The organism is Salinisphaera sp. Q1T1-3 (assembly GCF_003602005.1).
Classification (GTDB): domain Bacteria; phylum Pseudomonadota; class Gammaproteobacteria; order Nevskiales; family Salinisphaeraceae; genus Salinisphaera.
The window spans coordinates 57,672-115,342 of the sequence record NZ_QZWD01000008.1 but is presented as its reverse complement, the minus strand read 5'-3'; the positions used below and the strand labels follow the sequence as shown (position 1 = coordinate 115,342).

Annotated in this window: 47 protein-coding genes (1 of these 47 only partly in view); 22 read left to right on the top strand and 25 right to left on the bottom strand. The window is 64.8% G+C overall.

The window, feature by feature from the left end; genetic code table 11:
- Positions 1 to 24 precede the first annotated feature (24 nt).
- The 4 genes from D3260_RS09380 to glk all read right to left on the bottom strand — a co-directional run bounded on the left by D3260_RS09380 (position 25) and on the right by glk (position 4,521).
- Positions 25 to 909 carry a carbohydrate ABC transporter permease gene (locus tag D3260_RS09380; RefSeq protein WP_120098340.1) on the bottom strand — a complete coding sequence of 295 codons (885 nt, stop codon included), beginning with the start codon at positions 907 to 909 and terminating at the stop codon, positions 25 to 27.
- On the bottom strand, positions 893 to 1,825 hold the full coding sequence (locus D3260_RS09375; RefSeq protein WP_233544020.1) for a carbohydrate ABC transporter permease: 933 nt from the start codon (positions 1,823 to 1,825) through the stop codon (positions 893 to 895). The genes D3260_RS09380 and D3260_RS09375 overlap by 17 nt, the downstream gene beginning before the upstream one ends.
- Positions 1,826 to 1,933: 108 nt before the next feature.
- Entirely contained in the window at positions 1,934 to 3,226 is a 1,293-nt protein-coding gene (locus D3260_RS09370; RefSeq protein WP_158583475.1) for an ABC transporter substrate-binding protein, read from the bottom strand.
- A 299-nt stretch (positions 3,227 to 3,525) separates the two neighbouring features.
- Positions 3,526 to 4,521 (bottom strand): glucokinase, encoded by a 996-nt coding sequence (gene glk / locus D3260_RS09365; protein WP_120098337.1) that lies wholly within the window; start codon positions 4,519 to 4,521, stop codon positions 3,526 to 3,528.
- 484 nt (positions 4,522 to 5,005) lie between these two features.
- Here glk and D3260_RS09360 point away from each other — a divergent pair, with 484 nt between their 5' ends.
- Positions 5,006 to 6,229 carry a Bcr/CflA family multidrug efflux MFS transporter gene (locus D3260_RS09360; RefSeq protein WP_120098336.1) on the top strand — a complete coding sequence of 408 codons (1,224 nt, stop codon included), beginning with the start codon at positions 5,006 to 5,008 and terminating at the stop codon, positions 6,227 to 6,229.
- A gap of 178 nt (positions 6,230 to 6,407) precedes the next feature.
- Here the strand turns inward: D3260_RS09360 and D3260_RS09355 are convergent, their stop codons facing one another.
- Positions 6,408 to 7,550 (bottom strand): VanZ family protein, encoded by a 1,143-nt coding sequence (locus D3260_RS09355; RefSeq protein WP_120098335.1) that lies wholly within the window; start codon positions 7,548 to 7,550, stop codon positions 6,408 to 6,410.
- Between the two features lie 80 nt (positions 7,551 to 7,630).
- Here D3260_RS09355 and D3260_RS09350 point away from each other — a divergent pair, with 80 nt between their 5' ends.
- The 8 genes from D3260_RS09350 (at position 7,631) to ggt (ending at position 16,827) form a co-directional block, all read left to right on the top strand.
- Positions 7,631 to 8,545 carry an NAD(P)-dependent oxidoreductase gene (locus D3260_RS09350; protein ID WP_120098334.1) on the top strand — a complete coding sequence of 305 codons (915 nt, stop codon included), beginning with the start codon at positions 7,631 to 7,633 and terminating at the stop codon, positions 8,543 to 8,545.
- A gap of 270 nt (positions 8,546 to 8,815) precedes the next feature.
- The gene (rfbB, locus tag D3260_RS09345; protein WP_120098333.1) at positions 8,816 to 9,811 is read left to right on the top strand and encodes a dTDP-glucose 4,6-dehydratase; all 996 of its coding nucleotides are present in this window, start codon (positions 8,816 to 8,818) and stop codon (positions 9,809 to 9,811) included.
- A gap of 219 nt (positions 9,812 to 10,030) precedes the next feature.
- Positions 10,031 to 10,924, top strand: a complete 894-nt coding sequence (locus D3260_RS09340; protein WP_120098332.1) for a DMT family transporter — start codon at positions 10,031 to 10,033, stop codon at positions 10,922 to 10,924.
- Positions 10,925 to 11,344: 420 nt separating this feature from the next.
- Positions 11,345 to 12,376, top strand: a complete 1,032-nt coding sequence (locus D3260_RS09335; protein ID WP_120098331.1) for a M4 family metallopeptidase — start codon at positions 11,345 to 11,347, stop codon at positions 12,374 to 12,376.
- A complete protein-coding gene (locus tag D3260_RS09330) occupies positions 12,373 to 12,693 on the top strand; it encodes a protealysin inhibitor emfourin (RefSeq protein WP_120098330.1) in 321 nt (106 codons plus the stop codon). Before D3260_RS09335 ends, D3260_RS09330 begins: the two co-directional genes overlap by 4 nt.
- Before the next feature lie 45 nt (positions 12,694 to 12,738).
- Positions 12,739 to 13,701: an aldo/keto reductase gene (locus D3260_RS09325; protein ID WP_120098329.1), complete on the top strand. Its 963-nt coding sequence runs from the start codon at positions 12,739 to 12,741 to the stop codon at positions 13,699 to 13,701.
- Between the two features lie 67 nt (positions 13,702 to 13,768).
- Positions 13,769 to 14,752, top strand: a complete 984-nt coding sequence (locus D3260_RS09320) for an aldo/keto reductase (protein WP_120098328.1) — start codon at positions 13,769 to 13,771, stop codon at positions 14,750 to 14,752.
- A gap of 281 nt (positions 14,753 to 15,033) precedes the next feature.
- Entirely contained in the window at positions 15,034 to 16,827 is a 1,794-nt protein-coding gene (ggt, locus tag D3260_RS09315; protein ID WP_120098327.1) for a gamma-glutamyltransferase, read from the top strand.
- A 494-nt stretch (positions 16,828 to 17,321) separates the two neighbouring features.
- On the opposite strand, the gene D3260_RS09310 is transcribed toward ggt, so the two are convergent.
- Together D3260_RS09310 and D3260_RS09305 are read right to left on the bottom strand one after the other, a co-directional pair.
- A complete protein-coding gene (locus D3260_RS09310) occupies positions 17,322 to 17,891 on the bottom strand; it encodes a DUF2058 domain-containing protein (RefSeq protein WP_120098326.1) in 570 nt (189 codons plus the stop codon).
- A 193-nt stretch (positions 17,892 to 18,084) separates the two neighbouring features.
- A complete protein-coding gene (locus D3260_RS09305) occupies positions 18,085 to 19,272 on the bottom strand; it encodes an EAL domain-containing protein (protein ID WP_120098325.1) in 1,188 nt (395 codons plus the stop codon).
- Between the two features lie 307 nt (positions 19,273 to 19,579).
- Between D3260_RS09305 and htpX the strand changes: the two genes are divergently transcribed.
- Entirely contained in the window at positions 19,580 to 20,449 is an 870-nt protein-coding gene (gene htpX, locus D3260_RS09300) for a zinc metalloprotease HtpX (protein WP_120098324.1), read from the top strand.
- A gap of 92 nt (positions 20,450 to 20,541) precedes the next feature.
- On the opposite strand, the gene D3260_RS09295 is transcribed toward htpX, so the two are convergent.
- From D3260_RS09295 to D3260_RS09280, 4 genes are all read right to left on the bottom strand, one after another.
- Positions 20,542 to 20,973, bottom strand: coding sequence for a CBS domain-containing protein (locus D3260_RS09295; protein WP_120098323.1), 432 nt, complete (start codon positions 20,971 to 20,973; stop codon positions 20,542 to 20,544).
- Positions 20,974 to 21,092: 119 nt separating this feature from the next.
- Positions 21,093 to 21,761, bottom strand: coding sequence for a DUF6655 family protein (locus D3260_RS09290; protein WP_120098322.1), 669 nt, complete (start codon positions 21,759 to 21,761; stop codon positions 21,093 to 21,095).
- A gap of 411 nt (positions 21,762 to 22,172) precedes the next feature.
- The gene (locus D3260_RS09285; RefSeq protein WP_120098321.1) at positions 22,173 to 24,416 is read right to left on the bottom strand and encodes an NADP-dependent isocitrate dehydrogenase; all 2,244 of its coding nucleotides are present in this window, start codon (positions 24,414 to 24,416) and stop codon (positions 22,173 to 22,175) included.
- 325 nt (positions 24,417 to 24,741) lie between these two features.
- Positions 24,742 to 26,085: a DUF2252 family protein gene (locus tag D3260_RS09280; RefSeq protein WP_120098320.1), complete on the bottom strand. Its 1,344-nt coding sequence runs from the start codon at positions 26,083 to 26,085 to the stop codon at positions 24,742 to 24,744.
- Positions 26,086 to 26,263: 178 nt separating this feature from the next.
- On the opposite strand from D3260_RS09280, the gene D3260_RS09275 reads away from it, so the two are divergent.
- Positions 26,264 to 27,469 carry an MFS transporter gene (locus D3260_RS09275; protein WP_120098319.1) on the top strand — a complete coding sequence of 402 codons (1,206 nt, stop codon included), beginning with the start codon at positions 26,264 to 26,266 and terminating at the stop codon, positions 27,467 to 27,469.
- Between the two features lie 496 nt (positions 27,470 to 27,965).
- The gene (pdxY, locus tag D3260_RS09270) at positions 27,966 to 28,853 is read left to right on the top strand and encodes a pyridoxal kinase PdxY (RefSeq protein WP_120098318.1); all 888 of its coding nucleotides are present in this window, start codon (positions 27,966 to 27,968) and stop codon (positions 28,851 to 28,853) included.
- Between the two features lie 17 nt (positions 28,854 to 28,870).
- Here pdxY and D3260_RS09265 read toward each other — a convergent pair whose 3' ends face one another.
- The 3 genes from D3260_RS09265 to D3260_RS09255 all read right to left on the bottom strand — a co-directional run bounded on the left by D3260_RS09265 (position 28,871) and on the right by D3260_RS09255 (position 31,090).
- Positions 28,871 to 29,620: an IS5 family transposase gene (locus D3260_RS09265; RefSeq protein WP_120098317.1), complete on the bottom strand. Its 750-nt coding sequence runs from the start codon at positions 29,618 to 29,620 to the stop codon at positions 28,871 to 28,873.
- A 91-nt stretch (positions 29,621 to 29,711) separates the two neighbouring features.
- Positions 29,712 to 30,536 carry a glutamate racemase gene (murI, locus tag D3260_RS09260; RefSeq protein WP_120098316.1) on the bottom strand — a complete coding sequence of 275 codons (825 nt, stop codon included), beginning with the start codon at positions 30,534 to 30,536 and terminating at the stop codon, positions 29,712 to 29,714.
- Entirely contained in the window at positions 30,533 to 31,090 is a 558-nt protein-coding gene (locus D3260_RS09255; RefSeq protein WP_120098315.1) for a PadR family transcriptional regulator, read from the bottom strand. Before D3260_RS09255 ends, murI begins: the two co-directional genes overlap by 4 nt.
- Before the next feature lie 75 nt (positions 31,091 to 31,165).
- On the opposite strand from D3260_RS09255, the gene D3260_RS09250 reads away from it, so the two are divergent.
- Positions 31,166 to 31,834 carry a hypothetical protein gene (locus D3260_RS09250; RefSeq protein ID WP_120098314.1) on the top strand — a complete coding sequence of 223 codons (669 nt, stop codon included), beginning with the start codon at positions 31,166 to 31,168 and terminating at the stop codon, positions 31,832 to 31,834.
- A 541-nt stretch (positions 31,835 to 32,375) separates the two neighbouring features.
- On the opposite strand, the gene D3260_RS09245 is transcribed toward D3260_RS09250, so the two are convergent.
- The gene (locus D3260_RS09245) at positions 32,376 to 32,654 is read right to left on the bottom strand and encodes a hypothetical protein (RefSeq protein WP_120098313.1); all 279 of its coding nucleotides are present in this window, start codon (positions 32,652 to 32,654) and stop codon (positions 32,376 to 32,378) included.
- A gap of 241 nt (positions 32,655 to 32,895) precedes the next feature.
- Here D3260_RS09245 and D3260_RS09240 point away from each other — a divergent pair, with 241 nt between their 5' ends.
- Positions 32,896 to 33,984, top strand: a complete 1,089-nt coding sequence (locus D3260_RS09240; protein ID WP_120098312.1) for a C45 family peptidase — start codon at positions 32,896 to 32,898, stop codon at positions 33,982 to 33,984.
- Between the two features lie 28 nt (positions 33,985 to 34,012).
- On the opposite strand, the gene D3260_RS09235 is transcribed toward D3260_RS09240, so the two are convergent.
- A complete protein-coding gene (locus D3260_RS09235; protein ID WP_120098311.1) occupies positions 34,013 to 35,041 on the bottom strand; it encodes a DNA topoisomerase IB in 1,029 nt (342 codons plus the stop codon).
- A gap of 212 nt (positions 35,042 to 35,253) precedes the next feature.
- Here D3260_RS09235 and D3260_RS09230 point away from each other — a divergent pair, with 212 nt between their 5' ends.
- Positions 35,254 to 38,817: a S41 family peptidase gene (locus D3260_RS09230; protein ID WP_120098310.1), complete on the top strand. Its 3,564-nt coding sequence runs from the start codon at positions 35,254 to 35,256 to the stop codon at positions 38,815 to 38,817.
- 398 nt (positions 38,818 to 39,215) lie between these two features.
- Positions 39,216 to 39,632 (top strand): hypothetical protein, encoded by a 417-nt coding sequence (locus tag D3260_RS09225; protein WP_120098309.1) that lies wholly within the window; start codon positions 39,216 to 39,218, stop codon positions 39,630 to 39,632.
- A gap of 51 nt (positions 39,633 to 39,683) precedes the next feature.
- On the opposite strand, the gene D3260_RS09220 is transcribed toward D3260_RS09225, so the two are convergent.
- The gene (locus D3260_RS09220; RefSeq protein WP_120098308.1) at positions 39,684 to 40,511 is read right to left on the bottom strand and encodes a mechanosensitive ion channel family protein; all 828 of its coding nucleotides are present in this window, start codon (positions 40,509 to 40,511) and stop codon (positions 39,684 to 39,686) included.
- 18 nt (positions 40,512 to 40,529) lie between these two features.
- Positions 40,530 to 41,720 (bottom strand): hypothetical protein, encoded by a 1,191-nt coding sequence (locus D3260_RS09215; RefSeq protein ID WP_147418153.1) that lies wholly within the window; start codon positions 41,718 to 41,720, stop codon positions 40,530 to 40,532.
- Between the two features lie 112 nt (positions 41,721 to 41,832).
- Between D3260_RS09215 and D3260_RS09210 the strand changes: the two genes are divergently transcribed.
- Complete coding sequence (locus D3260_RS09210; protein ID WP_120098306.1) at positions 41,833 to 42,102, top strand: DksA/TraR family C4-type zinc finger protein; 270 nt, start codon at positions 41,833 to 41,835, stop codon at positions 42,100 to 42,102.
- A 27-nt stretch (positions 42,103 to 42,129) separates the two neighbouring features.
- On the opposite strand, the gene D3260_RS09205 is transcribed toward D3260_RS09210, so the two are convergent.
- Complete coding sequence (locus D3260_RS09205; protein WP_120098305.1) at positions 42,130 to 43,020, bottom strand: LysR family transcriptional regulator; 891 nt, start codon at positions 43,018 to 43,020, stop codon at positions 42,130 to 42,132.
- A 490-nt stretch (positions 43,021 to 43,510) separates the two neighbouring features.
- On the opposite strand from D3260_RS09205, the gene D3260_RS09195 reads away from it, so the two are divergent.
- The 3 genes from D3260_RS09195 (at position 43,511) to D3260_RS09185 (ending at position 46,775) form a co-directional block, all read left to right on the top strand.
- Positions 43,511 to 44,998, top strand: a complete 1,488-nt coding sequence (locus D3260_RS09195) for a SulP family inorganic anion transporter (RefSeq protein ID WP_120098402.1) — start codon at positions 43,511 to 43,513, stop codon at positions 44,996 to 44,998.
- 16 nt (positions 44,999 to 45,014) lie between these two features.
- Complete coding sequence (locus D3260_RS09190; protein ID WP_120098303.1) at positions 45,015 to 45,869, top strand: universal stress protein; 855 nt, start codon at positions 45,015 to 45,017, stop codon at positions 45,867 to 45,869.
- 174 nt (positions 45,870 to 46,043) lie between these two features.
- On the top strand, positions 46,044 to 46,775 hold the full coding sequence (locus D3260_RS09185; RefSeq protein ID WP_120098302.1) for an SDR family NAD(P)-dependent oxidoreductase: 732 nt from the start codon (positions 46,044 to 46,046) through the stop codon (positions 46,773 to 46,775).
- A gap of 1,140 nt (positions 46,776 to 47,915) precedes the next feature.
- Here the strand turns inward: D3260_RS09185 and D3260_RS09180 are convergent.
- The 3 genes from D3260_RS09180 to D3260_RS09170 form a co-directional block, all read right to left on the bottom strand.
- Positions 47,916 to 48,233 (bottom strand): ACT domain-containing protein, encoded by a 318-nt coding sequence (locus D3260_RS09180; protein ID WP_120098301.1) that lies wholly within the window; start codon positions 48,231 to 48,233, stop codon positions 47,916 to 47,918.
- Positions 48,234 to 48,236: 3 nt separating this feature from the next.
- Entirely contained in the window at positions 48,237 to 49,955 is a 1,719-nt protein-coding gene (gene ilvG, locus D3260_RS09175) for an acetolactate synthase 2 catalytic subunit (protein ID WP_120098300.1), read from the bottom strand.
- Between the two features lie 261 nt (positions 49,956 to 50,216).
- Positions 50,217 to 50,915, bottom strand: coding sequence for a LexA family transcriptional regulator (locus tag D3260_RS09170; RefSeq protein ID WP_158583474.1), 699 nt, complete (start codon positions 50,913 to 50,915; stop codon positions 50,217 to 50,219).
- Positions 50,916 to 51,044: 129 nt separating this feature from the next.
- Between D3260_RS09170 and D3260_RS09165 the strand changes: the two genes are divergently transcribed.
- Positions 51,045 to 51,344, top strand: a complete 300-nt coding sequence (locus D3260_RS09165; protein WP_120098298.1) for a helix-turn-helix domain-containing protein — start codon at positions 51,045 to 51,047, stop codon at positions 51,342 to 51,344.
- 121 nt (positions 51,345 to 51,465) lie between these two features.
- Positions 51,466 to 51,888, top strand: a complete 423-nt coding sequence (gene panD, locus D3260_RS09160) for an aspartate 1-decarboxylase (RefSeq protein WP_120098297.1) — start codon at positions 51,466 to 51,468, stop codon at positions 51,886 to 51,888.
- A 96-nt stretch (positions 51,889 to 51,984) separates the two neighbouring features.
- Here panD and D3260_RS09155 read toward each other — a convergent pair whose 3' ends face one another.
- The 3 genes in view from D3260_RS09155 to D3260_RS09145 are tightly spaced (each overlapping or abutting the next) and all read right to left on the bottom strand, a layout consistent with a single transcriptional unit that may run on beyond the window.
- Entirely contained in the window at positions 51,985 to 52,935 is a 951-nt protein-coding gene (locus D3260_RS09155) for an LD-carboxypeptidase (protein ID WP_120098296.1), read from the bottom strand.
- Entirely contained in the window at positions 52,925 to 56,449 is a 3,525-nt protein-coding gene (locus tag D3260_RS09150; protein ID WP_120098295.1) for a YhaN family protein, read from the bottom strand. The genes D3260_RS09155 and D3260_RS09150 overlap by 11 nt, the downstream gene beginning before the upstream one ends.
- Positions 56,446 to 57,671: the 3' portion of a DNA repair exonuclease gene (locus tag D3260_RS09145; RefSeq protein WP_120098294.1), read on the bottom strand. The gene runs 55 nt beyond the window's last position; only the last 1,226 of its 1,281 coding nucleotides appear in the window; the start codon falls outside the window, past its right edge; it ends in the stop codon at positions 56,446 to 56,448. The genes D3260_RS09150 and D3260_RS09145 overlap by 4 nt, the downstream gene beginning before the upstream one ends.

Sequence of the window (57,671 nt, the reverse complement as noted above, 5' to 3'; positions counted from 1 at the left end):
CGGGCCGCGCCTCGAGGAGGCGGATCATCCTTTCACCGCCCCGGCGGTCAGGCCGCGCATGAAATAGCGTCCGGCCACGATGTAGACCAGAAGCGTGGGCAGGGCCGTGATGATGGCGCCGGCCATATCGACGTTGTAGCGTTTGACCCCGGTCGAGGAGGTGTTGACCAGATTGTTCAAGGCGACTGTGATCGGGTGGGCATCGCCGGAGGTGAACACCACGCCGAACAGGAAGTCGTTCCAGATCTGGGTGAACTGCCAGATCACGCAGACCATGAGAATCGGCGTGGAGATCGGCAGAATCACGTGGCGAAAGGTCGAAATGAACGATGCCCCATCGATCCGTGCAGCCTTGACCAGTTCGTCCGGGATCGCGACGTAGTAATTGCGACAGAACAGCGTCGTGAACGCGATGCCGTAGACCGTGTGCACGAGCGTCAGGCCGGCCACGGAATTGTCCAGGCCGATGATGCCGAGCACGCGCGCCATCGGTAGCAGGAACATCTGGAACGGCACGAATGTGCCGACGAGCAGCAGCCCGAAGATCAGTTCCGAGCCCTTGAAGCGCCACTTGGTCAGCACGTACCCGTTGAGCGCCCCGAACGCCGTGGACAGGGCAACGGCGGGCGCGGTGAAGGCCACCGAGTTCCAGAAATAGTGATGCAGGCCGTTACAGTCGCCGCCGGTGCATGCGCTCGACCATGCATCGCCCCAGGCCGAGACGCTGAACGGCGAGGGTAGCGAGAGCAGGCTGCCGTTGGCGATCTGCGGCAATGTCTTGAACGACGTGGTGAGCATCACGTACAGCGGCAGCAGAAAATAGGCCGCCGCCAGCATCAGTATCCCGTAGACGATGCACCGGGCGATCGGGCCGCCGCGTGCGACGCCGTCTTCAGTTCTTGCGGCCATCACGGCGCTCCTTCAGTTCGGCAATGAGCATCGGCAGCATGGCCAGCGCCACGGCCGCCATCATCAACGTGGCCGCGGCGGCGCCGAGACCGATCTGACCGCGGTTGAAGCCGAAGTCGTACATGAAGATGGCCGGTACCCATGTGGAATAGCCGGGGCCGCCACCGGTCAGGGCGATCACGAGATCGAAGCTCTTGATGGCCAGGCTGACGAGCAGGATGATCGCGGAGAAAAAGACCGGCCGCAGGCTCGGGATGATGATCGACAGATAGACACGGGGCAGGCTCGCGCCATCGATCTGGGCAGCCTTGATGATCGAGGTGTCGATGCCGCGTAGGCCCGCCAGGAACAGCGCGGTGACAAAGCCCGCCGCCTGCCAGACGGCCGCGATCACGACGGCATAGATGGCCATGTCCGGATTGACGAGCCAGTCGAAGGAAAAGCCCGTCCAGCCGAGCGATTGCACGAAATGCTCCAGCCCGAGGCCCGGATTCAACAGCCATTTCCAGACCACGCCGGTCACCACGAGTGACAGCGCGAGCGGATAGAGATAGATCGTGCGTAGCCAGCCCTCGGCGCGGATCTTCTGATCGAGCAGAATGGCCAGGAACAGGCCGATCGCCAGACAGAGCGCCACGTAGAGCACGCCGAATATCGCCAGATTGATGACCGAGACCCACCAGACATCGAGCTGGAACAGGACCTCGTACTGGCGTAGTCCGGCGAAGGTATTGTTCGGCAGCAGGCTCGATGTGGTCATCGATAGCCAGATCGTCCAGCCGATGAAGCCGTAGACGAAGACCAGGAGTGCCACACCGCTGGGTACGAGCGCGATTTTCGGAAGCCAGCGGTCAAGCCAGCGACGCACGGGCATGCCCCGGGTCGGCGGCCCCGCCGGGGGAGTCGTATCGGACATGGTCGAACTCTTATGCAGGGGCACCGCGTGCGGCGCCCCGAATCGGTTGCGGGTTCGCAGGGCCCGGGCGCGCCGACAGGGCGGCCCGGGCCGGTAGACCGGGGTGGCCTACATCGACGACATCAGCTTGGCCTGCTTGGCCTGGCTGGCCATCTGCTTGGCTGCGGCCTCGGCGCTCATGTTCTTGTTGTTGTAGAACTTCGCGATCACGTCGAACAGAGCTCCCTTGACGGCGCCAGTCTCGGCCATGTCCTGTGAGAAGCTCGGCACGAGGGCGTTGTTCTTCTCGGCGGCCTCGAAGTCGGATTGCGCCTTCTGCGCGCAGGCGTCGAAGCCGTCCAGCGACACGCCTTCACGAACCGGGATCGAGCCCTTGGCCATGTTGAACTTGCGCTGGAATTCCGGCGACAGCGCGGTCCGGGCGAATGCGTACTGCGCGGCCTTGTCCGAATTCGATTTCTTGAACATCTCGAACGAGTCGGCGTTGTAGACAAAGCCGCTGTGCTCGCCGGGCATGGCCATGCAGGCAACCTGGTCGCCCGGGGTCGCGCCGGCGTTGGTGATCTCGCCCTTGGCCCAGTCGCCCATGATCTGCATGCCGGCTTCACCCTTGACCACCGCGCCGGTGTTGTGGTTCCAGGACAGGCCCTGATCATTGGCATCTTCGTATTTCTGCAGCGTGCGCAGACGCGACAGGGCCTTGACCATCGTGTCGCTGGACAGGGCGTCGGGCTTGAGATCGACGAAGGCGTTGCGATAGAAGTCGGCGCCGCCGGTCGCCAGGGCGATGGCATCGAATTCGGTGGCCACCTGCCAGGTATCGCCGCCACCGGCGATCGGCGTGATGCCGGCGGCCTTGAGCTTGTCGAGAGCGGCAACGAACGAATTCCAGTCGCTCGGCATGGTAGCGCCGGCCTTCTTCAGAGCCGACTTGTTGATCCAGACCCAGTTGATGCGGTGCAGGTTGAAGGGCACGGCAACGAAATGGCCGTCACACTGCATTCCCTTGGCGACCGGACCGGGCAGGATCTTCGACCAGTCCTGCTGCTTGGCGACCTCGTCGATGTTCATCGCCATGCCAGCCTGGCACCACTGCTGGATCTCGGGGCCCTTGATCTGAGCCGCGCCCGGCATGTTGTTCGACTGGATGCGTGATTTGAGCACGGTCCGCGCGTTCGAGCCGCCCCCGCCCGAGACTGCGTCGTTGACCATCTTGTAGCCTTGATCGGCCAGCATGTCGGACAACACATTCATCGACTTCGCTTCCGAGCCGGACGTCCACCAGTTCAACACGCTTACGGTGCCCTTGTCGGGTGCCGCCGATGCGACACTACCGATCGAAAGCGCCGCGACCGCGACGCCCAGGCATGCCGTGTGATGCCAAAGCCCTCGATTTCCCATGACTCCTCCCTGCTGTCGCATCCGGCCGGGCTTCGAGGCCGGCTTCGGGATCGCGACACCGTATTTGCTTAGTGTGATGAGCGCACCGCACTTTGTGATGCACGAGGCAAGCTTCAGGAAAACGGTGCGCGTGCACAACGGCACAAAGGTCTAATAGCGCGGACCGGTCCCATATCGGCATTTCCGCCGTCGTCGGCGGTTTGGCCCGGCATGACAGGCGATGATGACGACAACGCACGAAAAAAAGCCCGGCGCACCAATGTACGCCGGGCTCTTCAAAGTGTTCTGTCGTACGGGGCTTACGCCGACGACAGCGACGCGAGTGCGCCCTGCAGCGCCGGATATTCGGCGGTGACGATGTAGCAGGGCACGTCCTTGAGATAATCCGTGAGACGGCCGTGCTCTTCGAAACGCTCACGGAAACGGCTGTGCCCGATACGATCGGCGAGTCGCGGCACGATACCGCCGCCGATATAGGCGCCGCCGCGGGCGCCGAGCGTGAGCACGAGATTGGCGGTTGCGGTACCGAGCATGGCGAAGAAATCGTCGACCACCGTGGTGCAGATATCGCACTCGCCGGATAACGCCCGTTCAGTGATATCGGCCGGTTTGAGATCTTCGGGCGGCAGGCCGGACAGCTCGCAGTTCGCCTGATAGAGGTTGGACAGGCCCGGGCCGGATAACACGCGTTCGCTCGAAACGTGGCCGAATCGACGCGTGAGAATCGCCAGCAGCTCGACTTCGCGCTCGGTGGCCGGTGCCAATGTGGTATGGCCGCCTTCACCGGCCAGCGCCTGCCAGCCGTGTCGGGTGGGGATGACCCCGGACACGCCGAGGCCGGTGCCCGGACCGATCACGGCCAGCGGTGCATCGAAATCCCGGGTGCCATGGCCTGAAACCGGTACCAGCCATTCGCGATCAAGACGGGGTATCGACAGGGCGAGCGCGGTGAAATCGTTGATCACCCGGAATTGCTGGACGCCGAGCTGATTGCCCAGCTCACGTATCGAGAACGACCAGGACGCGCGATTGGTGAAGGCGATATGGTCGGTGTAGACCGCGGTGGCCACCGCGAATGCGGCCGCGCGGATACTGTTGACGTTCTGACGAGAGAGATAGGCGCGAGCTGCTTCGGCAGGCCCATCGAACGCCTCGCACTCCAGTGTTTCATGCGACTGCAGCGCACCGTAATCGTCGGCCAGAGCGAATCGGGCGTGGGTGCCACCGATATCGGCGATCAGTCGCCAGGAACTGTCGGGGTCGCCGGCAAGGCCGACGCGGGCTTTGTTGATCATGAACACGCTCGTTTGAACCAGTGGGGCCGCTCACCTCGGCCGCAACCGCGCAAGGATACCAGCGACCAGGCCGGTTGGCTGGCTGTGGCGGCGCGTGAGTATGCGACTATTGTCTAATGCGGCATGGCGGCGCGCCATCAACGTGGATTGGTACTTCCCGGTTTCATTGTGCCTTCGAAAGCCCCGTCTGACCGGGCGAGACCGCAGCGCTTGGGCAGGCCGAGCAGAGCGTGCGTCCCGACACATCTTCGTCGGCGCCTTGGCGGGGCGGCTGGTTTGCCTGCCTTGGTATGGCCATCGGGCCTGCCCAGCCGGTGTGGGCATCGACGGCAGGCGTTGTGCGCGAATATGGCGATAATCGCCGTATTAACGGCCCGACTGGCATAATGACGGCCTACGCTTGGCGCCCGCGCGATCGAACGCGCGATCTCGTGCGCCGCGACGACTCGCCGGCCGGCGGGACGCGCTGTTTTTTGGAGTCTTTATGTCGGATGTCGCCCGCGATCGCGAGGCGCAGCAGACCCGGGGCGAGCATGTCCTGCTGGTCTGCGTGCTCGGTCTGCTCACGGCGGTCGCCCCGTTGTCGATCGATACTTATCTACCGGCCATGCCGGCCCTGGCGAAACAGTTCGATGTCGCGGATGCGACCGTGCAGTACAGCCTGAGTCTGTTCTTCATCGGTTTGGGTTTCGGGCAGCTGCTCTACGGGCCGATCTCGGATCGCCACGGCCGCCGACCGATCCTGTATTTCGGTCTCGGGCTGTACCTGCTGTCGAGCCTGGCCTGTGCGTTGTCGACGTCGATCCACATGCTGATCGTCGCGCGTCTCTTGCAGGGCTTCGGGGCAGCGGCCGGGCCGGTGATGGCACGCGCGATCGTCCGCGACCGTTTTTCCGGCGCCAAGGCTGCGAGCGTGATGTCGTTCGTGGTGATGGTGATGGGGGCAGCACCGTTGCTCGCCCCGATGATCGGCAGCCTCATCCTGTTCATGGGGGCGTGGCCGCTGATCTTCTGGATGCTGGTGATCTATTCGATCGTGGCACTTGCGGCGCTGGCCGTGCTGCTGGCCGAGTCGCACCCGCATCATCGACGTGTGCGCGATCGCTCGCTGGCAGCCCAGTACATGGGCTATATCGGCCTCGTCGCGCGTCTGCCTGTGGCGCTGTATCTGGTCTGCGGCGCGCTGATGTTCGGGGCGCTCTTTTCCTACGTGGCCGCGAGTTCGTTCATCTATATCGAACAGTTCGGTGTGGACGAATCGGTGTTCGGTTTCTATTTCTCGGCCAACGTGGTCTCCATGTTGATCGGGACCTTCACCAACGGGCGCATCGTGGAACGGTTCGGCTATCGGCGCCTGCTCGGTGTCGCGGTCGCCAACACCCTGATCTGCGCGCTGGTCCTGCTGACCACGACGACCTCCGGCTTCGGCGGTTTCTGGGGTGTGGCCATTCCGTTGTTCTTCCTGTTGTCGACCGTCGGCGTGGCCGGGGCGAACACGGTGGCTGGCCTGCTGGATCTGGCGCCCGACGCAGCCGGTGCCGCCTCGGCGCTGTTCGGTGTGTTCCAGTTCGCCTGCGGCGCGCTCGCGACCTGGGGCGTCGGTGTGGTCGGTGGCGACGCGCAGGCCATGGCCATCGTCATGACCACGGCGGCCGGTGGAGCGCTCCTGGCTTATCTCGGGTTGTTGCGTTTCGCCCCGACGTCCTAGCGGATTGCGGAAAATGACCGCCGTCCCGTCGGGTTGCGCCCAAAAATCGGCCAGACATGGCGCAGGGCGCCGATCTTGGTCACGCCAAAGTCAAGCCGTGCAACGCCGCATGGGCGGTTTGGGGCGGCAACGCGGTCACGCGCGAAGTGTTGAAAGGCCCTGGCCGGCCCGCCCGTGCTCAGGTCGGTGCCGCGTTCGCCTGTTGCGTGCGGCGTCGGGCGGCGAGACCGAATCCGAGGGCGCAGAGGATCGCCAGGAGCGGGGCACTCGGATCCGGTGGCACCGATCCGAATGCGAGAGTGATCAGCGCGATACCGACCAGCATCACGGCGAGCACCGCGCTGGCGCGATGCATGACCAGGCCGGTCCGGCTCAGAAGCCAGAACGTCCCGCCGACCGTATAGAAGGCTGCCACCAGACGCCGCAGACCGGCAACGAGATCGCGATCTTCCAGCGCGGCGATCATCGAGCCGTGGCTCAGCACGGTCGGATCAAGCCAGGCCAGATAGGTCTGGCCGGCGACCAGGACACAGACCAGGATCATGGCGCGGTGGCGGGACGCGGTGCCTGCAAGGCCGGCGTAAAGCCCAAGTGCCAGGGCAGCCGCGCTCCATTCACTGATCGACAGCCAGGTATCCTGCATGACGATCTGGCCGACGAACACGCCGGCGGCCAGAAGCGCCAGACTGATCAGGCCGTCGCGCCTTCGGAATAGATGCCCCAGCAGGGCCGCGGCGAGCAGCCAGTGCAGCAGGGCGCGGACGAAGATCGCGTCGTGGATGTGCGGGTGCCGCCACAGGGAGGTCAGCGCGTCGTCGTACCACGAGACGTTGAGCGAGGGGATGAAGGGATAGAGCTCGATCACCAGAAACGAGGCGAGCAGGGCCAGCACCAGCGGCTGACGCAGATTGCCGCGTGGTTGCTGTACGCGAACCGGCAAGAGGGGGACGAGCAGGGCGCCCAGCACGCCACCGGCGACGTTGAGGTAGACATCGGTCAGCGTGGACTGGCGACCCCAGTCATAGACCTGTACCAGTTCGACGCTGATGCAGAGCAGGCTACTGGCAACGCCGGCGATGACAACACGTCGTGTCACCGTGATCGAACGGCCGAGTGCCAGTGCGATGCACAGGCCCAATGGCAGGTAGAGCGCGACGTTCGCAACGAAGCCGGCCGTCGTCTGTGCCGGTGTGGCCCAGCGGGACAACAGATAGGTCACTGGATTGGCCGCTGCACCGGCATACCAGTGGAACGGCACGAGGGAGCCATAGAGGATGAAGCCGGTCGTGAAAACGGCCAGCCAGGCATAGCGAGTGGTCATTAGCGCATCGTCGAAGGGGCGCGGGCCGGGAGCAGAAGCTGTGGCAGGATAGCTTCATCATCCGGTAAGACCAGAACATAATGTCCCTGAACGATACCAAGCGTATTCTTTTCACCGGTGGCTCCGGTAAGGCCGGTCGCCACGTGGTGCCGTATCTGCTGGATCGCGGGCATCAGGTGCTCAACATCGACCGCGTGCCGCTGGACGACCCACGTGTGGATCATTTGACGGCTGATGTGACCGATGCCGGTCAGATGTTCGATGCCCTGTCCACGTACGCGAACATGGGCGAACTGGAACGGGGCGACGGGGGCCCGCGTCCGTTCGATGCGGTTGTGCATTTCGCCGCGATCCCGCGCAATTTCGTAACCACCGATGCCGAGACATATCGCATCAACACACAGGGCACTTACAATGTGCTCAACGCGGCCACGAAACTCGGGATCAACAAGATCGTGTTCGCCTCGTCGGAGACGACCTACGGTATCTGTTTCGCCGACGGCACGGTGCAACCGGCCTTTCTGCCGGTCGATGAAACACATCCGACGGCACCGACCGACACTTACGCGACCAGCAAGGTCTGCAATGAAGCCACCGCGCAGGCGTTCGCCAAGCGCACCGGCGCCGATATCTATGGCCTGCGTATCGGCAACGTCATAGAGCCGCACGAGTACGCGACGATGTTTCCGCACTTCTTCGCCGATCCGGCGGTTCGGCGTCGCAACGTGTTCTGCTATATCGACGCGCGCGATCTCGGCCAGATCGTCGATCGCTGCCTGGCTACCGACGGCCTCGGGTATGAGGTCTTCAATGCCGGCAATGATCATAACTCGGTGCATCTCGGCACGGCCGAGATCATCGAACGCTTTTATCCCGACGTCGAGGTCCGGGGCACACTCGGCGAACACGAGGCCCTGTACTCGAACCGCAAGATTCGCGACGTGCTCGGGTTCGTCGAACAACATCCCTGGCATCGCTACGTGACGGCCCCCTAGGCGATCGACCGATCCCGGTGGCCGTCGCCGGCAGAGCGTGCGTGGCGCTTGGCAACAAAGCGGTGCCGGTCTTTCGATCGGCTTCGTTCGGGCGGCGGCGCCGCTCGGCGCGGTTACGCTCCGGGCATGACGTGACCGCGCGGCGGGTGTCGCTGCGATCACGCTGGGCCTCTTGCTGCGATTCAAGCAGAATACAGCCGATACCGGCCGGGCGTGCGATGCAGGCGTTCGTCCGATTCGTTGAACAGACGGCGACAGGCCAGACAGATCATGCGGCTACTCATCGCCGGCGGGGCGGGGTTTCTGGGCTCTGCGCTCGTTCGTGCCCTGATCCGGGAAACCGACCACGAGATCATCAATCTCGATGCGCTGACCTATGCGGTTCAGCCGGCTGCACTGGCCGCGGTTGATGGCTCGGCGCGCTATACGTTCATTCACGGCGATATCGTCGACGGAGCGTTGCTCGCGGACATCTTCGCTGCCCATCGGCCCCATGCCGTGCTGCATCTCGCGGCCGAGTCGCATGTCGATCGGGCCATCAGCGGCCCGGCGCCGTTCGTGGCCACCAACGTCAATGGCACGTTCGCGTTGCTCGAGGCGGCGCGAGACTACTGGCAGCGGCTGTCGGGCCCAGCGCGATCGGGGTTTCGTTTCCTGCACGTATCCACCGACGAAGTCTACGGCAGTCTCGAGGCGCCGACGGTCGCCGATGAGCAGCATGCTTACGCACCGGCTTCGCCTTATGCGGCCAGCAAGGCTGGCGCCGACCATCTGGTCAACGCCTGGCATGTCACCTACGGGCTGCCGACGCTCGTGACACACGGCGTCAACAGCTACGGCCCGTTCCAGCATCCCGAGAAACTGGTGCCGTGCATGATCGAAGCCGCGCTGGATGGCCGAACGCTGCCCGTTTACGGCGACGGTGGCCAGGTCCGGGACTGGCTGCATGTCGATGATCATGCGGCGGCCATTCGGTGCGTGCTGGCCGCGGGCCAGCCGGGCCGGCGGTATAACATCGCCGGCGGCGCGCCGCGTACCAACCTGTCGCTCGTGCGGGCGCTCTGCGCGGCCGTGGACGAGGCGATGCCGGCGGCGGCGCCGAGTGCCGCACGCATTCGTCATGTCGCCGATCGGCCCGGTCATGATCGACGTTATGCCGTCGATGCCACCCGTCTGCGTTGCACGCTCGGCTGGGAACCGCGGATCCCTCTGGACCGCGGGCTGGTCGACACCGTGGCCTGGCATGTCGGAAATCGCGCTCGCTGACCGCGTCACGCCCTGGCTGCGGCGCCGATCCATTTGATCTCGGCGATTCGTGGGATAGCACCGATCAACGCAGTGGCCCCAGGGCAAACGATGGGGCTCGCTGATTCGGCCAGGGCGGAGCGCCCGGCTCGATATTGCTTCGTCGGTGGGGCCTTGCTCTGCCGGACCGTGGGTTAACTGCTAGGATCGCGCGCTCGTCGCACGACCGATCGATCGCTCATGAATGCTGCCCGCCGAACGTTGATCGCCAGCCTGATCGTGGCTGTTGCCGGCTCGTTATGGGGGCTCTACTGGATGCCGGTGCGCGCGCTGTCGGGCGCCGGCTGGCCGGGCGCGCTCGGTTCGGTGATCGTTGCGCTGATCGCCGGGGCCATCCTGTTGCCGATCGTCATCTGGCGCCGACAGGACTGGCGACGCGCCGATCGTCTCGGGGTGGCTGCGACCGGGCTCGGCGGCTCGGCCTTCATGCTTTACTCCGTGGGGATCGTCGAGGCCCGTGTGGCGGTTGTCATCCTGTTGTTCTATCTCACGCCGGTCTGGACCACGTTGCTCACGCGATTCGTGTTCGGGCGGGCCGTGCATCCGGTGCGTTATGTCGTGATCGTGGCCGGGCTGGCCGGCCTGGTGCTCACCCTCGGCCGGGGCGGCGGCCTCCCGATCCCGCAGCGCCCCGGCGAGTGGTACGCGTTGCTCGCCGGCCTGTTCTGGTCGCTCGGCTCGATCGGGATGAGTGCCCGGAGCGATCTCGCGCCGGTTGAAAGTACGTTCGTGTTCGTCGTCGGGGCCCTGGGTACGGCTTTCGTTCTGTTCGGCCTATCGCCGACGTGGCCATCCGGGACGGTTTGGCCCCCTGCATTGTCGACCACGCTCTGGGCGCTGGCGGCCGGCGGGCTGTGGTGGGTCACGACCATGGTGGCCCTGGTCTGGGCGACATCGCATCTCGAACCGGCCCGGGTCGGGATCCTGCTGATGAGTGAAGTGCTGGTCGGTGTGATCTCTGCCGCCCTGTTGGCCGGCGAATCGCTCGCGCCGATCCAGATCGCTGGCGGCACGTTGCTCATCGGCGCGGCCGTACTCGATGTCGCCTCCGATCGATTGACTGTCGCGAGATGATCCGGGGGCTGCGGGCCCCCGGGCGATCCCGGGGGCAGCCGGCCGGTGCGATCGTGCTAGGGTCTGTTGATGTTTCGTTCGAGCGCCTTTTCGTCGAGAGACCGCAGCGTGTCTTGCAAGGCGCGAGTCGCCGATCGTGGCCTGCCACGATCCAGACTCGCAACGCCGCAGGGCGCCCATCGTCGATTTTTCATGGGCGGCCCAACCCGAAGGGACAAGCGCCCCAAAATCAAGAACACGGCGGCAATACAGCGTTCTAGCAGGCTGGCGCAGCATGACACGCTATGCCTGCGACGCCTCGTCTTGCCGCCCATCGTCAATTTCAGGGCGCGCTTGGCGCGGACTCGCACGAAACATCAACAGGCCCTAGGGTGAAAACGTCGATGCAGGATGCAACGGACGAGCCCGAGGAGGCACGGCATGCATGAAACCCGAGCGCGACGTCGCGGCATCGTACCGCCGCATATGCTGGAACGTCTGAAAACACACGCCGATAGCGGGCTTCGTCGATGTGCCGAAACCACGCAGGCCCTCGATGAGGGACTGCTCGCGGTCGAGCCGTCCGAGGCAGCGGCCCTGCCGCGTCGTGCGGCCGGCCTCGAACGCACGCTGTACGACGCCAATCACACCCAGCGACTGCCCGGCACGCCGATGCGCGGTGAGGGCGATGCGCCGGTCGCCGATCGCGAAGTCAACGAAGGCTACGACGATCTCGGTGCCACCTATCGCTTTTATGCCGATGTCTTCGATCGGGATTCGATCGACGATGCCGGCATGCCGCTCGACGGCAGCGTGCATTACGGTCGCGATTACATGAACGCATTCTGGAATGGCCGCGAAATGGTGTTCGGGGATGGGGACGGTCGTATCTTCAAGCCGTTCACCCGATCCTTGAACGTCGTCGCGCACGAGCTGACGCACGGCGTGACCGGGGCGACGATCGATCTGGTCTATGAAGGCCAGTCCGGCGCGCTCAACGAATCGATCTCCGATGTATTCGGCGCGATGACCGAGCAATACGCGAACGACGAAACAGCGGCCCAGGCGAGCTGGCTGATCGGCGCCGAGTTATTGACCGAGGCCGTACAGGGCCGTGCCCTGCGCGACATGGCGCAGCCCGGCACCGCCTACGACGACGATCAGCTCGGTCAGGATCCGCAGCCGGCGGACATGGCGCATTACGTGGACACGCGCCAGGACAACGGCGGTGTGCATATCAATTCCGGCATCCCGAATCGGGCCTTCTATCTGGCGGCGACCGCATTGTCCGGCCACAGCTGGGTCGTGGCCGGGCATATCTGGTATGCCGCGCTGACCGATTCGCGGCTCGCGCGTGACACCGATTTCGCCGGCTTCGCCGCGGTCACGACAGCGCTGGCCGAAGAACGTTTCGACAGCACCACGCGCGACGCGGTTCGAAAGGCCTGGCAGGCCGTCGGAGTCGACGTGTGAGCGGCGATGATGTCCTGGCCTCGACAACGGCGTGGCTCTGGGTGGCCCGCGAGGGCGGGCTGGTTGCCGCACCGGGGCTTGCACGTCCGCGCCAGATCGCGCTGTCGGACTGCACGGATATCGAGCGGGCACGGATCGGACGGCTCATCGGTGATTGTCGTCGCCTGTCCGGGCGGGCTGCCCGCAATACGGCGGATCAACGTTATTTTCGTATCGTGCTCGGGCGCGTACCGGACGAGCCGGTCGAAGAGTTGTGCATCCCCGAACCGGATGCGCCCGACGCGTTATCGATGCTGTGGTCAGACGGGCCGCGCTGAGCCGGACCGCCTGTTGTTTATTGTCATATCTGCGGGAGCATTACGATGAATCAGCGACAACTCGGTCGTACCGATCTGGCGACCGCGCCTCTGATCTTCGGCGGCAACGTCTTTGGCTGGACGCTCGACGACAAAGCCAGTTTCGACATGATCGATGCCTGGCTTGATGCCGGTTTCAACATGATCGATACGGCCGACGTCTACTCGAAGTGGGTGGATGGCCACGCGGGCGGCGAGTCCGAGAGCGTGCTCGGTCGGTATTTCGCCCAGCGTGGCAATCGGGATCGAATCGTGCTCGCCAGCAAGGTCGGGATGGAAATGCCGGATGCCGGCGAAGGACTCTCGCGTGACTGGATCCTGCGCGAGGTCGAGGCCTCCCTGGCGCGTCTGCAGACCGATCGTCTGGACCTGTATTTCGCACACACCGACGATCAACGGGCGCCCCTGGATGAAACGATGGAGGCATTCGACCGTCTGATCCGCGACGGCAAGGTGCGCCATATCGGCGCGTCGAACTACGACGGCAGTCGCCTGATGCAGGCGCTGTCCTCGGCACACGATCTCGAAGTGCCGCGTTACGAAGTGCTGCAGCCGCACTACAATATGTACGAACGCGGGAACTTCGAGCACGATATGGCCGAGATATGCATCGAACACGAACTCGGCGTCACGCCATATTTCGCGTTGGCCAGCGGTTTTCTGACCGGCAAGTATCGCAAGCCGGCGGATACTGAAGGCCGGCCGCGCGAAGGCTTTCTTGCCGATTATTTCGATGCGCGTGGCCAGCGTATTCTCGAAGCGCTCGACGCCGTGGCACAGCGCTTTGGTACCACGCCAGCCGCCGTGGCGTTGGCGTGGCTCATCGCACAGCCGAGCGTGACCGCGCCGATCGTCTCAGCGACATCGCACGACCAGTTCACGCAGCTGATCGGGGCCGTTGAACTGCAGCTGGACAACGATGCGCTGGCGCGACTGGACGCGGCGAGTCAGCCGGACTCGCCGGACTGAGAGGGTGTGCCTTCGCGTGTTGCCAATCGTGCCAGACTAGGCGTATCACTCTGATTGAGAAAGACGAATGAGCGACTTCAAGACCCGGTTCTCGCATCTCGACCGCATCGGTTTCGGCGGTGCGCCGTTGGGCGATATGTTCGTGTCGACCCGACAGTCCGTCGCTCAGGATACGCTCGCGGCAGCCTGGAACGCCGGTATCCGCTATTTCGATACCGCGCCGCACTACGGGGCGGGGCTGTCGGAACAGCGCGTCGGTCATTTTCTGGCCGACAAGCCGCGCTCGTCCTACATACTTTCGAGCAAGGTCGGGCGGTTGCTCGAACCGGCCGACGCGCCCGAACTGGATGGCCCGTTCGTCGGCGGTCTGCATTTCAAGCGTCTCGTCGATTACGGTTACGACGCTGCCATGCAGAGCGTGCACGACAGTCTGCAGCGGCTCGGTGTCGGGCATCTCGACATCGTCTATATCCATGATCTGTCGCCCGATCATCTGGGCGAGGCCTGGACCGAGCAGTTCGACATCGCCATGCAGGGCGCCGCCCGGGCGCTGACCGAGCTGCGTGATGCCGGACGGATCGGCGCGTGGGGGCTCGGCGTCAACACCATCGAACCGTGTCTGCGGGCGCTCGACGAATCCCGGCCCGATGTCTTTCTGCTGGCGACGCAATATCATCTGCTCAACCCGGCGGCCGGCGAGACTTTGTTGCCGCGCTGTGACGAACGCGGTGTGGGCGTGGTGATTGGCGCGCCGTACGGCTCGGGCCTGCTGGCCGGCGGTGATCACTATCATTACGAGACGGCCGATACGGCCACGGTCGCCAGGCGCGATCGCATGGCGGTGATCTGTCAGCGTCATGGGGTCGATCTGAAATCCGCGGCGCTGCAGTTCGCTGCTGCGCATCCAGCCGTCAGCGCGCTGATCCCGGGCGCGAGCAAGCCCGAGCGCAACGAACAGAATCTCGCGCTGTTCGATGCAGCCATTCCGCAAGGACTCTGGCGAGATCTGAAGGACGAGGGGTTGCTGCCTGAAGGAGCGGTGACGCCCTAGAGCGCGTTGTCACCAAATAGAGCATCGCACCCGCGGCCAATCGGCGGCGAGTCAAGGCATCGTGCGCTTGGCGTGGTTCAGCCACAAGCGCGTTCACGCGGCGAAATTGTCTCGAGCCGCGACGACCGGTTTGACCCACGTTGGGCGGCTGGCCTTTCCCGGGGCCACTAACGGCGTGGTGTGGTCCGGCGAGTCTTGAAAGACAGCCGGGGCGCCACCTGCAGACGGGGATATGCCGCGCTATAGTCGCGCTATTGCTTTCGGGAACCCTCTCACGCCCTATGCCGAATCGTATCGTGGCTCTGACCGCCGGTCTCGTGCTGGCACTGACCATCGGCACTGCCGGACCGGCCCAGGCGGATTCGGCCGATGCCGGTATCGCCAGTAGCGCCCTGGACGTCACGGCGCCGCCGACCACGCGCGCCGCGCTCGAAAAGGCCAGTCCCGTCACGGCGTCGCATGCCATGGTCGTCACTGCCCAGCACCTGGCGACCCAGGTTGGCGTCAAGGTCTTGCGTGACGGAGGAAACGCCGTTGATGCCGCGGTTGCGGTCGGCTATGCCCTGGCGGTGGTCCATCCGTGTTGTGGCAACATCGGCGGTGGTGGGTTCATGGTCGTGCACCTGGCCGCCGATGAGGGCAAACCGGCGCGTGATCTGTTTCTGGATTTCCGCGAAAAAGCCCCGGCGGCCGCCACGCCGACGCTGTTCCAGGATGACCAGGGCCATGTCGTCGACGGGCGCAGCACCGACAGTTATCTCGCTGTCGGGGTGCCGGGTACCGTCATGGGGCTCGAAGAAGCGCGACAACGTCTGGGCACGATGTCGCGCAAGCGCCTGATGCAGCCGGCGATCGATCTCGCGAGTCGGGGGTTCGCGCTGACGCAGGGCGATGTGAATATCCTCCATGAGCGGACGAAGGATTTTGCCCACCAGCCGAACGTCGCCCGCATCTTTCTCGACGATGGCAAGCCCTATCAGGTTGGTGACACGCTCAAGCAGCCGCAGCTGGCGCACACGCTCCGCCAGATTCAGAAAGGCGGGACCCAGGCGTTCTACCAGGGCTCGATCGCCAAGCGGATCATCGCTGCCAGCCGCGACAATGGCGGCATTCTCACGCAACAGGATTTCGCCGACTACACGGCCCCCTGGGGCAAACCGGTGCGCTGTGGTTATGGTGGGTACACCGTGCTCTCCACGCCGCCGCCGAGTTCCGGCGGCACGACGATCTGCGAGATTCTCGGCATTCTCGATCCGCTGCCTCTGGCCAAATGGGGCTACGGCGCGGTTCAGACGTCGCATCATCTGATCGAGGCCGAGCGCCGCGCCTTCGCCGATCGCAATACGTACCTCGGCGATCCCGCCTTCGTCGACAACCCGATCGACCAACTGCTCTCGTCGGCGCATCTCGATTCGCTGCGCCAGAGCATCGATGCCGATCGGGCCACGCCGTCGAGCGAAATCGATGGCAGCCTGGGCGCACGGGAAGGTCAGCACACCACGCAGTATTCGATCGTCGATCCGCAAGGCAATGCGGTAAGCGTGACGTATACGATCAACTATCTGTTTGGTAATGGACGAATCGCCGGGGACACTGGCTTCTTCCTCAACAACGAGATGGACGACTTCACCGCCAAGCCCGGTGTGCCGAACGCATTCGGGCTGGTTCAGGGCAAGGCCAACCAGGTCGAAGGCGGCAAGCGACCGCTGTCGTCCATGTCGCCGTCGATGGTGCTCGATGACGACGAGTTGTACATGGTCACCGGTAGCCCGGGCGGCTCCACGATCATCTCGACGACCCTGGAGTCGATGCTCAACGTGATCGACTTCGGCATGAACATCCAGCAGGCGGTGAATGCGCCACGCCTGCACAACCAGTGGCAGCCGGATCACACCAAGGTCGAGCCCGGTTATCTGACGGATCAGACGAGACAGGCACTCGAATCCATGGGGCACGAGTTCGACGTGGTCCAGTCCTGGGGCGCCGACGAAGCGATCCTTCGGGATCCGGACACGGGCCGGCTGCAGGGCGCCAACGACCGCCGCCGGCCGGCCGGGCTCGCAGCCGGATTCTAGGGCCTGTTGATGTTTCGTGCGAGTCCGCGCTTGTCGCGCTTGTCCCTTTGGATTGGGCCGCAAATCGCGCCCGGCGGCGTTGCAAGCCTTGCCCGACGCACTGCGGTCTCTCGACGAAAGGGCGCTCGAACGAAACCTCAACACGCCCTAGATCGTATCGTCGCGATATATGACGTCGCATCGCTCGCGCCGGGTGTGTCAGGCAAGGCGTGGGCCATAGCGCGTGGCGTCCCGCGCGTCAGGTCCGCAACGCTGCATGACGCCGCCGGCGGGACGATCCGAAGGGGCAGCAGCGGCCCGGCCGCGGCAATCCCGCGTTATCGTTCGCCGATGTGGCGCCGCCACGCCGCGCTCGCGACGGCCTGTCTTGGCATGGCTTGGCCGCTGGTGCGACCGCCGGTCTCCGGACGATGCGTCCTGAACCGGTTACCGGCGATTTTCCGCGTCGCGCCGCGCGCGCCGGCGTTGCCATCCCGGGCGCGCGGCACCTCGGATCACCACATCAGGTCATCCGGGACTTCGTAACCGGCATAAGGATCCTCGGGGTCGGTCGGGCCGGCCTCGGGTGCTTTCTCGGCGAGTGAGATGCGTTTCGGAATCAATTCGGCGAGCCGTTCTGCAGTCGCTCGGTCGACGAGTAACGTGTGGCCGCCACGCCGTACGATGCCCAGTTCGCCGTTGGCCAGTTTGGCGCGCTGGGCACGGCTGACCGGCAGCCGACGAATACGGCCTTCCATGGTGTAGCTGAACGGCGGATCTTCCTCGGGCGCCGGTTCGCGTTTGATTGTGTTCTGCGCAAGAATCTGGTCGGCTGCGGCACTGCGCTCGCGGCCGGCGCGCTCGGCGTTGGCGCGCCGGGCCCGTTCCTGATCGCGACGACGCTTTTCGGCGTCAGCCGCGACAACTTCACGCGAGAGTTCGGACGGCGCATCCGCCGGTGCGCGCTGGCTCTTCTTCTTGCGGTTCTTGTTCTTCTTGCCGGTCTTGTCCTGCTGTGCCTTGCGGGCCTGCTTGGAATTGGCCAGCCCGGCCTTGAGCAGTTGATCCTGTAACGACTGTCCCATGATGATCGTTGCCTGTGCTGAACCGGCATTCTACGAGACTGGCCGGCGTTCTCTCGACAATCGGCGTGTGACCGTCAGCGCGTCAGGATAGCCGAAGCTCGCTGAAACGGCTTGGCCGGGCGGTGGCACGACGCCGGACGCGCTCTCTTTTGGATGTTCCGGTGGCCTCTGATGACCGGGCTGCCGTGGCCGCTCAGGCCAACACGTCGCAGCAGATGACGCGGCGGGGCAGCTCTGCGGTGGCCAGCGACAGGGTCACGCACATGTAGCCGCCGGCGCTCGACAGGTAAGGCCGTGAGACCTGCAGCTGGCCGGGCGCCTCGACCGCGGCGCGGAAATATGGTCGCCGATACCAGATGCCGCCGGCGCTATCGAGAATCGAGGCCGCGCGCGTATGGCGGGTCAGCTCGGTGTTGGTGCGCTGGTCGATTTCTGCGCCCGATTCGTTCAGGAGATAGACCCGAGCCGTGCGAGGCAAGCCGATCAGGGCGTTCGCGATCGCGGGAAAGACAGTATTGGAAGCGAAATGCGCGGTCTCGGCTCTGAATGCGGCGATATAGGGCCGCAGCTGCGCGAGTTCGCGTGACTCGGTAGCCGACAAGGCACTGGCATGGCGGGTGCTCAGGCTCGAAAGCCGCTGACTGCCGGGGTCGGCCGGATGATCGATACGGTCTCGTGGATAGCCGAAGTAGAAGCCCTGGACGAAATCGACATCGGCCTCCATGGCGACCATGGCCTGATCTTCTGTTTCGATGCCCTCGCACAGGACAAGCGAGCCGGCTTCGTGCATGAGTGAGACCAGATTGGGCAGGATCCGTCGGAGCCGGCTGCCACGATGCTGCTCGGCCTCGGTGATGAGTGTACGGTCGAGCTTGATGATGTCTGGCGTCACGCGCCAGAGTCGGTCGAAATTGGAGTGGCCGGCGCCGAAGTCGTCGAGCGCGACCATGGCCCCCATCTCGCGAAAGAAATTGATGGCCTCCAACAGGGCGGGTTCGTCGTCGATGCGGCCTTCGAGCAATTCGATGACCACTTCCTCCGGCGCGATACCGGCCTGCTCAAGCGCGCCAAGCAACTTGCCGTCGTCGTACCACCGGCGGGTCACCGTGTTCGGATCCAGATTCAGAAACAGCCAGCGACGTTCCGGTTTCTGTAGCGCGAAATTGGTGATGTGCAGCGTCTGACAGAGTGTGTCGAGCTCGCGTTGTTCGCCGTGCGTGGTGGCGATGTCCATGAGCGCCAGTGGCGATACCGGCGTGGTGTTGTCGATGTGCGGGCGCATCAGGGCTTCAAAGCCGACGGTTCGCTGGTGGCAGAGACTGAAGATCGGCTGAAACGCACTATGTAGCGCGTAGCTGCGATAGGCAGAGGATTTCATCATGCGGCTGTGACCGATCCCGGTTCGTCGATCCGGGGCGACAGGGCATGTGCTATATCTCTCATAAGCGACGACTCGTACCGAAGGCCTCCACGACCGGTCAGGTCATGCCTGCCAGACCGTGCAGCGCGCGAGAACAAGCGGCCCCGGATGCGCAGCCCGATGATGTTATCTCTGCGAGCGTATATTACGCGGCAAGCGATGGGTGGACTATCGCTTGCCGCACGTTTATTTTTCACTTGATCGCCGAGCAAGCGTCGCTATTTTCAGGGAATAACGGACTCGTTTGTTCACCAGAGGGTTAAAAGCCATGAATGCGTTGCGAACGGGGGCCCTGCTGGCCGCTCTGACCGTATTGCTCATTCTCGTCGGTGGGGCGTTGGGCGGCCGTGGCGGCATGGTCATCGCCTTTGTCTTCGCTGCCCTGATGAACTTCGGCAGCTACTGGTTTTCGGATCGCATGGTGCTCAAGATGCACGGCGCCCGCGAGGCCTCGGCCTCGGACGCGCCGGAGCTTTACAACATCGTGCGGGAACTCGCCCACAACGCCCAGTTGCCGATGCCGCGGGTCTACGTGATGGAGTCCGAGACGCCGAACGCCTTCGCGACCGGGCGCAATCCGTCGCATGCTGCGGTAGCGGCGACCACCGGCCTGATGCGATTGATGAATCGGGACGAGCTGCGCGGCGTGCTGGCGCACGAGCTGGCCCACGTGCGCCACCGCGACACCCTGATCAGCGCCGTGGCGGCAACGTTTGCCGGTGCGATCGCCATGATCGCCAACATGGCGCAATGGGCGATGCTGTTCGGTGGTTTCCGCGGTAACGATAACGAAGGCGAAGGCCCCGGCATGCTCGGTGGACTGGCGATGATGATCCTGGCGCCGCTGGCCGCCACGATGATTCAGATGGCGGTGTCGCGTTCGCGTGAATTCGGTGCCGACAAGGGCGGTGCCGAAATCGCCGGCAGCCCGACTGGCCTGGCCAATGCATTGCGCAAGCTCGAATCGGCCAATCGGCAGCATCCCATGGAATCCGCGGCCCGTAACCCGGCCACGGCGCATCTGTTCATCGTCAACCCGTTGTCGGGGCTGAACATCGGCAAGATGTTCTCTACCCATCCACCGACCGAAGAGCGGATTCAGCGCCTCCAGGCGATAGGCGATCGCGCGCGCATGTAGCCGCATCGCCGTTCGCGATAGCCTCGGGCTCGGCCCGATGATAGAACCCCGACCGGTCGACCGACCGGCCGGGGTTTTTCATGATCGGGGCGTTACTGGCCGCTGATATAGGACTCGAGCTGTTCGATGATGAACTGCTTGTCCGCAATGATCGCCTTGACCAGATCGCCGATGGACACGAGCCCGATCAGCTTGCCGTTGTCGAGAACGGGCAGGTGACGGAAGCGCTTGTCCGTCATCAGGGCCAGGCACTGCTCGACTTCCTTGGTTGGTGCGACGTACGCCACGCGCTGTGTCATGACGTCGCGGACCGGTGTCTCCCGAGAGCTTCGATTCTCGAGCACCAGTTTGCGGGCGTAGTCGCGCTCGGAAAGCAGGCCCACGAGGTGCCCGTCGTCCATGACGAGCACGGCGCCGATGTTCTTGTCCGACATGAGCTGCAGTGCGTCATAGACCGAATCGTCGGGACCGACGGTCCATACACTCGAGGGTTTGTCGCGCAGCAGGTCGTTGATGGTGGTCATGGGCTCCTCCGGAAAAATGCGTCGTGCGCATCATGTTGTTCTTGAACCCGAGATTACCGCGCGAGACAGCCTGATGCAGCCCCGGCAGCGACGCCGGGGTGCACGTGATGGCCACGAGGTCAGCGCGTCGAGCGCGCGTCGCCGCCGACCGGTGTCGTGGACGGTGCGGGCTTGGGCATCCGCCCGCCCAGCTCGGCCTGATCCGCGGCCGGCACGATGTTCTGATGGCGCCAGCTCACCCCGAGGATCGAGGCTCGGTTGTCGTGCGAAAAACCATACAGCGGGCCCACGACATCCTGCAGATCGCCGCTCTTGGCGTTGTAGAAGGAGATGAGCAGTTTGGCGACGCCGGTACGGCGTGCCTTCTTGTACAGGGCGAGTTCCGGCGTTTGTACGGTGCCGGTCAACGGAATCGGGATCGGGATGCTCGGGATGCCGAACAGCGTATCCGACTGATTGATTGAAAGCGCGCCGGAGCCGAGACGGGCGATCGTATCGGCCTGGTCGGCCGAACCGACCAGACGGTAGCCGTCGCTCAGCAATTGCGCCTGAATCGCGGCCACGGCATAGCTGCTGCGGTATTCGGCATCGCTCGGAAAGTTCGAGCCATCCACGAAGATCGCGTTGCCGCGCGGGACGTTGGGGTGGATCTGCGCGCTCGCGTAGTCCGCGGCGCTCGACATGATCAGCTGTTCTCTGGCGGTCTGCGTGGGCTGTGTCTCACGGACCGTGGTACAGCCGGCGACGGCCAGTGCAACGAGGGCGAGGGCAGAACACTGCTTGAGCATTGCGTCGATTTTGTCGTTTTGAGTTGTGGGCAATCATCCTAGGGCCTGTTGATGTTTCGTGCGAGTCCGCGCCAAGCGCTGTTTTGTGGCAAGACGAGGCGTAGTGCGCGCCGTGCCGTTATTCTGCACCAGCGGGCTACAACGCTGTATTGCCGCAAAACAGCGCTTGTCCCGAAGGGTTGGGCCACAAATCGCGCCCTGCGGCGTTGCGAGCCTGAATCGTGGCACGCCACGATCGGCGACTCGCGCCTTGCCGGACACGCTGCGGCCTCTCGACGAAAAGGCGCTCGAACGAAATCTCAACAGGCCCTGGGGCCTGTTGATGTTTCGTGCGAGTCGGGCCGGGCGGACATAAAAAAGCCGGCGCATGAATCATGCGCCGGCCAACGGAGCGTTCGCGCCGGGCGCGGCTCAGTGCGTCTTCTTGCTCGCGACCATGTCGATGGTCTCGTTGAGCGTGGCGCTGGGCCGCATGATCTGGCGGACCCGGGCTTCCTCGGGCAGATAGTAGCCGTTCAGATCCTCGGGCTCGCCCTGGGCATCGTTGAGCTCGGCCACGATCTTGTCCTCGTTGGCTTCAAGCGCATCGGCCAGCTCGGTGAACAGCGCGGCCAGTTCCCGATCGCTGTCCTGGTCCGCGATCGCGCGGGCCCAGTACATGGCGATATAGAAATGGCTGCCGCGATTGTCGAGTTCGCCGACCTTGCGTGAGGGTGACTTGTTCTCGGTCAGGAAACGGCTGTTGGCCTTGTCCAGCGCGTCGGCCATGACCTGTGCCCGCGGGTTGTCGAACGTCTTGCCCAGATGCTCGAGCGAGGCAGCCAGGGCCAGGAACTCACCCAGCGAATCCCAGCGCAGATGGCCTTCACGCTGGAGCTGGCGCACATGCTTGGGGGCCGAGCCGCCGGCTCCGGTCTCGAACAGGCCGCCGCCGGCCATCAAGGGCACGATCGAGAGCATCTTCGCACTGGTACCCAGCTCCATGATCGGGAACAGATCGGTGAGATAGTCGCGCAGCACGTTGCCCGTCACCGAGATGGTGTCCTCACCCCGTCGGGTGCGCGCCAGCGTGTGCTGGATGGCCGCGACCGGCGCCATGATCGACAGATCCAGGCCGTCGGTATCGTGATCGCCGAGGTAATGCTCGACCTTCTTGATGATCTCGGCGTCATGGCCGCGATTCTGGTCCAGCCAGAAGATGGCCGGCATGCCCGAGTCGCGGGCGCGGGCGACCGCCAGCTTGACCCAGTCGGCAATCGCGGCATCCGTGGTCAGGCACATGCGCCAGATGTCCTCGGCGGCCACGTCGTGCTCGAAGAGGCTGTCGCCCGCCGTGTTGGTGACCTGTACCCGGCCCTTGCCGGGCATCTGGAAGGTCTTGTCGTGCGAGCCGTATTCCTCGGCCTTCTGGGCCATCAGGCCGACGTTGGGGACGGTGCCCATGGTGGTCGGATCGAAGGCGCCGTTGGCCTTGCAGTCCTCGACCACGGCGGCATAGATGCCGGCATAGCTGCGATCGGGGATCAGGGCCTTGGCCTCGTGCTGGCCGTCGTCGGCGCCCCACATGGTGCCCGAGTCGCGAATCATGGCCGGCATCGAGGCATCGATGATGATGTCGTTGGGCCAGTGCAGGCAGGACACGCCGCGATGCGAGTCGACCATGGCCAGTGGCGCGGATTCGTTGTTGACCGTCGCCACCGCCGATTCGATCGCAGCGAGCTTGTCGTCGGGCAGGGACTGGATCGTCTTGTACAGATCACCGAGCCCGGAACGCGGGTCGAAGCCGACCTCGTCGAGCGTCTCGCCGTGTTCCTTGAAGACGTCGGCATAGTATTCGGAGACCACCCAGCCGAACATGATGGGGTCGGAGACCTTCATCATCGTGGCCTTGAGGTGGACCGAGAACAGCAGGTCCTTGGCCTTGGCATCGGCGATCTCGTCACGCACGAAGCGTCGGAAGGGCTCGGCGTGCATCACCGCGGCATCGACGACGTCGCCAGCGCCGACCTTGATGCCGTTCTTGAGAACGGCGGTATCGGCCTGCTCGCCGAAGAAGGTGACCGTGAGTTCGTCGTCGTCGGCCATGGTGACCGCGCGTTCCGACTCGTAGTAATCGCCGTGGGTCATGTGCGTGACCTCGGCGCGATTGTCCGATTCCCAGGCGCCCATGCGATGCGGGTACTTGCGGGCATAGGCCTTGACCGAGGCCGGGGCGCGGCGGTCCGAGTTACCCTGACGCAGAACCGGGTTCACGGCGCTGCCCTTGACCTTCTCATAGCGCGAGGCGATTTCCTTCTCGGCGTCGGTCTCGGGTTCCTCGGGATAATCGGGCAGGTCATAGCCCTGATTCTGCAGCTCGGCGATCGCTTCCTTGAGCTGCGGCGTCGAGGCGCTGATGTTGGGCAGCTTGATGATGTTGGCCGCGGGGTTGGACGTCATCTCGCCCAGTTCGGCCAGATGATCGGCGGCTTTCTGTTCCTCGGTCAGGTAATCCGGAAAATGCGCGATGATCCGGCCGGCCAGCGAGATGTCGCGGGTCTCGACCCGAATCCCGGCCGAATCGGTATAGGCATCGATGATCGGGAGCAGCGAGCGCGTGGCCAGCGCGGGTGCTTCGTCGGTAAGCGTATAGATAATCTTCGGCGTATCGGACACGTGCGTCTAGACCTCGCTCGGCAAATGAGTCGACCTGAAATAGGTTGGGATGGTGCCAGATTTTCGCAAGCCGACGCGTGCACGGGCGCTTGGCCGGCACGATGCAGTCGTTGCCCGATGACCGGTCGATTCCGGATCGGCGGAGCGGGCGACAGTGGCAGCGATTGGAACAGGCATCGCGCGTGATTGTTCTAAAACGGCCGCTTTTCCGGAAGTCTTTCGTTTCGATTGCGCCACGCGGTATGGCGCGCCGCCGAACCCTGTTCGGCGGCATTTCGTTCCGGCGCGACGCGCCATGTGGCCGCGAAAGGCGCGATCTTGCGGGTCAACGAGATCGTGGAGCGGCCGGTCCGGTGCGGCTGGACGGGCCGCGGGCTTCGACAAAGGCCGCCCAGTCGCGCCGCGTGCACTCGGCGTAGGCAAACGCGAAATCCACGATCACGCGCTTGAATTCTTCGCGGTCATCGCCGATGCGGGCCGTCACGGCACGCTGGAAATAGCCGGGGTCGTCAGGGCGCAGGGCGGCCGCGCCGCGGATGTGCTCGCGCGCGAGTATGCGTCCCCATTGACGGGTGAGCGCTCGATACGGCTTGAACCCGCCGATCTTATGGGTGGGGAAATCCTTCTTGTACGGGGATCGCCGCCGGACCGAAAACCAGGTGTCGTCGAGCGACAGCCAGCCAACGTAGGCATCGGGGTGCTGCGACAGGGCATGAAAGGCCTCGGCATGTCGATGGGCTTCGTGTTCGAAGGCATGACGCCAGCGACTTTTCTCGGCGGCTGTCATGCAATCGTAGGCCGGTGGGCGTGTCTGTTGCTTGATGTCGAGCAGGATCAGGTCGTCGAGCGCCTCGTCTATCGGGCTCACCAGCGCATAGAAGCGATGCAGTCCGAGTGAGCCGGTACCGGCATTGAGCCGTCGCGCGACATCGCGTACCCGGAGCTGCGTGCGTCGATGCTCGCCGGCACGACGCAGGGTGGCCGGGTATTGCTCGGTCAGGGCTGTTTCGATCCGAGCACGTTCATCCGCGTGGATCTCGCCGAGCTTGGCACGAGCAATATCCAGACGCGGCCGGCCGTCGCTGTCCTCGCAGGTCCATTTGGCCAGCTGCCGGGCTACGCCACGCTTTCGGCTCACCTTGTCGATGAACGCGCGAAGCGGCGGATTCTGATAGGCCACGTGGATATCGTCGGCCGACAGGCCGCGAAGACCGGCGGCGAGGGTGTCGAGATAACTCGTCAGCAGGTGGCGAATCGCGCGCCGTGTCTGGCTTTCGGACAGGCCGGCGTTTTCCTCGGCATCGAGCACCATGGAAGCGGCGTGGCGCCAGAGGTCATACTGATAATCGCCAATGAGGGCATCATCGAAGTCGTCCATGCCGTAGTGAACGCCCTGATGATCGTCACCGAAGGCGCCGTGGTTGTAGACATGGGCATCGCCCTGCAGCCAGGTCTGGGAATCGAGCAGGCCGCCGAACAGATAATAGCGCCAGTCGTGCCAGGCATCGGCCCAGAACAGATGATTCGTACCGCGAAAGAAACGATACGGCGAGCGGCTCATCTTGTCGTACTTGCGCGATCGATCGATGTCGGACAGCGCGCTGTTCTGCGCATCGATCGCTTCGATGACGAGCTGTCGACGGCTCGCACGCGTAAAATGAAAAGTCATGGCATCGCGGCCAACAGTCGAATATTCGACTGTACGCAATGCATTGCGTCTCGACCAGTCGGATGCCCGGTCATGTATCGGCCCGTTCGGATAGGTCTACTACTTTAGTATTAGCCGTTTTGTGGATAGGCTGCGCATATTCCCTGGGCCCGGCCCTCGTCCTTCTTGTCTTTTGCTTATGCCCAATCGAGTTCTCCAGGTGCTGGTTTTCATCGCGCTGGCGACCGGCGGTTTCGCGATCGGCACGACCGAATTCGGAACCATGAGTCTCCTGCCGCTGATCCAGCAGGCCTTTTCCATCAACGAATCCACGGCAAGCCACATCATCAGTGCGTACGCGCTGGGTGTAGTGGTCGGAGCGCCGATCATCACCGTCTTGGCGGCACGGATCTCGCGAAAGCCGCTGCTGGTCGGGCTGATGGCTGTCTTCGCCATCGGCAACGGCCTGTCGGCGCTGGCCCCGAGCTATCCGTGGCTCGTGGTCTTTCGCTTCATCAGTGGACTGCCGCACGGCGCCTATTTCGGACTGGCCTCGCTGGTGGCCGCATCCATTGTCAAACCGCATCGCCGCACGCAGGCCGTCGGTTACGTCATGCTCGGTCTGACGCTGGCGACCATCCTCGGTGTGCCGGCCGCGACGTGGCTGGCCAATATCACCGACTGGCGTGCCGGGTACTGGTCCGTGACGGCCATCGCGCTGGCAGCCTGCCTGCTCATCGTCATCTTCGCGCCGTATCAGGGCGCACATGGAGATGCGCATCCGCTGCGCGAGCTGTCCGCGCTGGCGCGGCCCAACGTGTGGCTGACGTTATCCATCGGGGCGATCGGCTTCGGCGGTGTGTTCGCTGTCTACACATATCTGACGACCACACTGTCCAACGTCACGCACATGTCTGCGCAATGGGCGCCGGTGGTACTCGGCGTGTTCGGTGTGGGCATGACGGTCGGCAACATGGTCATTCCGCGCTTTGCCGACCGGGCACAGATGCCCACGGCCGGCGCGATGCTGGTCTGGTCGATGCTCGCGCTGCTGGCATTCCCGCTGGCCAGCCATAACGCCTGGACCGTGACGCTGGATGTATTCTTGATCGGTATCAGCGTGTCGCTGGCGGCCATTCTGCAGACCCGGCTGATGGATGTGGCCGGCGACGCCCAGAATCTGGCGGCCGCGCTCAATCACGTGGCTTTCAATGCCGCGAACGCGCTGGGCCCGTTTCTGGCCGGCGTTGTGCTCGCCTACGGCTACGGCGCGGAAGTCGCCGGCTATGTCGGGGCGGCGCTATGTGTCGGCGGCCTGATCATGTGGGCGATCACCTGGGCTTATGACAAGCGCACCGGGCACGATCCGCATCCGGATAGTCGCTCGTCGGTGACCAATCACTAGGGCCTGTCAACACGTCCCGCGTGCGCGGCGCCGGCGCTCATTTTTTTGCAAGACAAGGCATCGGGGCGTACGGCCGTCATTCGGGCGTCGCGAACGACAACGCCGGATTGCGCAAAATGACCGCCGTCCCGTCGGGCGGCAACGCGGTCACGTGTGAAGTGTTATTAATCCGGTACCCAAACAGCTGACGACGTCAGCTGTTTTCAACGCCATCGAAAGAAACGCCGGCCCTTGTCCGTCTTTTTATTTTCAATGGCTTCACGGCCGTTGGCCGTGGCGCGCGTGCTGTCGCTCACGCGCGTTATCAACCCGAAAAATCATCTATTTTTATGCCGGGTTGATAACAGGTCCTATGCGAGACGGTGAGACACCGCAGCGCGTGGTCGGTGGTTTATCAAGGACAGCTGGCCGGTCGGTATGACCGCCTTGCTGGCCAGGCGCTGCGGTCGAGGCGCATCATGCGCATCGACATGATCGTGTTCGGGGAGCTGCAGCGATGAGCGAAATTCTGTCGATACAGAGCCACGTGGCCCATGGTTATGTCGGCAACCGGGCCGCGGTGTTTCCGTTGCAACGTCTGGGATGGGACGTCACGGCGATCAACACCGTGCAATTCTCGAACCACACCGGCTACGGCGCGTTCACCGGTGAGGTGTTCTCGCCGGCCCATCTGGCGGACGTGCTCGCCGGCATCGAGTCCCTGACCGGGTTTCGGGATGTGGCCGCGCTGCTGACCGGTTACATGGGCGACGAGAACACCGGCGAGGTCACCCTCGATGCGCTGCGTCGTATTCGGGCCGCGGCGCCGGAGGCGCTGTATTGCTGTGACCCGGTGATGGGGGATACCGGGCGAGGTTTCTTCGTCCGGCCCGGTATTCCGGAATGGATGCGTGCTCGGGCGCTGCCGGCAGCCGATATCGTCACGCCGAATCAGTTCGAGCTCGCCTGGCTTGCCGATCAGCCGGTGACCACGCGGGCCGAAGCGCTGGCAGCCACGGCGGCGCTGCGCGGAACCGGGCCGGCCGTCGTGCTCGTGACCTCGCTGGCGGTCGAGGACACGCGTCCCGAGCGGATCGCGATGCTGGTCGATACCGCCGAGGGCAGCTGGCGTGTCTCGAGCCCGCGGATCGGCTTCGATATTGCGCCCAACGGCGCGGGCGATTTCACGGCCGCCGTGTTTCTCGCCGGCTGTCTCGATGCGGGCTTGGGCGGTGATGGTCCGGCCCGGGCGCTGGCTCGCACGGCGGCGGCCGTTGAAGCGCTGTTTTCCGCGACACAGGCGGCAGGTACGCGAGAACTGGCCCTGATCGGGGCCCAGGATGCCGTTGCCGCGGCGGTGCGAGCACCGGCAGGGACGTCTATTGCCATCGAGCGACTCCGCTAGGGCCTGTTGATGTTTCATTACATGGGCAGCCAGAGCAGAGCACATGCCATGGCGACGACCGCGTCGTAGTGCGCCTTTAATTTATCGAAGCGACAAGCGATCGCACGGTACTGTTTGAGCCGTGCAAACGCGTTCTCGACGAGATGTCGATAACGGTATAAACCGCGATCGAAGTCTGGATTGGCTCGCTTGGAATGACGCCGGCGCGGAATGACCGGCCGACTGGATCGGGTCTGGATCGCTGCGCGGACTCGATGACTGTCATAGCCTTTATCGGCGATCATGATGTCAACGCGAGGTATCGCGTCGACCCGGCTCGGCCCGATCGAACAATCGTTGATCTGACCGCCGGTGATCTCGAAGGTGATCGGCAAGCCGTAGGCATCCACGGCCAATTGAATCCTGGTCGTGCGCCCGGCGCGACTGGGGCCGATCGCCTGCGGCTGACCGCCGCTAGCCCCGGCACTGTGCTGGTGGGCCTTGGTATAGCTGCCATCCATAAAGGCCCATTCGAGATCGGGGTCGACGATGCACGCACGGAAAATACGCCGCCACTTGCCACTGGCTACCCAGGCTCGAAAACGCTGATAAATCGTAGTCCACGGCCCGAAGGCCGGCGGCAGGTCGCGCCATGGGCATCCGACCCGCATACGGTAGCGCATGCCCTCGACTGTTTGCCGCAATCGGGGCTTGTCGTCAATCGACTCAGCCAGCAGTATCTGTCTGAGCTTCGTCCAGAGCTTTTCTGAGCGCATCTGGCGGGCCATGGCGAACTCGTTTTGAAGCGGGGGTGGAATACCGCAACAATGCGAGTTCGCCATTCTATTTCAATCGCTTATGGCGAAACCTCAACAGGGCCTAGAATCGTTTGGCTGGCGCCAGATCGAAGGACGCGAGCGCGCCCGTCAGATCGCGGCATTCCGCGAGCCCGCCGGTGGTCAGCGTGAGGCCAGTCGCGGCCCGGTCGGGCCACGGCTGACCGGCGGTCAAGGCGGCACAACGGGCCGCGATGCCGGCGGCGCCGTCGACGAACGTCAGCGGATGTGGCGCGTCGCGTTGCAAGGCTTCGGCCACCAGTGGAAAGTGCGTACAAGCCAGTACGACGGTATCCATGGCGTCGCCGCCGGGCTGTTGGATCAACGACGCGAGCGCGTCGCGGGGCGCGGTCTCGTCCGCGGGCTGGCCGCGTAGACGCGCCTCAGCGTAGTCGACGAGCGCCGGTGCGCCGTGGCGCAGCACTGTGCAGGATCCGGCAAAGCGAGCGGTCAGATCGTCGACGTAGCGCTGGCGCACCGTGGCCGCGGTTCCCAGGATGCCGATCACGCCGCGCCGAGTGCTGCCCGCGGCCGGCTTGATCGCCGGGACCGTGCCCACGATCGGCACGTGCAATGCTTCCCGAACGGCTGCCAGCGTAATGGTGGATGCCGTATTGCAGGCGATGACAATCAACCGCGGCGCATGACGCTCGGCCAGGCGGCCGAGCAGCGCCGGCACACGGGCCAGCAGCACCGATTCGGATTGTTCGCCGTAGGGATAGGCGGCCCGATCCATGACATAGACCAGCGGTGCCTGCGGCAGCGTCGCGCGGATCGCCTTGACCACCGACAGCCCGCCGACGCCGGAGTCGAAGACGACGATCGGCGCACCGGCGGCGACCGTCCGGTCGGTGCCTCGTGCGTTCATGTCGCGGCGCCGCCGACCAGCAGATCACGGGTTTCGATCAGCCAGTCGCGATAGGCGAGGGCAGCGCTCAGGCCGCGCGTCAACGACAGATAGAGCACCGCATGACGGTTCAGCGGCCCGGTCGCCAGCGGCGGGGGCGGGTCGTAATGACGGGCGACGATATCGCGATAGGCGGCCAACCGGGCCTCGACATCTGCCAACTGACGGTCGAATTCCGCCATCAGGCTGTCGGGTGGTACGGCGGGCGCGGCCAGCAGCTTGAGCAATACCGGCTCGCGCGGGCGGTGTGGCGGTAACGGCGTGTCGACCCACGCCGCGAGTGCGCTCAGACCGGACTCGGTAATGGCATAGCGTCGCGCATCGGGCCGGTCCGCGTGGGGTTCGGCTGTGTCGCCGAGCCAGCCCCAGCCGGCCATCTCGCGCAATTCCCGGTAGATCTGTTGATGACGCGCCGACCAGAAATGGCCCACCGAGGCGTCGAACAAGCGAGCGATCTCATAACCGGTCATGGGCTCGTGTACGAGCAGGCCGAGCACGGCATAGCGTAGTGACATATGCCGATTGTTGCATATCAAGGATAGCTGACGTAATGATATTCAACAAAGTGCATATCCGGCCGAGGCGACGCGATGATCATCCTGCTCTGGATTCATATCCTGTCCGGCTCAGTGGCCTTCGCGGGTCTGACGGTCGCGCTCGGGGCGGGCAAGGGACGACGCGGGCATCGGCTGGCAGGGCGAACCTACGGTGCGGCCATGGCGATCTCGCTCATGGCTGCCGTCGGGCTGTCGATTGTGCTGCCGAGTCTGTTTCTCGGGACGATCGCGATATTCACGGCTTATATGGTCGCCACCGGCATCCGGCTCGCGGCTTGTCGAGAGCAACGGATCGGCACATCCGAATATCTGCTGGCCGCCGTGGCCGCGCTCAACGGCGCTTTGATGATCGGGTACGGTATCTGGCTCGGGTGGCACGGCGCACCGCTCGGCGTCGTCATGGGCGTATTCGGCATGCTTGCCGGTGGTATCGCGGCAGGGGATCTGGTGCGATCCCAATGGCCGATAGGGGCCGAGCGTATCGTGCTGCATCTCGGCCGTATGGGCGGTTCGGCCATTGCCACGTCGACTGCTGTCTTGGTGGTCAACATGCCCGCTCATTTCGAACCGGCCTGGCTGCCCTGGCTGGCACCGACCGTCATCGGCACACCATTCATCGCCTGGGAAAGTGCCCGCCGTCTGCGTGCCCAGGTGCGATCCCCTGTGCGATTCACCGGCGCGAAATCGATCGTCGGATCATGAGCGCGATAGCATGGCGTACTTTGCGTCGCGGGCGCCGGGCGCGTGACGAGGCATGGCCTCGATTGCGACGATCGCTATTTGTCGCCCAGTGCCGCGCGGCGGGCCGTTGCGCGAGCACGGGCCGCCCACACCAAGCTGCCTTTCTCGGGTCATGCCGCGACGCCGAGGTATCGCGACATCAGCACCCTGCCATAGTCGCTGTCGGTCGTTTTCGATGGCCGACGATGCCGTGGCTGCGGCCTTGGGGCCTGTTGATGTTTCGTGCGAGTCCGCGCCAAGTGCGCCCTGAAATTGACGATGGGCGGCAAGACGAGGCATAGCACGCATAGCGTGTCATGCTGAGCCAGTGTGCTGGAACGCTGGATTGCCGCCGTGTTTTTGATTTTGGGGCACTTGTCCCGAAGGGTTGGGCCACAAATCCCGCCCGGCGGCGTTGCGAGCCTTGATCGTGGCACGCCACGATCGGCAACTCGCACCTTGCAGGACACGATTGGCGGTCCCCAACGCGGCGCTCGAACGAAACATCAATAGGCCCTAGTGGCTATTCCGGGTACCAGCTGATCGTCATCGCGAAGGTTTCGCGGTTATGGCAGCGATCGTCCACCCGGAATCCGCGCTTCTCGAAATGTCGCTTGATTCGGGCCAGGTCCTCGGCGTCGATGTTGCTGCGCGACAGGAACGCCACGGTGTGACCGCGATGCTTGTTCGAGGCTTCTCGAATGGCATCGTTGAGGGCCTGAACGGCCTCGGCCGGGCCGTCGCTGGCAGTGCACATGTTGGCTCGGGCCTGTTCTGCATCGATCGCGGTTTGCGTAAACATGACCGTTCCTCCACTCCCAATTGGTCGCTGTCATTGGCCGGTGACAGTTATGTTGCGCGGGCATGAGAGTGCTTGACAATTAGCCAAAATGCGTACGCTGCGGTGTTTCGCGGTCGTGGTGGGAGCGGGATGAAAACGAAAGCGAATCGTGCGATGAATGGACAGGTCATATCCTCGCGATCCTGCTCATGCGCATCCCTGTGGCCCGAACCCGCATTGCTTTCTCCGGCGGGCGTAGGTCGTGATTCCGGAGCGACTTCAGATCGGCGGCACGCCGGCAGCCATGGGCCGAACCCACGGGAGTGCCTATCGTGATGATATCGCGCGGTTTGCCGCCGAGCGTGTGGCCGCCGCCGGGGATGCACGATGGATCGGCACGGATGTGAGCCGGGCTGACGTCCTGGCACTGGCCGAAGCCTGCCTGCCGGCCCATCACGATTATGCACCGGCGTTATTCACCGAGCTCGCGGCCCTGGCCGAGGCGGCGGGCCTGTCGACGGCCGAGGCGCTGATCGTCAGCGGGTTCACCGATTTTCTCGATACGGCCCATGCCGTGTTCGGTGCCGGCGCCGCGCCAGCGTCGCCGACGGCCGATCAATGCACGGCGATGATGGTGCCGCCGCAGCGTTCGGCAACGGGTGGCCCGTTGTTCGCCCAGACCTGGGACATGCACGAGAGCGCAACGGCACACGTGGTGATGCTCGATGGCCGGCCGGACGACGCGCCGCGTTTCAAGCTCTTCACGAGCCGTGGTTGTCTCGGCATGATTGGTATGAATGAGGCCGGTATCACCGTCGGTATCAACAATCTGTCCGGTGCCGACGGCCGACATGGCGTGACGTGGAACTTCGTCGTGCGCGAGGTGCTTGCCGGGACGACGTTCGCCGCGGCGCGTCGGGCCCTGGATCGGGCACCGTTGGCCGGCGCGCACAATTATCTGCTCATGGCGCCGTCGGGCGAGGGGATCAACGTCGAGGCCACGGCAACGACGCGGGTTGTCACAACGCTGACGGACACACCGATCGTGCACACCAACCACTGCATGGCCGAGGCGACCCGGCGCCATGAGCGCCAGCGACTGGCCGCATCGCAGCGCAGCAGCAGCCGACGATTGGCCCGCGCGCAGTCGTTACTGGCGGATTCGCCATCGATCACGATCGATACGCTGGCCGCCATCACGCGCGATACGAACGATATCTGTTATCCGCCGACGCCGCTGTACGGCATGACGACCTGTGGGGCGGTGCTGGCCGACCCCACGGCGCGTCGTCTGTGGGCGCTACGCGGGCGCCCCAGCGAGCAGCGCTATCACGGTTTCGATGTCGACTGACTCGGCCGGCCGGACATGCCGCAGACAGTCAGCAGCTTGACACCTCGTTCGCCGCCTTCGACAAGCGCTCATCGAGCATGGCAAGCACCAAGCGCTCCTCGGGCCCGGCCAGTTCGTCCCGGGCGCGTTCGTTTTCAACGAGTTCGGCGAAGTGGCGCAGCGTGCGGCCATCCAGATAATGAGTGATGACCTGCGGATGGATATAACTCTCGCGCGCGATGGCCGGCGTGTTGCCCAGATGCGCAGCAACCCTCTTGACGGCCGCGACGACGTTTTTCTGTCGGCTATTGTCGTCGTCGCCGGGGCCGATCTCGTCGAGTGCGAGGGCGGCCAGCGAGGTCCCTGCCCAGGTCCGGAAATCCTTGGCCGAGAATGCATCGCCCATGACGTCATGGATATAGTCGTTCAGATCGGCCGAGTCCACGTCGATGCGTTGGCCGTTGGTGTCGTAATACTTGAAGATTTCGTAGCCCGGGAGGTCGTCGAGTTCGGCGACGATCCGGGCCAGGCGGGCATCGGCCACTTCGCGATGCTGTTGCTTGCCTGATTTGCCCTGATAATCGAAGACCAGCGTGTCGCCCTCGATCGACAGATGCTTGGAGCGCATCGTGGTCAGGCCGTATGACGCGTTCTCCGCGGCATACCGCGCGCTGCCAGGGCGAAAGTAGGCCGTATCGATCAGCCGGACCATACAGGCGAGCACGCACTCGCGGCTGTGATCCTCGCGCGCCAGATGCTGCCCGGTCGCCCGGCGCATGGTCGGCAGCCGGTGGGCGAAATCCAGCAGGCGATCGAACTTCGCCGCATCGCGCTCGGCGCGCCAGTTTTCGTTGTAGATGTACTGCTTGCGTCCAGCCGTGTCGCGGCCGCTGGCATGAACCCGGGCATCGCGTTCGAGCGTGATTTCCACGTCTCGCCAGGCCGGCGGAATCGCCAGCGACTTGATCCAGCGTCGCAGGCGGCGGTCGGCAAGCGTACAGCCGTCGGGATATCGATACGTGAAACCGCGCCCGCAGCGGTGGCGGGTCAGGTATCGCGTGTCATGGGTTGTCGTCATCGGGCCTTTGGCTGGCGAGCAATCATGATCGTTCTACGTGCATCAAACGTTAGCGGTTTCTGAACTTTTATGTTGCATGATGCATCCGAATGAGGCGCCGGGGGCGCCGGCCCGCGGGATCACGCCGATATCCCGGTGTGATGCCGCTGGCGTGCTTTTTGCTGCCCGAACGGATTCTGCGATCCGACAGGCGATTGGTTTGAGGGGATGTTATGACGTTCGGTAACAAGTGGCGTGTGGTATGTCTGGCGGTCTTGCTGGCCCCGATGACCGCGTGGGCCGGGACAGCGCCAGCTGCCGGCGATCCGTCGTCGGCGCCGCCGCCGCCCTTGATGCGGTATCCCACGGTGCACGGGCAGACTGTCGTCTTCGAAGCCGGGGGCAATCTCTGGAAAACCACCACCCACGGCGGCACGGCCGTGCAGTTGACCGACGATCCCGGTTTCGACGAAGACGCCCATTTTTCCCCGGACGGGCGCTGGGTCGCCTTCACCGGTCGCTATCAGGGCAATACGGATGTCTATGTCGTGCCGGCCCAGGGCGGCCGGGTGCATCGTCTGACCTTTCATTCGATCAATCAGACGCCGGACGGCAGTGGCCAGCTCCAGACCAGTGACGACAACCGTGTCGTCGGCTGGACGCCCAAGGGGGATCGGATCGTTTTCCTGTCGCGGCGTGCAAGCTTCAACCCGCAGGTCATGCATGCCTATACGGTACCGGTCGGCGGCGGACTGCCGACGCGGCTGCCGGTTCCATGGACCGGGCCACTGTCCTTCGGCGCCAATGATCACACGATCGCCTACAACCAGCTCGCCAACGCCTATCGGCCGTTTCACAGAAAACAGTATTACGGTGGCCAGGCACAGGATATCTGGACGTTCGACTTCAAGGCCGGCAAGAGTCATCGCATCACCCACTGGAAGGGCGCCGATGTCTGGCCGATGTGGGCCGGCGACCGGATCTATTTCCTGTCGGACCGCGGCGCTGATCATATCCGCAATCTCTGGGTGTACTCGCAGAAGACCGGCCATTTTCGCCAGCTGACTCATTTCGATACCTACGATATCGACTTCCCGACGCGCGGCGGCCATCAGATCGTCTTCTCCAACGGTGGCGATCTCTATCTCTACGACACGAATCGCCACAGCCTGTCGAAGCTCGACGTCCAGGTGCCGCTGGACGGCAAGGCACGGCTGCCGTACTGGGCCGGCATCGCCGGCCATATCGACGACGCAGCACTGGCGCCCAATGGTCATCTCGCGGTCTTTTCAGCGCGTGGCGCGTTGTTCAGCGTGCCGGCCCAGTACGGCAGCGCCGAAACGTTGACCCACGATGCGGCGGCCGATGATCGCGATCCGGCCTGGTCGCCCGACGGGCAATCGATCGCCTTCATTCGGTCCAAGGGGGATCACCAGGGCATCTATGTCCGTCCGGCCGCGGGTTCCGGACCGGCCCGACAACTGGTCGATGCCGACAAGCTGAGCGTGCACGGCCCGTTGTCGTGGAGTCCGGACAGCAAGAAGCTGACCTATGTCGATGCCGATCAACGGCTGTGGCTGGTCGATGCGGCATCCGGCAAGTGCACGAAGATCGCGCGCGATCCGAGCGCCACCCGTGGCAATTTCACGGATCTGAGCTGGTCGCCGGGCAGCGACTGGCTCACGTTCTCCAAACCGATCGAAGACAAGCGCGGCAATGCGACGCTGCCCGGCCAGCGCGCCATCTATCTCTATCACGTTACCGATAGCAAGCTGACGCGGCTGGGCAGCGGCCAGTACAGCGATTCGGATCCGGTGTTCACCGACGATGGCAAATACTTGCTGTTCGTTTCGGCGCGGATCGTCAATCCCACGTTGTCCAACTTCGACGAGATCGTGGCCGGGCTGAAGAGCGACGGGCTGTATGCCGCCACACTGAAAAAGGGAACCGCGTCCCCGATCGCACCTCGAGTGCGATCGGCCACGGCCGCCGACGCCCAGACCGATGCCTCGAAGACGGCTGACGACAAGAACGCCGACGGGTCTGACAGGAACGCGGGCGACAGCAGCGCGAACGATCACGCGTCCGGCGAGACGCCGTCCGGCCAGCGCGCCAAGCCCAAGCACGCGGGCGGTCCCGGGTCGAAACCGCTGGTCATCGACGTCGATCATCTGATGGATCGCGCCGTGCGCTTGCCGGTGCCGGATGCCGATATCTCGCACGTGGCCGAAGCCGACGGCGTGGTGTATTACACGACCGAGCCCAGCCAGACGATCGATGGCCCGTTGGCCGGCGAGAAGTCACAGCTGCGGGCCTACGACATGGACAAGCGCAAGGATCTGACGCTTGCGAGCGAGATTTCGCATTTCGCCATGTCAGCCGATGGCAGCACGCTGCTCTACCAGCACAGCGGCGACTGGCTCACGCGGCCGGCCGCCTTCAAGAAGAACCCGGGCGGCGATGCGATCAACCATATCGACGTGGCCAAGGCCCAGCGTCGCGTCGACCCCGTACCCGAGTGGCATACGGCCTACGGCGAGGCGATGCGTGACGTCCGCGACTATTTTCTCAACCCGGTCTATATCGCCAAGATCTGGCCCGCCATCGATGCTCGCTATCGGCGCCTGCTCGATCGCGCGGCCACCCGGCATGATGTGGACTGGCTCATCGCCAACGCCATGGGTTCGCCCGGCGAGAGCCATATGTACGTGCGTTCGGGCGACGAGAACTGGACGACGGCCCACGATGCCACGGCCGATCTGGGCGTGCGTTTCGCGCTCGACAAGTCGTCCGGGCGTTATCGCATCGCGCGTATATTCCACGGCGACAACACCGTGCCGGGATACACCGCGCCGCTCAGCCAGCCGGGCCTGAACGTCCAGTCCGGCGATTATGTGCTTGCGATCGACGGCCAGCGGTTGGCGGCGCCGACCAATCCGTATCGTCTGCTGCAAGGCACCTACGGCCAGACGATCACGCTGAAGGTGGCCTCGAAGCCGGACGGCAGCGACGCCCACGTCATTCACGTCGACCCCATCGCCAATGCCGAGAAACTGCATCTGCTGGCCTGGATCCGGCACAACCGCGAAGTCGTGAACCGCGAATCCGATGGCCAGATCGGCTATGTCTATCTCGAAGACATGGAAGCCGAGGGCATGCGTGAATTCGTGCGCCAGTACTACAGCCAGCAGCACAAGAAAGCGATCATCTTCGACGATCGCTGGAACCTCGGTGGGTTCATCGATCCGATGCTCTTCGACCGCATCGATCGTCAGCTCAACGGCATGTTCACCAATCGTTATCGCGCGGTGAACCCCACGCCCAACGCGCCCATGGGATACATGGCGGCGCTGATCAATCGTGGTTCGGCCTCCGACGGCGACATCTTCGCCTACATGTTCAGGGCCGATCATCTCGGTCCGACCATCGGGACACGTACCTGGGCCGGCGTGCGCGGCTATGACGGCCCCTTCGATCTGCTCGGCGGCGGTGCGCTCGTCATTTCCGACAACGGCATGTACGACGACAAGGGGCAGTGGAACGTCGAGAACGTCGGGGTATCGCCCGATGTACCGGTGCGCAACCGGCCGGAGGATCTCAACGCCGGCCACGATGCGCAGCTGGACAAGGCGGTACAGCTGATGCGGTCCCGTATCGCCGAACATCCGAAGACCTATCCGCAGGCCCCGGACTGGATGCCGGCTTTCCCGCCACAGCCTGACTACCCGGCCTGTGGGACGCCGGACGTCGGCGAGGGCGCCTGCGACTGGCCTTCGGGCGGCACGAAATCATCCTAGGGTCTGTTGATGTTTCGTGCGCGCGCCTTTTCGTCGAGAGGCCGCAGCGTGTCCGGCAAGGCGCGAGTCGCCGATCGTGGCGTGCCACGATCAAGGCTCGCAACGCCGCCGGGCGCCCATCGTCGATTTTTCATGGGCGGCCCAACCCGAAGGGACAAGCGCCCCAAAATCAAGAACACGACGGCAATCCAGCGTTGTCGCCCGCGGGTGCAGAATGACGGCACGGCGCGCAGGACGCCTCGTCTTGCCGCCCATCGTCAATGTCAGGGCGCGCTTGGCGCGGACTCGCAGGACACTTCAACACGCCCTGGAGTGAAGCCAAAACTGTGCTATGACTGATCTGGTGTATCGGTTGGCGGTTGGCGTCGGCCGAACCATCATCACGAGGGAGTGCAGTCATGCTCAGACAAAGTGCTGTCGTATTGTCGGTCGTGCTGGCCGCCAGCGGCCTGGCATTCGCCCAGTCCGGGGATGATCCAGCGTCGTCCGGGAAGAAAGCCCCGCCCGAGCCGGGCCACCATCATCCGCATCCGCCGATGCCCGGCCCGAGTCTTCAGGGCAAGGGATTCGTGTTGGACATGGGCCACGGGCACCGTTTGCAGGTCCAGTGTGGCGACGAGCCGATGAAGGGCTGTCTGGATGCCGTGCGGCCGCTGATCGCACGGCTTGGCCCGCCGCCGGCGGGTGCGAAGCCCGGCCAGCGCCAGCCGAAGCCACAACAGGGCCAGGGTCAGAGGCAAGGACAAAACCCGGAACAGTCGTCCTCGCAATCCTCGGGCGCGGCCGATAGCGGATCGGACGGCGATAACACCTGACGACGGCGTCGCCGGGCGGCTTGAATCGCCCGGCGATCCGAATGCCGCGATTCACCCGGTCGGTGCTTCCACGCCGGCCGGTGTCGTGATCGGGCGGGCGCCCGCTGCGGCCAGGGCACGCTTGCCACGACCCGTCAGATCGCTGATGAAGACGAACTGGTCCCGCATTTCGAACGGATAGGCCCGTATCTTGTAGTGCGTCCCCCAGGGCGTTTCCTTCAGCACCACGACGATGGGTTTGTCGTAGTCGAGATAAGCGCTCGTCAAGGCCACGTCGTGAAGCGCGGCCCGTACGGCCGCGGCATCGTGTTCGGGCGCAACGTAGAAATCGGTCACGCACTGGAGAGTGCGTGCACCGTCGTTGCTGTTGACGATGTTCGAAGTCCAGATCGTGTCGTGCGGCACCGTGACCATGTCGTCGTCGGCGGTGTTGATCGACACCGCGCGTAGCCCGACGTTGATGACCTCGCCGTAGTCGTCACCGAAACGCACCCAGTCGCCCGGCCGGTAGGGGCGCTCGAAGATCGCCACGATGCCGGCGATCAGGCTAGAGACATAATCCTTGAAGGCGAAACCGATCGCCACGCTTGCCGCCCCCGCGATCACCAGGAAGTTCTGGAACGTGACGTTGAAGATCAGGGGGATGATCCAGCAGATCGCGATGACCAGCAGCCCGAGTCGGGCGATGGGCACCGTACCGAGCAGGATCAGCCGCGTCTGGCTGGGTCCGCGTTCGGCCAGATAGGGCAGCAGACGACGCGCCAGATAAATCGCCAGCCAGGTGCCGAGCACGATCAATGCGATCTTGACGAAATTGATGTTGCTGAGGCTGTAGATCAGTTGATCGGCCTTCTGCTTGGTCGTGTTCATGTCCGCCATGCGATGTCCCGTGCGTGATCAGAGTGCCGCGATCGGAAAGCCGGCCGTGGTCAGGCCGGCTCGAATCGCCGGGTAGGCTGCCGGCGCGCAGGCCAGACGCCCGTCCTCGTGGCGTGTGACGATACCGGCGGCGACGAGCGCGGGCAGTCGTTGCATGGCCTGCGTGATCGGCAGGACTGCGCGCAGCAGATCGGGCGTCAGGGCGCCGTGTATGAGCAACGCGTGCAGCAGGAACAGGGTGTCGTCGTTGTCGGCGCCGGGCAGGGAGAATTCCTCGAGGGCGATCACCCAGAGGGTTTGTTCGTCGGCGTCGCTCACCGCCGCCGGGGCATCGTGCGCGTCATCCTCGGGATCGATGCGACGGCGCAGGCTGCGGCGCCACAGGCGCCAGGCGACCCAGGGTATGCCGCGGCTGCGGGCCGCCAGGCTGATCAGCATTTCATGCGGCTCATCCTGTGCATCGAGTGCCATGATGTCGTCGCCGCTGCGGGCATCGCGAAAGCACACGGGGCCGTGTTCGGCGCCCTGCGAAATCTCGTTGAACCAGGCGCGCAGGCGATGGGCATCGAACGCCTGGAACGTCTCGGCCGGGCCGAGCACGGCATCGGCGGCCACCGCGCGGCTCAGATACTGCCAGGCCCAGCTGTTACAGCCGATCAGGACGTGACGATCCAGCCGGTCGAGCGTGTCGAGCAGCTGTCGGAGAGTGTCCAGACCGTGTGTGTGACGGACGAACCAGTCTTCCAGCGCTGGAATGACCAGCAGCCCGTCGCCGCGCACGTCGGGCAACGGCGCGCCGCCCGGCGTCAGAAGCTCGCTGCGGGGCGGCGGGGTGAGTCGGGCATGCCCGGCTGTCTCGGCCCAAGCGGCCACGATGTGGTTGCGATCGCCCGGCGGCAGGACGAATAGCCGCTTGCGACGGGCCGGCGTCTCCTCGGCCAGCCAGTCCGCGAGACTGGCATCGATCTCGGCCAGCAACGGTCCGCAGGCCGGCGGCGAGGCGACATCATCCAGCATGTCGAGGGTGGAGCGTCGCAGCCGATCGTCGGTGATCATCGGGGCCGGTGGCTTGCGCCGGAACAACTCCCGTGCCCGGGTCAACCAGGTTTGTAGTGAATCCCGCGTGGGGGTGGCCGGCACGCAATAGTCGGCCAGCGGCGTGAACGGGGCGGCGTCACGCACACCGGTGTCCTCGTCTGAATCTGACATGGCATCGGCATCGCCGGGTGATGCCATCGATTATAGACATTGTGAATGGCTTGCAAGCGTGCGGCGTGAGCGGCATGTTGGTCTAGCAAACCGCAATCAATGGTGATGCGAGATGGCCAGCGGCTGGGCACAGGAAGGCGGCGTACAGGAACAGATCGATGCCACGATCGACGAAGGCGTGGCGGCGGCGCGTGCCCGGCTGGCCGCCGCCAGTCCGAGCCTGACGCATTGCGAGGATTGCGAAGAGCCGATTCCCGAGCGGCGCCGCGAACTCGTACCGGGCGTGCGTCGCTGCGTGGCCTGTCAGGCCGAGGCCGATGCCCATGACGCCCGTCAGGGCGGCGTCAACCGGCGTGCCAGCAAGGACAGCCTGTTGCGTTGAAGTGACCGCCCGGTCGGCGACCGGGTGTCATGGCGATCGTGTGGCGAAAGCGCCTTGCAGGCTCGATACCAGCGCCTGCCCGGCCGAGGCGAGGGCCGGGCGGGCCAGCAGCCCGATGCCGGTCGGTGCCATGGCCGGTAGCTCATCGCGTACGACCAGCGGCGCGGCCACGAGCCGGGCTGGCAGGGCGGCGACCGCCAGATCGGCGCTGGCCGCTGCGCTCTGACCGGTGCCGCTTTCGCTCGAATAGGCGATTCGATAATCGATATCCGCGGCATCGAGTGCGGCAAGCGCGCTGTGGCGCCAGGCGCAACCGGTATGGGCCAGGGCCAGCGGCAAGGGCCGTGCATGCAGGGCCCGGCTGTCGATCGGTGCTGCCCAGACCATCGGCTCGTGACTGATGATCGCGCCGGCCGCGACCGACAGATCGTCGTTGCCGACGCAGACCAGCGCGACATCCAGCGTGCCGTCGTCAATACGCGCAGCCAGGCCGCGACTGCCCGCCGCGATGACTTGAACCTGCACGCCGGGATGTGAAAGTGCCAGCCGGCGCAAGGTCGGCGTCAGACCGATACGTGCCAGATCGTCCGGCAGTCCCAGAGACACCGCGCCGGTCACCGGCGGATCGAGAAAAGCACTGACGGCTTCCGCGTTGAGCGCGAGCAGGCGACGGGCGTACGGCAGCAGACGCACGCCGTGCTCGGTGACCGTGACTCGCCGCGCCCCCCGTACGAATAGCGTCTGGCCGAGCGTGGTTTCCAGACCCTTGATCTGCATGCTCAAGGCTGCCGGCGTGCGATGCACCTCGCGCGCGGCAGCCGTGAAACTGCCGGTATCGGCGATCGTCACGAAACTGCGCAATACGTCGCTGTCGAGAGTCGGCAGCCGAGACGGCGGCGCGTGAGGAGGCGTCTCCATGGCATTGTGTATTCAAATATTCTGAATGCCGAATTTATATCTTTTAGATTTTCTTATCCACGAACGCGTCGCAGTGTCGAGTCTCGGCTTCAAGACGACAGACACGCCATGTGCCCACGCGACCGGAATCATTGTGATCGGCCCGCGCCGCAGCCCACGCTCTGCATGCCCGCCATGCCGCCGCTCGGCCTGTTTGACGCCTGGCGTCGCTGGCGCAGGAGGCGGCGGTGTCGCCGCGAGATACAGGCGTTACTGACCCTTGATGACCGTCATCTGGCCGATCTCGGCCATACCCGGGCAGGGCTCGCCGCCGCCGCATCGGCGACCGGGGCCAACGACAATCCCTGTCGATGGCTGACGGCATCGGGTTGGTGTGATCGGTCCCATTCCTGTTAAGGTGCTCCTCGATCGCAGCGTCTACCGCGCGATCATTCCCGAACGATCATCGACACGCCGCGTCGGGTGTGGCTATTTGTGCTGGAACGAATCAATGCTGCAACTGATACGAGAACACTGGTTATCCAATATTCGCGCTGACGTGCTGTCCGGCATTGTCGTGGCACTGGCGCTCATTCCCGAGGCGATCGCATTCTCGATCATTGCGGGCGTGGATCCGAAGGTCGGGCTCTATGCCTCCTTCGCGATCTGTGTGGTGATTTCGTTCACCGGCGGCCGTCCGGCGATGGTCTCGGCGGCGACCGGATCGATGGCACTCGTGCTCGTGACCGTCGTGGCGCAGTACGGGCTGGATATGATGCTCGCCACCACGCTGGCCACCGGCGTGTTCCAGATCCTGGCAGGCGTGTTCCGGCTGGGTAACCTGATGCGGTTTGTTTCCCGCTCGGTGGTCACGGGCTTCGTCAACGCCTTGGCGATTCTCATCTTCATGGCACAGCTGCCCGAACTGACCGATGTGTCGTGGATTGTCTACGCGATGTGCGCGGCCTCGCTGGCGATCATCTATCTGTTTCCTTATATCCCGTTTGTCGGGCGTCTGCTGCCCAGCCCGCTGGTCGCGATCCTGGTGATGACCGGTATCTATATGGCCAGCGGTTTCCATATCCATACGGTCGGGGATATGGGTGAGCTGCCGGACAGCCTGCCGCATCTGCTGATTCCGCATGTCCCGCTCACGCTGGAGACGCTGTCGGTGATCGTCCCCTACGGCCTGATGCTCACCGTGGTCGGCCTCATGGAGTCGATGATGACGGCCACGATCGTCGATGATCTGACTGATACCGGCTCCAACAAAAACCGCGAATGCGCCGGCCAGGGCATGGCCAATATCGTCACCGGCTTTCTCGGCGGCATGGCCGGTTGCGGCATGATCGGCCAGACTGTGATCAACGTGAAATCCGGCGGGCGCACCCGGCTGTCGACGCTCACCGCGGGCGTGACGCTGCTGATCATGGTGGTGTTTCTTTCGAAATGGGTCGGTCAGATCCCGATGGCCGCGCTCGTGGCCGTGATGATCATGGTCTCGATCGGCACCTTCTCCTGGGAGTCGATCCGCGATCTGCCCAAGCATCCGCTATCGACCAATATCGTGATGATCACGGTCGTCGCCGTGGTGGTTGCCACTGGCAACCTCGCGATCGGGGTATTCGTGGGCGTGCTGCTTTCGGCTCTGTTCTTCGCCAACAAGGTCGGGCGTCTGCTCTATATCGACAGCCATCTGAGCGAGGGCGATACGCGACGCGTCTACGAGATTACCGGCCAGGTGTTCTTCGCCTCCGCGACCAGCTTCCGGCATGCCTTCGATTTCAACGAGGCCTTGCCGCGCGTGACGATCGATGTGCATCGTGCCCATTTCTGGGATATCTCGGCCGTCGAGGCACTGGATCGTGTGGTGTTGCGGTTCCGTCGCGAGGGCACCGACGTCGATATCGTCGGCATGAACGAAGCCAGCCGCACGCTGGTCGACAAGGTGGCGGTGCACGACAAGCCGGATGCCGAAAAACTACTCGAAAACGGATGATTGGGGAGACAGCGCAATGAATGATCGTACTATCGTCGCCTGCATCGACGGCTCCAGCTATGCCGCCGCGGCCTGCGATGCGGCCGTCTGGGCCGCAGCCAAGCTGGATTCGGCGCTCAGCTTCGTGCACGTCATCAGTCGTCGCAAGCATGCGGCGGCCACCGATGTGTCGGGCCGCATCGGGTTGGGCACCCGCGAGCATCTGCTCAACGAGCTGGCCGAACTCGACGGCGCCCGTGCCAAGCTGGCTCGGGAACGCGGCACCGACATGCTCAGTGCCGCCGCCGAGCGTGCGCGCGAGGCCGGCATCGCCGAGCCGCAGTGTCGACAGCGCAACGGCGAACTGGTCGACGCCATCACCGCGATCGAGGCGGAGATCCGGCTCATGGTCATCGGCAAGCGCGGCGAGTCGGCCGGCGACGATGATCATCTGGGCTCTAATCTCGAGCGCGTCATTCGGGGCGTGTCCTGTCCGATCCTGATCACCACCGAAACCTTCAGCGCGCCGCAGCGCGTGCTGATCGCCTTCGATGGCAGCGCCACCGGCCAGAATCTCATCCAGCGAGCCGCGGCCTCGCCGCTGCTCGGCGAAGTCGCCGCCCACCTCGTTTATGTGGGGGAGCCGGATGATCGACGCCGGGCGCAGATCGACGAAGCCGAGGCCACGCTGCGCCAGGCCGGGGCCGATGTCACCACGGCTGTCGTGACCGGCGAAGTCGAATCTGCACTGCACACCTACCAGCGCGAGAACGGCTGCGACCTGATGGTCATGGGCGCCTACGGCCACAGCCGTATCCGGCACATGCTGGTTGGCAGCACCACGACCGACATGATCCGGCGGGCAGAGGTGCCGGTTCTGATCACGCGTTGAGCCCGGGCGATCCGGACCGCGACCCTGGACCATGTGCCCGACATCTGTCGGCGGCCGATCACCGGCTGATACCCGGTCTTTCGTCGTCTGAGCGACGTCGCCTTCCGTGACACTGTCGATGTTCAGCCGCTCGGCGTAAGCTGTTGTCCAGGCACAGTGGTTCGGGAATTCGCAATGGATGATCTGGTGCATCGCGTGGCCCTGGTGACCGGGGCTTCGCGCGGGATTGGGGCAGAGAGTGCCATCGCCTTGGCGCGGGCCGGCTGCAACGTGGCGCTGGGTTACAACAGCTCGAAGGCCGAGGCCGAATCGGTGGCCCGCGCGGTGCGCGAGTGCGGACAGAAGGCGGTGCTCATTCCCGCCGACGTGTCCGCCAGCGCGGCCGCCGAGATGCTGGTCGGCAGCACGGAGGCCGAACTCGGCCCGGTCGATATCCTGGTCAACAACGCCGGCATCAACCCGGTGTACGCGATCGACGAGCTCAATCTCGAACGCTGGCAGACGACGCTGCAGACCAATCTGACATCGTCGTTCATGCTCTCGCAGCGTGTCATCCCGGGCATGCGCGAGCGGGGCTGGGGGCGTCTGATCATGATGTCGTCGGTGGCCGCCCAGCTGGGCGGCGTCATCGGGCCACACTATGCTGCCAGCAAGGCCGGCCAGCTCGGGCTCATGCGCAGTTACGCACGACTGCTCGCCGGTACCGGCATCACGGCCAATGCGATCGCCCCGGCGCTCATCGAGACCGACATGATCGCCGACAACGACAACATCTCGCCGGATTTGATTCCGCTCGGGCGATTCGGCGCTGTCGACGAAGTCGCCGAACTCGTCGTCCACATGGCCCGAAACGCCTACATCACCGGGCAGACCTTCAACGTCAACGGCGGGATGTACATGAGTTAGGGAACCTCTGATCTATTCATCCACGGTCGCGTTTGAGTCCCAAAAGGCCACGATACAAGGCGCATGGCGCCGCGTCATAGCCACGCCATGATCCAGCCATGCAAGGCCGTAGCGCGGCCTTTTGGGCCAAACCGCTTGGCGGCCGGGCTTTTGCGCGCGCCTGAGCGGCGTTGCCGCTCGCTCATTTGCATTCAGCAAACGGCGCTCGCGGCGTCTTGTCAGACGCGCGCAAAAGACACCGGCGCGACCGTAGATGAATAGATCAGAGGTTCCTTCGGTGTTCGGCCGCCGGCACGTCCGGGCGCACAGACGGTCCGGTGGACAAGCGGGATGGCGCCGGGTGTTGGTCCGGACTCGGTGCGTATCCGGCGGTGCGGTGTCTCGCCGGTCGCCTCGTCACCGGCGTCTCGGCGCGCTTCGGTCACGGCTGGATCAGTTGGGGCATGCCGGACATGCAAATGGTACGACCTGTGAGCCGGGGCCTGAGGCCGTGCCGCAGGTCGTGTGTCGGCCCCGACGCGGACGATTCACGAATACACACAATTGCTGTGGATAATCGCGTGCATGAATGGCGCTAGCCGGCACCGCACAAGGGCTGCCGGCCTCTGATCAAAAAATGACCAGATCAGCGGTGTGCGCGAGTCGTGTTCGAAAACGGATCGGAACCTCGGGCCCGCTGGTGGCTGCCGCGGTCTCGATCGGGCCGGTCTTTTCCCACAATATCTGTGGATAACCACGTGTGTGAATGTCGCCAGGCCCGGCAGCGCCTGGCCTGGCGGCGGTTGGTCAGAAAGTGATCAGCCTGTCATCCGCTTCGCTCGACTCACTTGGTCCGGGGCGATATGGCCGCGTCGCCCGCGTCAGCCGCATGACAGGGCGCAACCCAAAGGGACAAGCGCCCTATTAATCCGGCACCAAAACAGCTGACGACGTCAGCTGTTTTCAACGCCATCGAAAAATAAAAGCCGGCACTTGTCCGTCTTTTTATTTTCAATGGCTTCACGGCCTTTGGCCGTGGCGCGCGTGCTTTCGCACACGCGCGTTATCAACCCGAAAAATCATCTATTTTTATGCTGGGTTAATAAAATCAAAAACACGACGGCAATACAGCGTTCCAGCAGGTTGGCGCAGAATGACACGCTATGCCTGCGACGCCTCGTCTTGCCGCAGAACAGCGCTTGGCGCGGACTCGCACGACACATCAACAGGCCCTAGCGGTCGCTGGACCGATTGCATTGTCGCGATGTTGGCCAGGTGCGCGCGCAGCGTCTCGATGGCGCGTGCGCCCTGCACATGCAGGGCAACCGCCAGGCAGGATTCTGTCTGGCGTGCCTCAACCTGCCGGATCGAGAAACCGCGACGTCGCACGACCTGTAACAGTCGTTCGAGATCGCCCGGGGCGCCGGCAAGGCGGCAGAACAGACGATGCTGGCGATCGCTGATATCGGGGATATGCATGATTCAGCTCGCAGTGGCAGCCGTTTCAACGGCGGGCAGATGCGTGGCATCGAGCATGTCGCGGTTGGCCGCACCCGGTGCGACCATCGGCCAGACGTTATCGTTGCGCACGATATGGGCGTGCAGCAGCGCCGGGCCGGGTGCGTGCAGCCAGCCTTCGAGGCCGGCCGCCAGCTCACCGGGCGTGGTGACCCGGCTGGCCGGAATGCCGAAAGCCGCGGCCAGGGCGCTGAAATCGGGGTTGTCATCCAGCGCAATCTGGCTTTCGCGGTTGTCGTGGAACAGCGCCTGTTGTTGTCGGACCATGCCGAGACAGGCGTTGTCGAGAACCACGATTTTCACCGGCAGATCGTGTCGGCGGATCGTGGCCAGTTCCTGGACGTTCATCATGAACGAGCCGTCGCCGGCGATATTGAGCACGGCAGCATCCGGTCGCGCGAAAGCCGCGCCGATCGCCGCGGGCAGTCCGTAGCCCATGGTGCCGAGTCCGCCGCTGCTCAGGTGATTGCGCGGCGCGCCGAAGTCGAAATGCTGGGCGACCCACATCTGGTGTTGCCCCACGTCGCAGGCCACGACCGTATCGGACCGACAGGCCTCTGACAGGGCATGGATCAGATCCGGCCCGGTCAGATGCGGGCGCGGCGATCTCGAAAGGGCTGCCGCGAAGCCGTGCCTCGCATGCCACTCCCGACACTGACGTCGCCACGCTGCGATCGACAGCGGCGTATGGGTCAATGCTTCGGTCAGGCGGGTCAGGGCATCGCCGAGGTCGGCGTGCACGCCGATCTCCACGGCCCGGCGTTTATGCAGCTCCGCGGCGTCGATATCGATATGCACGATCCGGGCATTCGGGGCGAAGCCCGACAGGGCGCCGGTGGCGCGATCGTCCATGCGGGCGCCGATGACGAACAGCACATCGCAGGCATCGACTGCCTGGTTGGCCGCGCGTGAGCCGTGCATGCCCAGCATGCCGAGATCATCCGGCGCCCGATGCCCGGCATTGCCAATCCCGTTCAGGCTGGTCACGGCGGGCAGGCCGCTTCGTGCCGCGAAGTCGCGCATGGCCGGTTCGGCGCCGGCACGGGCCACGCCGCCGCCGGTATAGAGCAGCGGGCGACGTGCCGTGCGCAGCATGGCCAGAATCCGGGCCAGGTCACGTTCCGTGGCCCGTGGGCCGATCGGGCCCGGCACGTGTCGGGGCACTTCAATGGCCGGCTCGGATGTCGCCGCGGCGAGCACGTCCTTGGGCACATCGAGCCACACCGGCCCGCCGCGGCCACGGGTCGCAATCTCGATGCCCTCGGCCACGGCCGCGGCCAGTTCGTCGGGATGCTGCACGAGACGGCTGTGCTTGACGATATCCAGGGTCATGCCGAGCACGTCAACTTCCTGGAACGCATCGGTGCCGATCGCCGCCGACGGCGTCTGGCCGGTGATCACCAGCATCGGGATCGAATCGCGATGGGCATTGGCCACGCCGGTGACGAGATTGGTCGCACCCGGCCCGGAGGTCGCGATACACACGCCCAGTCGACCGCTCGCTCGGGCATAACCGTCGGCAGCCAGGGCACAGCCCTGTTCGTGCCGGCAGAGCACGTGACGGATGGCCGGATGGTCCACGAGGGCATCGTAGAGCGGCATCACGCAGCCGCCCGGATAGCCGAAGACCGTATCGATGTCGTGGGCGGTGAGAACGTCGAGAATCTGATGTGCGGCATTCATGGGTCGGTCGTCTCGTCGAATACGCAAAAAAAAGCCCCCGGGGCCTTGCGGCGCCGGGGGCTCTGGTGTGTCGAATGTCGTATCGGCTACGTCATCATCGCGCACACACCAGTGCCCCCGGTGGTTACGACCACCAGTACGAGCATGACGAGTACGTTGATATGTTGGGTCATCGAAGCGACGCAGGCATTCGGATTCGAAATCGGCGGTGACGTTAGAACGCGCCGTGCTGTCCTGTCAATGGCGCCGGCCCGGCGCCGCTCAAAGCACGCGGTCGGCCCATACGATGCGTCCGGCAACCTCGACCGTCTCGATTACGCCGTCATCGAGCGCGATATCGTCGTATCGGTCGCCGGTGGCGCGCAGATACAGTCGGCCGTCGGGATCCTGGTCGACGCGCCGGACCGTGATCCGGCCCGCCAGACGCACGGCGAAGATCTGCGCCGGGACGAGCACGCGCTGACCGGTATCGACGAGCATCAGCCGGTCGGGCTCCACGATGCCCGGCATGGTGTCGTCGGCTTGGATCGCGGTGCGCAGATCGTCCACGCGATGCGCGATGGTTCGCGCAAAGGCGCGATCAAAACGACAGTAGGCGGTATCCCGGCCATATCGGTCATCGGGCGCGTCGGGCAGGGGGGCGATCGCGAGGAAATCGCGGCTATCGTGATCGCGGTCGACGGGCCCGGTGTCATAACCGGCGCCTGGTTCCCGGATCTCCGAGGCTACCTGTCGCGTATCGTCGAACATCGGTTCGTAACCGGACAGCAACCAGTTGACGTTCACACCGGCAGCGTTGAGCGCGTGCAGAGCCCGCCAGTTGGGCGCGCTCTGACCGGTTTCGTAGTTCTGCCACGTCCGCAGCCCGCCACCGATGGCCTCGCCGGCCTGTTTCTGGGTCCGACCCCATGCCTTGCGCAGCGCCTTGAAGCGCTCGGCGACGCGGCGGTGGTCAGGCACGGATGAATCGGACGTCATATCGAGCGGATGCGCGCAAGACAGTGAAAAACGATACGAAAGCCGTCTGGCTTTTTGACCGATGCACCAATGTTGGTATATTCATTCTGCGTGACATCTTGGTCATTCTTCATGAAGAAAATTTCGGCGGCACCTAATGAGCGCACGTCCGACCGCCATCCGGCCGATATCAAGGCCGATCTCGAAAAGGCGGGCTGGTCGCTACGCCGGCTTTCAGTTCATCACGGGTTCAAGCCGCAGTCGCTCGCAAAGGCTTTGTATCAACAATGGCCGGGTGCAGAACGCCTGATCGCTGCGGCCATCGATCAAAAACCCGAGGATATCTGGCCGTCCCGATACACTGCCGACGGCGTTTCCAGGCGCGCCGCTCGTCGTCGATCAAAGGTTATCACGCCAACCGATAACATCTAACTGCGTGCGCCACGCCGGCCCTGGCCGGCTGCTTGTCGCCCGGTATCGATGATGGCTGCGTTGGGCAGGGCACGGCCCTTAGAATAGGCGCTCCATTCGATGTGGTTCCCGGGAGCCCGGCATGTATCGCACACTCGTCAACGGCAAGATTCACCGGGCCACGGTGACTCAGGCCGATCTGCACTATGTCGGTTCGATCACCATCGATGTGGCGCTCATGGAGGCGGCCGATCTGGTCGAGGGCGAGCAGGTCGCCGTTGTCGATGTCACCAACGGGGCGCGTCTGGAAACCTATGTTATCGCCGGGCCGCGCGACAGCGGCATCATCGGGATCAACGGGGCGGCCGCGCATCTCGTGGCCGTTGGTGATCTGGTGATCATCATGAGCTTCGTTTCAATCGCAGAAGAAAAACGGGCCGGCCATACCGCCCAGGTCGTGCATGTCGATGCACGCAACCGGGCGATTTCGCTGGCCGACGATCTGGCTGCGCCGGCCTGCGGCAGCGACGAGATCGACGGCCGCACCCGTGTTCCGAAGGGTTGAATGACCGGCGCTGCGGTCGCCTCGACGTGCCTCGCACACGCGCCACACCGCTGGCCTGTCGCCAGTTGCCGGCGCGCTCTCGGTCTTGGCCGGTCTTCATGACGCGGCGGAAACGATGAGCCCCTGGTCTGGATCGAGAACGGCAGCGGCACCGATCCGCCAGGCATGGTTGATCACGTCGTGCCCGATGGGGAGTCCAGCGTAGACCGGGATATCGTCGCGGCCAGCCCATTCGGTGACGATCGAGCGGATCAGCACCATGTCGTCGTCCGGCGTGCATCGGGCGAACTCACCGAGCGCGATTGCAGCCACGTGGCGTCGATCGAGAGAGGCCAACAGTTGATACAGGCAGCGCTCGAGACGAAAGGCTGCCTCGCCGACGTCTTCGAGCAACAGGATCGCGGGCCGCGTGAGCTGCATCGCTGCCGGCGTGCCGGCGATGCTGGCCAGCGTGGTCAGATTGCCGCCGACGAGCACGCCGTGCCGCGCGCCCCGGTCGCCGCTGACGTGTTCGGCCGGCCAGCGCGCCGGGCCGCCGTCGATGCAGGCTACGAGTGCGGCCATGCTGTGCCGGCGCTCGGCGCGCGCTGTTGCCGTCTCGCCGGGCAGGGCCAGTTGGGTGGCGACCGGGCCATGAATCGCCCGGCGTCCATGGCGATGAAAGGCTGACAACAGCACGCTCATGTCGGAGAAACCGACGAGCGGGACGTCGCTCGGGATACGATGCCAGTCGATGTCATCGACGAACTGTGCGCTGCCATAGCCGCCGCGCAGGCACCAGACAGCGGCGAGATCGGGCTGCTTGAACGCGGCGTGCAGATCCACCAGGCGCGCGGCAGGCGTGCCGGCCAGGTAGCGGTGATGCGCGCGAGCATGCGCGCCGAGCCAGGTTCGGATGCCCGCGGCATGGCAAACAGCGAGTGCGGTGTCGATCCGGTCGTCGGCGACGCCGCCGGCCGGCGCGATCAGGGCGATCCGACGCCCGGCCAGGGGCTCCAGTGTTGCGACCAGGGCCTGTTCGGCCGACGACAGGGAATCAGAGTTCATGGGTTGCCACCTGGTTGCCCAGCGTGCGCGCCGCCATATCGCGCAGGTGCGCGTGGTGAGTGAAGAACAACACCTGGGTCCGACGCGACAGGGTCGCCAGGATTTCGAGCCCGGCGATGGCGCGGTCGTCGTCGAAATTGATGAACAGATCGTCGGCAACGACGGGCAGGGGGGCGGCGCGTTCGAGGTAATCCTCGATCGCGGCCACGCGCAGGGCCAGATACAGCTGGTCGCGCGTGCCCTCGCTCATGTGCTCCGGCGTGACCGGGCTGCCATCGCCCCGCACGCCGACGATCTGCAGTTCGTCGGCATCGTCGAACTCGCCCGTCAGGCCGGCCACAGAACCGCCGGTCAGATGGTTCATCAACGTCGAACCGCGTGCGATGAGCGGGCCGTGCTTGTCCATCGCATAGCGCTGGCTGGCCCATTTGAGCAACGATGCCGCGATGCCGACCCGCAGATAGCGCTCGGCGGCATCGGTCATGTCGGCCAGCGCGGTCTGGCGCTCGGTGGCCGCGACCGCGGCCCGGTCGTCGCCGCCGATGGCCTCGAAGGCACTGCGGGCCTCGTTGCGGGTATCACGGGCCTGACCGAGCGCCTGATCGAGATCGTCGATCTCGTGACGTAGCGCCTCGGTCTGCTCGCGCAGCCGATCCAGATCGCTGGCCTCGACCGCGGCGACGAGATCCGCGATCGGCACGCCGTCGCCCTGTTCGTTAAGCGTCGCCGCGAGGCGCGTGCGCTCGTCGATGAGTGCGGCATGGCGTTCCCCGGCCGCGATCGCGCTTGTCAGGGCGTCGGTCTCCTCGACGCCGGCGCGTTGACACAGGGTGGCCAGACGGCGAAGTGCCTCGGCACGGTCCTGTTGATGCGTGGCTCGGCGTTCGACCTCGGCGGTGCGATCGCTTTCGCGCGTGCGGCGCTGCTGGTACTGCGCCTGGGTCTCGCGCAGGGCGCCGATGAGCTGTTGGACGGCGGCGCTGGCGGCGGTCTCATCGGTCGGCTCGTCGCGCCCAACCGCGCGCAGGACATCGGCGACCTCGCTGACGAAACGCGTGCGTCGTGCCACGAGTGTCTCGCGCTCGGCATCGAGCGCGCGCAGGCGCTGGGCGCGCTCGCGCGCGCCGGCCAGGACCTCGATGGCGGCCAGGCCGGCCTCGCTGTCCAGATCCGCGGCGAGACCGAGGGCGGCGAGTGCGCGCGACCAGGCGTCCTGCCAGTCTCGATGGGCGGCCTGGGCGTGCTCCTGTTCGCTGGCAAGACGCGCCAGACGGGCGTCGACGTCCTGCTGCTCGCGGTCGATGCGTTGTTGTGCTTCGGCCCGGCGTGCCTCGAGCGCGACCAGGCCGCGCGCCCGTTCGATCAGCTGGGCCAGCGCGGCTTCGGCGATTTCGTCATCCGGCACGCCGAGTGCGCTCAGCTGCGGTGCCAGCTGGCTGCGATGGGTGGTCACGCGATGAGCGATCGATTCATGGGCGCTCTGCGCATCGATGTATTCGTCGTGTGCATCGAGCACGGCGCGACGATGATCGAGCCATTCACGCATGGCTTTCGGGCCACCCGGCGTGATCTCGGCCGGCTGCCAGAGCGCGTTCCATTCCGTGCGCAGGCCTTCGAGACGGGCATCGGCGGCCTCGAGTCGCCCGGTGGCCTGTTTCAGCGCCTGTTCCCGGTCGGCGACCTGGCGTTGCTGCTCGGCGTCGCGGGCAAGAGCCTCGTGATGTTCGAATCGGGCATCCGCGAAGGTATCGGCCTGCCGGATGGCCGCTGCCAGCGCCTCGGCCGGATGCGCACGGGCCTCGTCGTCCAGTGCCTCCTCGTCGCCCGGTTCGTCGAACAGATCGCGTTCGCGCTGCGCGACATAGCGCTGTCGTACGAGCTGCCAGCAGGCATCCCGGCGTCGACGCGCCTGCGTCAGGTCGGTCTCGCTGGGCAGGGCGTCGTCGGCGCGTCGGCGTTGCAGGGCATCGCGCACGCGCGCGGTTTCGTCGGTCAGCTCTTCGACGCGGGTCTGTAGACCCCGACGGGTGTTCTCGGCATCGGTGATCGCCTCGGCAAAGGCATCGACCGCGTCGCGCCGGGGAACGTCGAGTGCGCTCAGTGTCTCGCTGTCGGTAACGGCCGGATCGAGCGCGGCCAGCCGGCGCTCGATCCGGCGGCCGATCTGATCCAGGCTTTGCTGACCGGCGCGCAGCTCGGCTTCGAGATCGCCCTCGCGCGTGGCGGCGTCCAGCCAGGCCGACAGGGCATCGGTCGGCTGGCGTGCGCCGTTGGCGCGAGCTTCAGCGGCCAGCCGGGCCTCGGTCTCGCGGGCGGCAGCGAGATTCTCGCGCGCGTGAGTGAGGTCGCGGGCATGGCCGTCGGCCTCGCCGGCCAGCCGTCGCGCGCCGGCGATTTCGGTCGACCCGGGCCAGGCGGGGTCGGCGGTGTGCCAGTCGAGCTCGCGCCGGTCGGCGGCCAGTGCCTCGGCCAGACGGTCCCGTTCGCCCTCGAGTTCGGCGAGTCGCTCCCGATCGTCGTCGATCCGCGAGCGCTGTTCGCCCAGCCGCTCGATGGCCGGGGCCGCCTCGCGCAGCGCCGGGTCGTCGGTCAGGCTCGCCAGTTCTTCGTCGAGCCGTGCGATATGGGCTTCGATGGTTTCGATCGCCGCGGTGGCGGTCTCGATCGTCTCCTGTGCCTCGTCGTGGACGCGGCGCGCATCGCCTCCCAGATCGGGTGGGATATCGAGCTCGTCCAGCTCGGCTTCGATCTGGCGATGGCGTCGCACCGCGGGCGCGACCCGGCGAATGCGTTCGAGTTCGAGCCATTGCCGGTGTGCGCGGTGACGCGTTTCGACGCGCGTGTCGTACCGGCTCTCGGCCTCGGCCAGCGCATCGCGCAGACGACGCCACTGGCTGGCCGTGATCTCGTGGGTCTGGATCGTCTGATCGGCCTGCTTCAGGCGGGTCTCGGCCTGATAGTAGCGGCGGCTCGCCGAGGCGTTGGGCGCCCAGAGCATATCGGCTTCGCCGGCCAGCCGGCTGCGTTCGGCCAGAATATCGGCCAGACCGGAGCCGGCCGACAACAACGCCGTGTCGGCCCCGGCGCCGGCCGAGGCCAGTGCCTGACCGCCGGCCCGCAGCCCGTCGTGATCGAGGCTGAACATGCGTGAGAAAAAGGCCCGATCGGCGCCGGCCAGCGCGCGCGCGAGCCTGGTCTCCAGCGCGTTGGCGGCCTCGCCGTCATCGTCGAGCAGCGTGTTCTTGCGGCCTTTCTTGCGCACAGCCGTGAACGGCGCGTCGGAGCCGGCCTCGATCCGTGCGCCGATCCGCAGGGCGTTGTAGGCATGGCGGAAATTCAGTGATGTCTGGGCCGGGAAGCCGAACAGGAAATCGCCGATGGCAGCCCGTGCGGTGGTCTTGCCGGCCTCGTTCGCGCCGTAGACCAGTTGCAGATCGTGCGCACCGGATTCGAAGACCAGATCGCGGCCCGTGAAATGGCCGTAGGCCCGCAGTTGCAGTGCGGCGAACCTCACGCCGGATCCTCGTCGAAGGTCAGGCGGGCCATCAGATAATCAGCCCCTTCGGCGATCAACGTGTCGGTGTCGGATTCGATAGCGGCCCGCAGCATCCGGTCGTCGGTCTGTGTACGGATCTCGTGCGGCAGGCGCTCGACCAGGCGCTGGATCTGTCGTTGGATCATGCCGCGCACGTCGTCATCGGCAGTTGCCTCATCGAGCAGGCGTTGCAGTTCGCCAAGCGCATCGGCGCGGGCGCGTCGGGTCGTGGCGTCGTGCTCGGGCGCGGTGGCGCAGCGGATCTTTTCGACATAGATCGGCGCGCCACGAGCCAGGCCGGCGGCCGCCGTCCGCGCTTCGGCCAGCAGACGCTCGGAGGCTGCGATCAGGCGGTCGTGCAGCGCTGTGGTCCCGACGAGATGAAGCCGCAGCGCGAGCATTCGGTCGGCGGCCTCGTCGGCGGCCGTTTCGATGGCCCGGCGCATGGCCGACAGTACATCGTTGAAGTCGTCGGCCCCGGCCATATCCACCTCGGCGCGATACCAGCGGGCCACATCGCAATACAGCGGGTGGATCGCGGCCACGCGGCTATCCTCGACCACCACTTCATACGCGCTCTTGGCGCCGGTCTCGCGGATCGAGCGACCCTGGAGATTGCCGGAAAAGACGACATGGGGATGCTCGGCGAGCACCGCTGCGCCGTGGACATGGCCAAGCGCCCAGTAGTCGTAACCCTTGGCGGTGAGTTCGTCCAGCGTGCACGGGGCATAGTTCTCGTGACCGCCGAGCCCGCCGAGGCCGGTATGCAGCAGCCCGATGTTGAACGCCGCGGTCTGTGGCGCAGGATAAGCCGGGACGAGATCATCGGTCACCGCGCGCTCGGCGTAGCTGATGCCGTGCAACGCCACGTCGAGTTCGGGCAGATGCCGGCTCTCGGCCTCGTCGGCGGAAAACACGTGTACGTTGGCAGGCAACGACAGGCTGCGTGTCATCTGGTTCTGCGCATCGTGATTGCCGTGGATCAGGTAAACCGGAATCGCGGCCGTATCCAGGCGCTGCATCTGGCGTACGAAGAACACGCCGGTCTGGTAATCCCGCCAGTCACCGTCGTATACGTCGCCGGCGATGAGCATGAAATCCACGGCCCGTTCGATGGCCGTGTCCACGAGCAGGGTCAGCGCTTCCCGCGTGGCCAGCCGCAGCCGCTCGGCAACTTCCGGCACATCGTCCGACAGACCGT

Coding starts and splice junctions, on each gene's coding strand:
- D3260_RS09380 (WP_120098340.1), bottom strand. CDS start 909: ATGGCCGCAAGAACTGAAGACGGCGTCGCACGCGGCGGCCCGATCGCC.
- D3260_RS09375 (WP_233544020.1), bottom strand. CDS start 1,825: ATGTCCGATACGACTCCCCCGGCGGGGCCGCCGACCCGGGGCATGCCC.
- D3260_RS09370 (WP_158583475.1), bottom strand. CDS start 3,226: ATGGGAAATCGAGGGCTTTGGCATCACACGGCATGCCTGGGCGTCGCG.
- glk (WP_120098337.1), bottom strand. CDS start 4,521: ATGATCAACAAAGCCCGCGTCGGCCTTGCCGGCGACCCCGACAGTTCC.
- D3260_RS09360 (WP_120098336.1), top strand. CDS start 5,006: ATGTCGGATGTCGCCCGCGATCGCGAGGCGCAGCAGACCCGGGGCGAG.
- D3260_RS09355 (WP_120098335.1), bottom strand. CDS start 7,550: ATGACCACTCGCTATGCCTGGCTGGCCGTTTTCACGACCGGCTTCATC.
- D3260_RS09350 (WP_120098334.1), top strand. CDS start 7,631: ATGTCCCTGAACGATACCAAGCGTATTCTTTTCACCGGTGGCTCCGGT.
- rfbB (WP_120098333.1), top strand. CDS start 8,816: ATGCGGCTACTCATCGCCGGCGGGGCGGGGTTTCTGGGCTCTGCGCTC.
- D3260_RS09340 (WP_120098332.1), top strand. CDS start 10,031: ATGAATGCTGCCCGCCGAACGTTGATCGCCAGCCTGATCGTGGCTGTT.
- D3260_RS09335 (WP_120098331.1), top strand. CDS start 11,345: ATGCATGAAACCCGAGCGCGACGTCGCGGCATCGTACCGCCGCATATG.
- D3260_RS09325 (WP_120098329.1), top strand. CDS start 12,739: ATGAATCAGCGACAACTCGGTCGTACCGATCTGGCGACCGCGCCTCTG.
- D3260_RS09320 (WP_120098328.1), top strand. CDS start 13,769: ATGAGCGACTTCAAGACCCGGTTCTCGCATCTCGACCGCATCGGTTTC.
- ggt (WP_120098327.1), top strand. CDS start 15,034: ATGCCGAATCGTATCGTGGCTCTGACCGCCGGTCTCGTGCTGGCACTG.
- D3260_RS09310 (WP_120098326.1), bottom strand. CDS start 17,891: ATGGGACAGTCGTTACAGGATCAACTGCTCAAGGCCGGGCTGGCCAAT.
- D3260_RS09305 (WP_120098325.1), bottom strand. CDS start 19,272: ATGATGAAATCCTCTGCCTATCGCAGCTACGCGCTACATAGTGCGTTT.
- htpX (WP_120098324.1), top strand. CDS start 19,580: ATGAATGCGTTGCGAACGGGGGCCCTGCTGGCCGCTCTGACCGTATTG.
- D3260_RS09295 (WP_120098323.1), bottom strand. CDS start 20,973: ATGACCACCATCAACGACCTGCTGCGCGACAAACCCTCGAGTGTATGG.
- D3260_RS09290 (WP_120098322.1), bottom strand. CDS start 21,761: ATGCTCAAGCAGTGTTCTGCCCTCGCCCTCGTTGCACTGGCCGTCGCC.
- D3260_RS09280 (WP_120098320.1), bottom strand. CDS start 26,085: ATGACTTTTCATTTTACGCGTGCGAGCCGTCGACAGCTCGTCATCGAA.
- D3260_RS09275 (WP_120098319.1), top strand. CDS start 26,264: ATGCCCAATCGAGTTCTCCAGGTGCTGGTTTTCATCGCGCTGGCGACC.
- pdxY (WP_120098318.1), top strand. CDS start 27,966: ATGAGCGAAATTCTGTCGATACAGAGCCACGTGGCCCATGGTTATGTC.
- D3260_RS09265 (WP_120098317.1), bottom strand. CDS start 29,620: ATGGCCCGCCAGATGCGCTCAGAAAAGCTCTGGACGAAGCTCAGACAG.
- murI (WP_120098316.1), bottom strand. CDS start 30,536: ATGAACGCACGAGGCACCGACCGGACGGTCGCCGCCGGTGCGCCGATC.
- D3260_RS09255 (WP_120098315.1), bottom strand. CDS start 31,090: ATGTCACTACGCTATGCCGTGCTCGGCCTGCTCGTACACGAGCCCATG.
- D3260_RS09250 (WP_120098314.1), top strand. CDS start 31,166: ATGATCATCCTGCTCTGGATTCATATCCTGTCCGGCTCAGTGGCCTTC.
- D3260_RS09245 (WP_120098313.1), bottom strand. CDS start 32,654: ATGTTTACGCAAACCGCGATCGATGCAGAACAGGCCCGAGCCAACATG.
- D3260_RS09235 (WP_120098311.1), bottom strand. CDS start 35,041: ATGACGACAACCCATGACACGCGATACCTGACCCGCCACCGCTGCGGG.
- D3260_RS09230 (WP_120098310.1), top strand. CDS start 35,254: ATGACGTTCGGTAACAAGTGGCGTGTGGTATGTCTGGCGGTCTTGCTG.
- D3260_RS09225 (WP_120098309.1), top strand. CDS start 39,216: ATGCTCAGACAAAGTGCTGTCGTATTGTCGGTCGTGCTGGCCGCCAGC.
- D3260_RS09220 (WP_120098308.1), bottom strand. CDS start 40,511: ATGGCGGACATGAACACGACCAAGCAGAAGGCCGATCAACTGATCTAC.
- D3260_RS09215 (WP_147418153.1), bottom strand. CDS start 41,720: ATGTCAGATTCAGACGAGGACACCGGTGTGCGTGACGCCGCCCCGTTC.
- D3260_RS09210 (WP_120098306.1), top strand. CDS start 41,833: ATGGCCAGCGGCTGGGCACAGGAAGGCGGCGTACAGGAACAGATCGAT.
- D3260_RS09205 (WP_120098305.1), bottom strand. CDS start 43,020: ATGGAGACGCCTCCTCACGCGCCGCCGTCTCGGCTGCCGACTCTCGAC.
- D3260_RS09195 (WP_120098402.1), top strand. CDS start 43,511: ATGCTGCAACTGATACGAGAACACTGGTTATCCAATATTCGCGCTGAC.
- D3260_RS09190 (WP_120098303.1), top strand. CDS start 45,015: ATGAATGATCGTACTATCGTCGCCTGCATCGACGGCTCCAGCTATGCC.
- D3260_RS09185 (WP_120098302.1), top strand. CDS start 46,044: ATGGATGATCTGGTGCATCGCGTGGCCCTGGTGACCGGGGCTTCGCGC.
- D3260_RS09180 (WP_120098301.1), bottom strand. CDS start 48,233: ATGCATATCCCCGATATCAGCGATCGCCAGCATCGTCTGTTCTGCCGC.
- ilvG (WP_120098300.1), bottom strand. CDS start 49,955: ATGAATGCCGCACATCAGATTCTCGACGTTCTCACCGCCCACGACATC.
- D3260_RS09165 (WP_120098298.1), top strand. CDS start 51,045: ATGAAGAAAATTTCGGCGGCACCTAATGAGCGCACGTCCGACCGCCAT.
- panD (WP_120098297.1), top strand. CDS start 51,466: ATGTATCGCACACTCGTCAACGGCAAGATTCACCGGGCCACGGTGACT.
- D3260_RS09155 (WP_120098296.1), bottom strand. CDS start 52,935: ATGAACTCTGATTCCCTGTCGTCGGCCGAACAGGCCCTGGTCGCAACA.